Raw genomic sequence first — 57671 nt, forward strand, 5'->3', positions numbered from 1 at the left:
AATAAGATAAAAGGGAATGCTAGCTGAATGTCCGCAACACGCATAATAAAATCGTCTAACCACTTACCAAAATACCCCGAAACTAATCCTAAAATTGTCCCAATAACTAGCGAAATTAATACTCCAAAAAAACCTACCATTAAAGAGATTCTTGCCCCGTATAAAATCCTAGTAAGTAAGTCTCTACCTAATTGATCCGCACCTAAAAAGAATATGGAATCTCCAGTAGAATCTGACCAAGAAGGAGGATTTAGCCTAGCACCTAAGCTCGCTTTGCCCGGATCGAATGCAGTTAACCATGGTGCAAAGATGGCACATCCAACGCTAATCGCAACTAATAAGATACCAATAAAACCGGCTGGATTTTTTTTGATAAATTTTGTAAATCTTTGCCAAACAGACTTTTTAGATTGGGCTAATGAGTCTTCATTTGAGATAACTACCATTAATGACTCCCCTTTCCAGTTTTAATACGTGGATCAATGATGGAATAACTTAAATCAACAATCAAATTAACAACAACCATTATTATAGCTAAAAAAATTACTCCACCTTGAATGACTGGATAATCACGTTGATTTATTGCATCAATAATTAGCCTTCCAACACCCGGCCATGCAAAAACTTGTTCCACAATGACGGTTCCACCGAGTAATGAGCCAAATTGTAAGCCTAGAAAAGTGATCGTTGGTAATAGTGCATTACGAAATGCATGCTTTATTACAACAGACCAAACACTTATTCCTTTTGATTTTGCGGTTGCTATATATTGTTGATTCATCACTTCTAGCATTGATGATCGTACTAATCTCGCTAATATACCTGACAAGATCATTCCAAGTGTAATAGATGGTAGAATTAAAGAAGAAAAACCATCGAACCCTGAAGATGGAAGCCATTGTAAGGTAACTGCAAATATTAAAATCAACATAATTCCTAACCAAAAGTTCGGAAAGGATATCCCTATTAAGGAGAAAATTCTACCAAATAAATCTATAGGTTTCCCTCTTTTTACAGCAGATATTATGCCCACTGGAAATGCTATAATAATTGCTACTACAATTCCTCCAAATGCCAAGGCTAATGTTGCACCAATCTTTTCAAATATTAAAGCTGTAACAGGCATCCCACTTCTGAAGGATTCTCCAAAATCAAGCGTTACTAGCCCTTTCAAAAATAATCCATACTGTATGTACAATGGCTTATCTAAACCTAAGTTTTTTGTTACCTCTTCAATTGCCTCTTTTGATGGTTCCCCAGCAGCAAACATTACTGAAACAGGGTCACCAGTTAAACGAATAGAAAAGAAAACAATAAGTGAGATGACAAACACAACTAAAATAGTATGGAGTAATCTTCGAACAACATAAGTTAACATATTTATTCCTCCTTCCCCTTTTAAAAGAAAGAGATAGTATGAGATGTTCATACTATCTCTTCCATATTTCTTTTATTCGACCGTTACTTCTTCAAAACGCATACGATCTTCATTTGGTGGTTGGAAGTTTTTCAGACGCTTATTGACTGCGTATAAATCTACAGCTTGATATAGATTTACTTCTGGTGCTAGCTCATAAAGTAATTCGGTTAATTGCATGAAAATTGCTTCACGTTCCTTTTGATCAACTGTTGCCCGTTGTGCTGCTAATAATTCTTCCACTTTTTCATCTTTAAAAGATGGGTTCCATTGCTCACCTTCGTGGTACATTAGATATGCGGTATTATCAAAGTCTAATGTCCAACCTCCCCATCCTTGTCGATACATATGTCCTGCATTTCCTTTTGGAATAAGGTCAGATGTTAATGTTGTTGCATCTACACTATTAATATTGACTTTCAATCCTACTTCTTCTAAATAGAACGAAACTGCTTGAGCAATTTCTTTAAAGTTTCCATCTGTACCCGGGATGAATAGATCTAGTGATGTTCCTTCTGCAACACCAGCATCTTTTAATAGCTCTTTAGCTTTTTCAGGATCATACGGGTATGGCTTTAAATTCGGATTATTACCGAATGACAACTCACTTTGGTAAGTACTAATTGGTTTTGCATATCCATTAAGGATTGTATTAATAATTTCTTCTTTATTGATAGCATAATTAATAGCTTGACGTACTTTCACGTCCCCAAGAGGTGCTTTTGCAGTATCAAATCTCAAAGAAAAAACAGTAGGAGTTCCCACTTCTTTAAGTTCTAAAAAGTCTGTACCTTTTACTGTTTCTGCTTGCGCTACTTCCACACGTTTCATTACATCAATTTTTCCAGTTTGCAATTCTGCCAAACGAGTTGAAGCTTCTGGAATAACTTTAAATGTAACTTTATCTAATTTTGGGAGTCCTTCTTTCCAATAGTTCTCATTCTTTTCAAGTACAACTTCTTGGTCCCGTTTATAACTAGTCATCTTAAATGGACCTGTTCCAACTGGGTTATTGTTAAAAAATTCGTCTCCTTTTTCTTCAATATACTTTGGCGGAACAATTACAGCACCATAGCCCGAAAGTTTTGTTAGCAATACTGGATCTGCACTATTCAAATGCATAGTTACTGTATATTCATCATTAACTTCCACTGATTTAATTGAAGTATAGTTTGAATACTGAGGACCCTTTTTCCCTTCATCACCTAATAATCGATCGAAAGTGTATTTAACTGCATCTGCATTAAATGGTTCACCATTTTGAAATTGTACTCCTTGACGAAGCGTGAAGACTATTGTCTTGTCATCTTTGTATTCCCATTTTTCTGCTAAGCCAGGTTTTAATTCTAAATCAAGTGTACGTTCTACTAGACCTTCAAATACGGAAGTTGCTACAGAGCTCCAATCTAGTAAAAATGTATCGATTGGATCCCAGCTTTGTGGATCACTTGAAATTCCAACTACTATCTCATTGCCACGACTTGATGCTGGATTTTTCCCAGAAGAAGATTTTGTTTCTCCCTCTGTCGATTTATTTCCTCCATTAGAACATGCCGCCAAAACTAACACTAATATCGCTAGAACTGCTACTAGCTTAGTATGTAAACTTTTTTTCATTTCCCCATCCTCCTATAGTTTTGTTTCGCTATCTAATAATCCGTATGGATACGGATTAGAGTAACCGATTTTTTTAGAAATACTTGCTGCTACATCCCAAAGTGGAACTAGAAAATGTTCGACTTTTTCTCTTGGTAATGAGGTAGAAAATCCAGCGATGCTTATTGAAAATTCAACTTCATTTAATCTATTAAAAATTGGCGCAGCAATAGATACTGTTCCTTCTTCTAATTCAGAATCACTATAGGCAAATCCATTTTCTCTAGTTTCACGAATAAAAGACCATACGTCTTCTATTCTTTTTGGTGTTTGACTTGCATAAAAATTCATCGGCTGTTTTAAGATTTCATTAATTTCTTCATCTGGCAAAAAAGTTAATAATATTCGCGTACAAGCCCCTGCGTAGAGTGGTGCTCTTCTTCCAGTTTTAGTATATAAACGAACAGGTCTTGTACTTTCCACTTTTTCTATATAAACGCCTTCATCTTTATCTCTTGAAACTAATTGAATTGCTTCATTAAATTTAGATTGAAGTAGTTTCATATAAGGTAGTGAAATATTACGAATCTCCAAATTACTTGAGACAATATTTCCTAGATACATAAGTTTTAGTCCTAAAGAGTAGGTATCTCCATCAACTAGCACTCCATTTTTCTCAACTTCTGACCTCTGTAAAAAACCGTAATCAACAAAATTTTTTAATAATCGATGAACAGTTGGTTTAGGAATTTGACTAAAGGTAGATATTTCATCTAGACGCCAAGAAGGTTTTTCTTCTGTAAACAAATCAAGTAATTGAAAGCCTTTTTCAATTGTTTTGCTCATAAATTCACCACATTTTTTGGTTGATGTAAGTGACAGGAAACAAAATGATTATTTTCTGTTTCTAGTAAAACTGGTTTGTCGGTTTTACATACTGCCATGCATGAAAAACATCTCGGATGAAAAGTACAGCCGTTCGGTGGATTCGCAGGACTCGGAACATCTCCCTTTAAAATAATTCTTTCCTTCTTTTGCAAAGGATGTGAGCTTGGAAGGGCAGAGAGTAATGCAGTAGAATATGGATGATTTGGGTTATCATATAAATCATCGCTATCCGCAATTTCGACCATTTTCCCTAAATACATAACTCCTATTCTGTCACAAAAATGTTTGATGACACTTAAATCATGTGAAATGAAAATATAAGTAAGCCCAAACTCTTTTTGTAAATCTCTCATTAAATTTAATACTTGTGATTGGATAGATACATCCAATGCAGATACTGGTTCATCTGCGATAATAAGCTTAGGCTTGGAAATTAAAGCCCTTGCAATTCCAATCCTTTGTCTTTGTCCACCAGAAAATTCATGAGGAAGGCGTTTTAATTGGTTCGCTGTTAACCCAACTTGATCTGCTACTTCCAATACTCTTTTTTCTCTTTCTTCTTTGCTTGTGACTCCGAAGTTAATGAGTGGTTCTTCAATAATGTCAAAAACTCTCATCCGTGGATTTAAAGATGCAAATGGATCTTGAAAAACGATTTGAATATCTTTTCTCATTAATCTCATTTTATTTTTATCAAGTGACGCAAGGTCTGTCCCTTCAAAAAAAACAGCACCCTCTGTTGGCTCTAATAATCTTAAAATCGTTCTACCAACTGTACTTTTTCCGCATCCCGATTCTCCTACTATTCCAAAGGTTTCTCCACGTCTCACTTCAAAAGAAATGTCATCAACTGCTTTCACTTGTTGGAGTGTTTTATTTCCGAATACTCCACCTTTAACAGGAAAGTATTTTTTTAAGTTTTCCACTTTTAATATTGCTTCTTCATTCTTCATTACGAATCACCTCAGAGGTTGTTTCTGAATCATATAGCCAACATTGAACACGAGTGTTATCTGATGTAGTAATAAGTGGTGGGTTTTGCGAACACTTATCATGTGCTTTACTACATCTTGGAGCGAAGCGGCAGCCTATCGGCATACTTCCTGGTGCAGGTACAACGCCAGGTATGGAAGATAAATATTCCTTTTGCTCTGAAATATTAGGTAGTGACTCCATTAATCCTTGAGTATAAGGATGTTTAGGAGAGTCAAATAAATTCACCACACTCGCTTCTTCTACTATTTCCCCTGCATACATCACAATTACACGATCACACATCTCAGAAACTACACCCAAATCATGAGTGATTAACACAATAGACATATTTAGTTTTTCTTGTAAACTTTTCATTAGTTCCAAAATTTGAGCTTGAATCGTAACATCAAGAGCTGTAGTTGGTTCATCTGCTATCAAAATTTCAGGATTGCAAGATAAAGCTATGGCAATCATAATACGTTGCCTCATTCCTCCTGATAACTGATGAGGATACTCATTTATTACTTGCTCTGGTCTTGGTATACCAACTAACTTCAGCATTTCTAACGCACGTACTTTAGCTACCTTCTTAGGAATGGATTCATGACTCAAAATCATTTCAACAATTTGACTTCCTATTGTATAAACTGGATTCAAAGAACTCATTGGTTCTTGGAATATCATAGATATCTTTTTTCCACGTATCTTTCGCCAATCCTTATTTTTAAATTGTTTAAAATGCGAGTTGCCCACTTGAACATCCCCATTTTGCCATTCTACTCCTGGTGGAAGCAATCCCATTAAGGATAGAGAAGTCATACTCTTTCCGCATCCAGATTCTCCAACAATCCCTAAAGTTTCAGCTTTATTTAACTGAAAGCTAATACCATTTACAATCGCAATATCTTTATCGTCATCTTTTATTCCAACTTGTAGATTCTTTACGTTCATTACTTCTGAAATCATTGAGTCACCCCTAATTGTTTCAATATATGGAACGCCATTTCATATTTTAATTCTTTTTTTCATTGTAATTAACATTCAGACTTATTGCAATAGTTTTTAAACTCATAAAATACTAATTAAATAAAGAAAAATCCAACGAATATATTATTCGCCGGATTTTTCTTTATTAATATAATAATTAAATAGTTTCTAAATTATGTGGTTGTATAAACTTTTCTAATCGATCTAACCCTTCTTCAAGTACTTCCATGGAGTAGGCATAGGAAATTCGAATATATCCTTCTCCATAAGGTGTAAATGTACTGCCTGGAACAACCGCTACTCCTCCTTCATGTAATAGTTTCGTAGCAAAATCAAAGGAATTCATGTTGAATCTTTTAATAGAAGGAAAAATATAAAACGCACCATTCGGCTTTTCGACAGGCAGTCCCATTGCAGTTAAACGTTTGTATACAAAGTCACGTCTTTTTATATATTCTACATTCATCTCGCTTGGTGTATCTTTTGAATTCCTTAACGCTTCAATCGCTGCATATTGGCCGGGTACAGAAGCACAAATGGTATTAAATGCATGTACTTTAACGACTTGTTCCATGACTTCTAATGGTCCCATTAAAAACCCTATGCGCCATCCAGTCATCGAGTGGGATTTGGATAAGCCATGTATATAAAATAGTTTATTTCTTAATTCTGGATAAGTTGCAAATGAAATATGTCTCCCAGAGAACGTGTTTTCACTATAAATTTCATCCGTTAAAATATATACATCTTTGTCTTTTAATAGGTTTACGAGTTCATCCACAGTTTCTTGCGTTAAAACGACACCAGTTGGATTAGAGGGATAATTGAAAAAAACTGCTTTTGTTTTTTCAGTAATAAGCGCTGCCAATTTTTCCGCAGATGGCTGAAAATTTGTTTCTGTCGTATCTAAATACACGATCTTTGCACCACAAAAATGAATGATTGGTTCATATCCTGAATAGCAAGGAGCAGGTAATATAACCTCGTCCCCTTCTTCTAATATTGTCCGAAAGACTGTATCAATTGCCTCACTTGCCCCATTTGTAATAACGATTTCATTTTGCGGATCATAGGAAAAACCATATTTATTAGTAAAAAAGGTGTTAACAGCTTCTCTTAGTTCAAGAATTCCAGCATTGTGTGAATACCCAGTTAAGTTTTGTTCTACTGCTTGTATGCCAGCATTTTTCACTGCTTGAGGCGTTGGAAAATCCGGCTGTCCAATTGTTAAATTAATCGCATTCGGAAAATGAATTAACTGATTAGAAAACTGACGTATACCTGGTACCTTTAACACTTTAGCACGTGGATTCAAATCTAGAGACATTTCGAGCCATCCTTCTTCCTCTATAAAAATATTATACTTTCAATGGATAATATACTGCTTACGCTTATAATATATAACAGAGATTGGCTTGTAAATGAGAATTACTAGAATAATGAAAAAATAAGGAACAGAAAAAATGGCTATACAACAAAGTTGAATGTTGTATAGCCATTTTTTATTGTTACATTTGATCAGTTTCTACACTTACTTGCCATTCAATACCAAATCTATCTTTTAGATTGCCATAACATTTGCTAAAAAATGTTTCTTGAAGCTCTGCACCAACTTTAGCGCCTACCTTAAGCGCTTCAAAAACAGATCTAATTTCATTTTCATTTGCACTAACGAATGCTAAGCTAACATTATTACCTTCAATAAAAGGAGATCCCGGAAAAACATCAGAAAACATTATGTTGCTTCCACCAATGTTAAGTCGAGTGTGCATTACTAAATCTTTTGCTTCCTCTGGTAATACGTAATCTGGACTTGAAGGCGCTTCACCGAAAGTCATAATTTGTGGTTTTTCTGTCTTAAAAACCTCTGCATAAAACTCTGCAGCATCGCGACAATTCCCATTAAAATTTAGATATACATTAACTGCCATTTGGAACACTCCTTTTTTTATCACATTATTCATTCAATAATGAATGTCAACAATATTGTACCATTTAACACTCAAAACATATCTCATTTTTAGGCATTTTTGTTCTATTATTTTTTGCCTAGTTACAATTAATGGCACTTCGAGACCAAATTCACGAAGTCGAGACCAATTTGGCCCAGGTCACAACCAAGTTTTGCAAAACCGAGACCAAGCGCTCCAAACCCGCAACCAAATATAGAAAACCGAGATCAATTTATTTTCAATAAGAGAGGCAGCGCCTTTTAAGTTCATCTTGGCTTCACTAATTCCTGAGTGCTTTGGACGAAACACCAGCTACACTTTTTTCGGTATTCTTGTGGCAGATGTTTGTCCGTCGCCCTCTTGGAATTTGTGAGGACATAATCCTTTTTGTTTGGATAATTAGGGAAGACATACTTTCCTACTCTTTTAAAAGCTTCCGAAGATAACATTTCGGAAGCTCCTCGCTTCTTTCTCGGCGAATGCTATTTATTTTTTTAGAGCCACTAATTATATCTGTGTTGCCTGCCTTAAAGGATTTCGCGAGGCAAAGTAATCTCAGGAGCATGTCTTTGTTTGCAGCGAAAAACAACCACTATTACAGGATCCATAATTACTACGTTTACTGAAACTATGTCCTCTTATTCTTAGCGATTGGATAAGTCTTCTTATAGGTACTACTCACTTAATGAATTGTAGTGAAAGGTGGCGACTCCAGACGGAGGCCAACAGGATGTTGGTCACGAAGGCGTTGCCACACGATGTGGCGCTCTTAGCCTTCGTTCCTCGGAGAAAGATGAGCCATCACAACGTACGCGTAGCGCCGGTGACGGTTCATCGCTCACCCCGCGAAACGCGTCTACCTGAAACGGAAATCTGCGGTATTATTTAATTCTTTCAAGTACTATGAACAACGGTTTTGCGGGACGATATTCCCATACTTTCATATCTTTCAAGAAAAGCGCAAGCGCCTATGTCTGACCCAACAGGAAAATGGGATGTAAATCAGCAAAGTTACCACATCTGTGGCAAAACAGACATGACAATCATCATGCATACCCAGGAGGATCTTTTTACATATGACCCCAATTGCCATGTGCTGTAGACTGGACAGTTACTTAGTAGAAATGTATATACTTTTATTTCAAAAAAACGAAGCTTTCCCACAAGTCAACTTGTTGAGAAAGCTCCGCAAAATCTATTAATATACTTTATCGCCATTAAAGATTGAATTTTTTACTACTACATAATCCACATTTCGGATTGCTTCTAATTTATTGCCACCAGCATATGAAATAGACGATTGTAGATCTTGTTCCATTTCTCTTAATGTATCTTCTAGCGTTCCTTTATACTCAACGAACATTTTTTTGCCTTCTACATTCTTCTTTTCACCTTTTTGGAATTCTGATGCAGAACCGAAGTATTCTTTAAATAGTTTCCCATCTTTTTCAACTGTCATTCCTGGTGATTCTTCGTGACCTGCAAATAAAGAACCGATCATAACCATTGATGCACCAAATCGCACAGATTTAGCTATATCACCATGCGTACGAATTCCTCCATCAGCGATTATAGGCTTACTTGCTGCTTTTGCGCACCAACGTAATGCAGCTAATTGCCAACCTCCAGTACCAAATCCAGTTTTAATCTTCGTAATACATACTTTACCGGGGCCAATACCAACTTTTGTTGCATCCGCACCAGCATTTTCTAATTCTCTCACCGCTTCTGGAGTTCCTACATTTCCAGCAATAACAAAACTTTTTGGCAAATACATTTTAATATGCTTAATCATCTCAATTACTGCATTGGAATGACCATGCGCTATATCAATCGTAATGAATTCAGGTATAAGTTGTTCTTCTGCTAATTGCTGTATAAATGTATATTCCTCTTCTTTGACCCCTACACTGATGGATGCAATCAATCCACGAGATTGCATATCTTTGATAAAAGATACTCTCTTCCCTGGTTCAAAACGATGCATAATATAAAAATATCCATTTTCAGCTAAATAATTAGCAATTTTATCATCTATAATTGTTTGCATATTTGCAGGTACTACTGGCAGTTTAAATGTATGCCCACCTAAAGTAACAGTTGCATCACATTCAGAACGGCTATTTACGACACATTTTGCCGGAATTAATTGAATATCTTCATAATCAAATACATTTTCCATCAATAACACTCCTAAAAACGAATATTAAAACCAAAGTCGAACGAAATGTTCGTCCCTTGCATAATTTACAGCATTTTCATGAACATGTCAAAGGTTTTAGATAAGAATATCAAGATTTCATATCGTTTTATCATGCAATTTATGTGTATGAGCATGATAACAAAGCATTTTTCTAAGTGGAAGGTGTAATAATAACAGCAAATTGATTAATCCATGAAAATCACCTAATTTACTGATGTTTGATTGCTCTCTATCCAAATTTGTCAGCATAAAATGTGTAACATAATTTTAACCAAAAATATACAAATCATAAAAATGCTATCATAAATCACAAACTAGCATATAGTATGTTGATGTTATTTATTCAACATGAGTAAGCACTCAGTAATGTCTACTCAACATATATATTTCAATCCATTTTATCCGTTCACTTAACTCGAGTATCGCTTGCATCATTTGAAGCTGTTCTTTCTTGTTCACTATTGTATGCATTTTCATTTTTTCTACTGATTCTTCTACCTTTAATAAACTTTCTCCCATTTCTTCTACAAAGTGCTCTATTTTCATATACAATTCCCCCAATCGTTTATATGTATTATTCTAAAGTCTATCTAAGTTAACTCAACTGTCAGAATTTATCGTAATTTAGCATAATTGGTTTTTGAAAAGTAATTGTTATCCAAAATTCATTTTTAGTTCTTTTTCTTACCCCAAAATTTTATTTTGGCTTTCTAGTTTTTCAATATATAAGTAGTTAAGGAGTTGATCTTTGTGCATCCAAATCCTGTCGATCCAGAAGAAATGGCCATGAGACAAGATTTAGACTTAATTGCTTCCCTTAATATGATTGGAGAAGGAGGTCCTGTCCCAATCGTTGATGACGAACAAGAAGAAGTGAAAAAATCCACAGAAGCCGAAAAGAACAATCCTGCCGTTCAATAGAAGTTGGGACAAAACTCTCCACAAAAATAAATAGCCCCGAAAATTTTACGACCAGTAAAGTTTTCGGGGCTTCTATTGAAATTTACCTGTAGTTGTTTTCCGTTACGGCGAACGCCTTCCGGGGGCACGGCTTCAATCTCCTCGTCGCTTTGCTCCTGCGGGGCTTTCAGCTCGCGCTGTTCCCCCAGGAGTCGCCGCCTTCACTTCAAACAACTAGAATAGAAAGGCTTCTAACATAAAAATCTGATTGAAAAGTCAAATCAAATGTATAACGAGCTTCTTCAAAATGAAATCACTCCAGATAAACTTGCGGAAATATATGCTAAGAGGGTAATCTCTTGACGATGTATTTCCAAAAATGAAGTAAAAACGTGAAATCGAGTTACCGATTTCACGTTTTTTTAATTTATAGACTAGTTATGTCCCAGCCTTTTTTTTGTTAAGCAAGTGGCATACATTTGTACTGATAAGCATTAAATCAGTTAGAGGAAGCTTACCATTGGCATTTGAAAATCGAGTGGTAGGTTTTGGAAAACTAATTCAATATCTCCCAAGTACGAAACTGTTTAATATATTGTATTCCGCCGAATATTGTGATAAATTGAATTGTATCTTTAATTGAAGTTTTTACTTCATTTTAATATAAATATAACGGAGTCCCTTCACAAAGGAATGAATATATTGAAATTACAGGAACTAATACGAGAGCATTATACCTCCATGTCTAAAAGTCAGAAAAAATTAGCGAACTATGTATTTGATCATCCGAAAGACATTGCCCTTTGCTCCGCAGCAGAACTCGGTTCGAAAATCGGAATTAGTGAATCAACTGTTATTCGATTTACATATACACTTGGTTTCTCTGGATATATGGAACTTCAGAAGCTTATTCGAGAACATTTTTTTTCACATGAAAGCAGTATCACCACCTATCAGCAGTCAAAACTTTCACTTCACAAAGACAGCAATTTTTATAAACAAGTTATGGAAAAAGACCGTCAATCCATTCTTCACACGATGAACCAAATAGATGAAACTGCCTATTATAAAGCAATTACAAAACTTTCTAAGGCAAATTCCGTGTATGTTCTTGGCCTTAGAACCTCATATTCTGCAGCGAACTGGCTTTCCTTTTCCTTAGGATTGGTGAAAGAAAATGTCCATTTTATGAGACCAGAAACAGAAGATGTAATTCGAACAATTACCCGAATGAATTCTAATTCGGTCGTGATTATTATTTCCTTTCATCGTTATTTAAAAGAAACAATTCATTTTGCTCAGCTTATACGAAAACAAAAAGCGTTTATTATAGGAATAACGGATTCACCTTTAGCTCCTATACATATACATAGTGATGTTTTATTTCCAATTTATTCAACAAGCAAATCTACTCTTGATGCAGTTTCTCCCCTATTCTCGTTTATGAATGCTATCGTAGCTGGTTTAATCGTAGAACATAAAGATGATTTCAATAAAAATCAGGAATTGTATAAAAGTATTCCAAGTAACTTTTTATTTGATGAGGAAGGAGAAGCAACATGAAAAATGCATTATCAGAAATAAAACCGATTGTGGAGGTCGTTTTTGAACATCTCCATAGTCATCCAGAAATAAGCTGGAATGAAATTGAAACAACCAAATATATGAAAGAATTGTTAGTTAGTGAAGGATTTAATGTAACTACTTTTGAGGACATTACTGGACTTGTCGTTACAATTGGAAGTGGGAAACCATGCGTGGGGCTTCGTACGGATATGGATGCACTTTGGCAAGAAGTTGATGGTGAATTTAAAGCAAATCATTCTTGTGGACATGATGCTCATATGACAATGGCAATCGGCACCCTGCTATTGTTAAAGAGACTTGGTGTTCCGCAAAAAGGTACATTGAAAGTATTGTTTCAACCTGCGGAAGAAAAAGGGCAAGGTGCACTTTCATTCGTAGAAAAAGGTTTAGTAGATGATATTGACTACTTATATGGAGTTCATCTTCGCCCAATTCAAGAATTAAGAAATGGATATTGCTCTCCTGCTATTATTCATGGTGCAGGAAAACTAGTGAGTGGGAAAATTCACGGGGTGGAAGCGCACGGTGCAAGACCACATCTTGGAGTAAATGCTATCGAAGTTGGTGCACAAATAGTGCAAGCAATTCAAGCAATCTATTTGGATCCTATAATGTCTTATTCAGCTAAACTCACAAGATTTCTTGCTGGAGGAGAATCAGCTAATATTATTCCAGGAAATGCAGAGTTTAGTATAGACGTCCGAGCACAATCGAATGCTGCTATGAGTGAGTTAATCGGTAAAGTAGAGCATGCTATCCAATCTGTTGCATTTTTAAATAATATTACAATTGATTTTCATATTGAAACGGAAATTGTTGCTGCGCAGGTAGATCCTACAGCAGTTAAATTCATGAAAGAGGCTATAATAGAGACTATCGGAAAAGATCATTACATCCCTCCTATTATTACTCCTGGAGGGGAGGATTTTCATTTTTACACATTAAAAAGACCTGCTATTAAAGCTACCATGCTTGGACTAGGTTGCGATTTAGCTCCAGGATTACATCATCCAGATATGACATTTAAACATGAAAGTATATTAACTGGTATTGAAATTCTTGCCCATACCGTAATGGATACTTTTCAAAGAGGTGAAACAGTTGAATGATACAATAACTATTCGAATATTGAAAACAACGGAAGATATGCGTCTTGTCCAACAATTAGAAGAAACAGTTTGGGGAATGGGATCTATTCCGATTCATCAAACACTTACAGCGGTGAAGAATGGCGGACTTATTATTGGTGCGTTCGACGAGGAAAAATTAGTTGGATTCTCATATGGCTTTGCAGGATTTAAAAATAAAGAAGTGTATTTATGCTCGCATATGTTAGGTATTCATCCTGAATATCAGTTACGCGGAATTGGAAAAAAATTAAAAGATATGCAGCTTATTATCGCAAAAGAGATGGGATACAATCTTATTACATGGACTTTTGATCCGCTAGAGAGTAGGAATGCATATTTAAACGTATCCAAGCTATATGGTATTGTTGACACGTATATTGAAAATTGTTATGGAGAAATGGAAGGCGGTCTAAATGCTGGCCTGCCAACAGACCGTTTACAAATTGAATGGCGGATAAATAGTGAACGAGTAGAGAATAAATGGATGCCAGAGGGTCCCAATTATGAACAACCCTTTCAGATCACTATTTCGGAACATAATTATCCCATATTGATTGAACCTTATATATTTGAACCAACACAAGAAGGATATGAATTACCAATCCCCAGGAACATTCAAGACATAAAAACGGTAGATCCTGAACTTGCATTAAACTGGCGTTTGCAGACAAGAAAGATTATGAAGCAACTATTTATTAAAGAATATGCTTTAGTAGCTGTTCGAAAAACAGATGAGTCTGTAAACTATTATCAATTTGTAAAAAAATCAACGATACCATTACATCTAAAGGGGTAATTACATGATTATTAAAGAGATTAATATTCGTAAAATGAACATGACAATGAAATCACCTTTTTCGACTAGCTTTGGAACTTTTCAAGATAAAGAATTTCTTTTATTAGAAGCTACAGACGAACTTGGAAACACTGGTTGGGGTGAATCAACTGCATTCCACTCTCCGTGGTATAACGAAGAAACACTTGAAACTAACTTGCATATGATTAGAGATTTTTTAATTCCACTCGTATTAGATAAAGAGTTCAAACATCCGGACGAAGTAAGTGACTTATTTGCTCCTCTTCGCAAAAATAATATGGCGAAAGCAGCTGTCGAAGGTGCTATCTGGGACTTATTTGCAAAACGAAATAAGTTAACGCTTGCGAAAGCCCTTGGTGGTACAGCAGATAAAATTGAGGTTGGAATTAGTATTGGAATTCAAAAAAATACTGCTGATTTAATAGAATTAGTACGTGGCTACGTAGCAGAAGGCTATAAACGAATGAAAGTAAAAATTAAACCTGGCCATGACGTGGAAGTTATTCGTGCACTACGTGAAGCTTTCCCAGATGTTCCGCTTATGGCGGATGCAAATTCAGCTTATACATTAGACGATATTGAATTGTTAAAACAGCTGGATGAATTTAATCTAACGATGATCGAGCAACCGCTTGCTTCAGATGATATTATCGATCATGCAAAACTGCAAAAAGAATTAAAAACGCCGATTTGTTTAGATGAAAGTATTCATTCATTAGAAGATACTCGCAAAGCAGTTGAACTTGGAAGTACCAAAATTATTAATATTAAAATTGGTCGAGTTGGTGGCTTAACAGAATCAAAAAAAATACATGATTACTGCATGGAAAACGGTATTCCAGTATGGTGTGGAGGAATGCTTGAATCTGGAATAGGACGTGCCCATAATGTAGCACTTACCACATTACCTAACTTTATTTTACCAGGTGATACAGCAAGCTCTTCACGTTATTGGGAAGAAGATGTGATAACACCAGAAGTAGTTGCAGAAGATGGCTATATTACCGTTCCAATAGGATATGGAATTGGATATGAGCCAAATAAAGAAGCGATGGATCGTTATACAGTCGAACAATTTCATTATAAGGCATGACATGAAAATACCTAACGCCTATCTCTCTATATGAGCTAGGCGCTCTAACTAATGAATTTTCAGAATATACAATCTTTTTTAAAAAAGGGGTTATGCATAGTGAAAAAAAGTTTTCAAATCGGTTCTGCTTTTATTGGAATTATTGTAGGGGCAGGATTTGCTTCTGGACAAGAAATTTTACAATTCTTTTCAAGCTTTGGTTACATAGGAATTGCAGGTTCCATTCTAGCCGCTATATTGTTTGCTTTTCTTGGAATGAATTTAGCACAATTGGGAAGTCGTCTACAAACTACTTCTCATAAAGATGTAATTTATCATATTTGCGGTAGAAATCTAGGTGTCTTTGTAGATATTATTATCACTTTTTTCTTATTTGGAGTAACTGTAGTTATGTTCTCTGGGGCAGGAGCAATTTTTGAAGAACAATTTGGATTACCAGCTATTGTAGGAAGTCTTTTTATGACAGCTATTACAATAGCATCCGTTACGTTGAATATCCAAAAAATTATTGGACTAATTAGTGCAGTTACTCCGTTCTTGTTGGTAATGGTTATTTTAATTGCCGGTTATTCTTTACTCCATTTCGACCCTTCTGCTATTAATATGGATGCGGCCGTTGCAAAAGCTTCTCCAGCTGCTTCAAATTGGATGTTGGGAGCATTATTATATGTTTCTTATAATATTGCAGCCGGTGTATCGATGATTACCGTTATCGGTGGAACAGTAAAAAATCAAAAAGTAGCCGGCTTGGGTGGAATTATCGGTGGACTTGGATTGGGGCTATTAATTTTATTAATAAATATTTCAATGTTAACACAAATAGACACTATTTCTGGAGTGGCAATGCCAATGATTACGTTAGCAAATGAAATACACCCAGTTATTGGATTTATCATGGCACTTGTTCTTATAGGTATGATTTACAACACTGCGGTTGCCATGCTCTATGCGTTTTCTGCTCGTGTTGTAAAACCTGAAAAGTCTTCTTTTAAATCATTTACAATTTTGTTTGGGATTATAGCGTTTATCGCTAGTTTCGTAGGGTTTGTTAAACTTGTAGGAACTGTTTATCCTGTCACAGGCTATTTAGGATTTCTATTAATTGCTGCAATTATTGTATCTTGGATCCTGTATAAAAGAAGATCTTCAAAGGTTTATGTGTAGGAGAAATTGTAGAAATACCCTTTACTATACTATTTCCCAGGAAATCAAGGTAAATCTGCTAATCTTCTAATAAAAAGAGTCCTTTCACTAAAAATAGCGAAAGGACTCTTTTTAAATTACTTTTTAACGTCTACAATACGACCTTCTATTTCATTCTTAACAGTTTTCATAGATTGAAGTTGCTCTTGAAGATTTTCCCAATCTGAAAGCCCTAGGTCTGTTACACGGCCTTCTGCATAAGCTTTGGCGAATACATCGTAACCGTCTCCACCTTTTGCAGTAAATGCGTTTGTTGCAACAACATATTTTTCAGCATCTTTGATGTCTACAAATGTTCCATCAGCAGCTTTGATTTTAATGGATACTACGCGTTGACCTTCTGGTTTAGAAGAATCGAATTCTACTTTTGCTCCAGAAACGTGTAAGAAACCACCATTTTCTTTTGGATAGGATTTAAAGCTAATTTCAAATGCAGCTTTTAGTTCAGCACCTGTTACTTCCATTGTTGCTAATGTATTACCAAATGGAAGAACTGTAATAACCTCACCTACGGTAATTGGACCAGCATTAATTTCTGAACGAATTCCTCCGCCGTTTTGAAGAGCCATTACTACTTTACTATTATATGTTTTAGCTTTTGCTAGCATGCCGTCTGTAATAATATTACCTAGAGCTGTTTCATTTTTACGTACGCTTGGGTCCGTATCGACTTTTACTCGAGGATTTGTAAGTTCGTCCTCTGCAGTAACACCAATTTCTTTCCCTTTAATTTCTTTAATTTTATCCGAGTATTTCTTTAGTAATTCAGCCGCAGCTGGATCCTCTTTTTGATCTTTTATTGGAATTAATTTTCCATCATAACCTGTAATCTTACCTTTTCTATCAAAGTTCACATCTAAAGTTCCTAAAAAATCACTGTATTGGTAAGCTTGAACAATAACAGTTGGATCTTTCTTTGCTCCATTTTTATCTTTATCTACTACAACTGGCTTATCCAATTGAGTATGGCTATGTCCACCAACGATTACATCTATTCCAGTTACAGCAGCTGCTAATAATAAATCATTATCATATTCGGCGCTATCATCAAAACCGATATGAGTAACAGCAATGACTTTATTAACACCTTGCTTCTCAAACTCATCTACCATTTTTTGTGCAGCTTTAATATAATCCGTAAATGTAACATCTTTAGGACTTGAAATATCAGCAGTTTCAGCAGTAGTTAGTCCAAATAGTCCAATTTTCTGACCATCTACTTCTTTAATAATACCGCTATAAATTTGTCCATCTTTAGGATCTGAAGATACATTTACATTAAACAAACCTTTAAGATTTACATCTTTTGAGAAATCAACATTTGAACTTACAAATGGGAATTTCGATTTTTCGATGAACTGTTTAAGCGCTAAATGGCCTTCAGGACTTGAGCCAAGATCAAATTCATGGTTACCAAATGTCATTACATCATAATCCATTAAATTCATCAATTCTACATCTGCTTGTCCTTTAAATTCATTAAAGTATAAAGTACCAGAGAATACGTCACCAGCATCGATTAATAAAGCGGATGGTTTTACAGCTCTTACTTCTTTAATTGCTGTTAGACGTTTTGGAGCTTGATCCGTATGTGCATGTGTGTCATTAAGGTGCATTAATGATAAAGTAAAGCCTACATCTACTTTATCTGAGATTGCTTGAACTTGTTTTAAAAGCTCTTTTACTGCTGGTAGAGTTTTTTCGCTTGGAAGTCTATCTAGTAATGGTTGAATAGAATCTACTACTTTTATAGCTTCTTCTTTTTTGCCAGCATTAAATAATGCTTCTGCTTGATTGACTTTCATATAAATAGTAACTGGAACCATTAATGCATCTCTTTTTAGATTTGCAGGATCTTTGTATTGTTTTAATAATAGATCACGAGCATCTTTACCTGTAAAACGATATAAAATAGCTGTTCTTGTCTTAAGTTGAGCTGATAGCTTGTGATATTCTTTTTCTATTTTTACCCAGTCTTTATTTGTCTCTGCTTTTTGAATTTCTTTCATGATAGGATCTAAATATTTGTCTGCATAGTTGTATGCATCAATATAAGGGATTAAACCTTTTGTAACTCTTTCATAATACAATTCATCTAAATTTTTTAGCAAAGTATCTTTGTTTTTTGCATCCGATTTTACAATAGCATCTTTAGCTTTTTGATAGTTTGCTTTGGCTTTATTTAGAGTTGCATATAAACTCGAACTTGTAGCAAGTTTTCCGGCTTGTGCTGGAACAACATAAGAATAAGAAGCATTTTTGATATCTTTTCTTGCTTCGTCTACTACATTTTGTAGAGAACTATTTGCGAAAGAAATACTTGATGCTGAGAACAATGATGTTGCAATCACTGCAGCCACTGCCGACTTCTTCATTTTACTATTTTTCATAATTTACCCCCTAAATAATGGTTATGAAGTAATTAATTTTATTATTAACTACCCACTATTCCTAGACTAAACTAAATTCTCATCTATCACAAGTGAAATTTCTGATAATTTGTTGTTTAATGACTGTAAATATGTTGTTCTAATATGACAGGTTTTTACAGAAAACCTTCTCTTCATTTAAAAGTTAGTTTTATAGGACAAATTCAATTTTAACAAATGATTGTCCATGTCTCTTTGTGGTATAATAAGGTATCAAAAAAGAGATGGGAGCCTCACAATGTTAAAAGATATTTTTATGACTTTATCAGAAAACCAACTATTAAATGGTGCAGCAAAAAGATATGGTTTAAAAATGGGTGCACAACATGTAGTAGCTGGTACTAATATTGAAGAAACAATTGAAAGTATTAAGAAACTGAATGCAGTAGGTATTTCATGTACAGTGGATAATTTGGGAGAATTTGTTTTCGAAAAAGAAGAAGCTTTGGAAGCAAAAGCTCAAATTATTGCAGTTATCGAAGCAATTGAAGAAAACCAAGTAGATGCTCATATTTCATTAAAGCCATCACAACTAGGTCTAGATATTGACTATGATTTTGCTTTAGAAAACTTAAAAGAAATTGTAGCAATTGCACATAAATATGGTACATTCATCAATATTGATATGGAATCACACAAGCATTTACAACCTTCTTTCGATATTTTGGACGAACTTTCGAAAGACTATGATAATGTTGGAACTGTAATTCAAGCTTATTTCTATCGTGCTGCGGAAGATATTCAAAAGTATAAAAACTTTCGACTTCGTATCGTAAAAGGTGCTTATAAAGAACCAATAGAATATGCATACCAGACAAAAGAAGAAATTGATAAAAACTATATCGAGTTAATCGAATGGCATTTACTAAACGGTAAATTTACATCTATCGCAACACATGATCACAATGTTATTAACCATATTAAGCAATTTATTAAAGATAATAATATTCCAAATGACAAATTTGAATTCCAAATGCTTTATGGCTTCCGTACAGATATGCAACATCAACTTGCAAAAGAAGGTTATAACTTCTGCACATACGTGCCATTCGGTAAAGATTGGTACGGTTATTTCATGCGTCGTCTAGCAGAACGTCCACAAAACTTGAACCTTGTAGTAAAACAAGTTTTCAACAAAAACACAAACACTCTTCTTGGAATTGCTGCTGGGGCATTCGCCCTTGGTAGAATAACAAAAAGAAACAAAAACAAACGCTAATTTAGAAACACTGCACAGCCATTAAACACTAATGGCCGCGCAGTGTTTTTTTAATGCCGAGAATGTTACAAGAGTGTTTCAAGTGTATTTCAGTTGTGCTTCAAGTGCCAGGCACCAGTAACAAACTTGAAACACACCAACGTAGTAAGGGGACATAAAAAAAACACCTTATTCTACGGGGAATGGTAGAATAAGGTGTTTATACTTCTCTTCCTTGTAATCGCTCAAGGGTTTTGTTTTTATTTGGATTACCGTAAATAATCCTTCTACTTCTATACTTCGTTTAAGTTGTTACAGTTTTAATCGCTCTTTGATTGTTTCCCCAAATATAATTCTGAAGTTTTCTGAACTTACTTCCTTCTAAGCTCGTTCATCAACTTTGTATAATATTTATTTGTTAATGTAATAATAAAACAGTTAAATTAGAATACCCATAGAGTTTTATTAGAATTTGATGAGAGTTTTTATTCCCATGTAACGGAAAGTATTTTGCCTGAAATAGCATGTACTTGAATTGTAGCTTTATTTTGCTTGGTTTTGGAAACTTCTTTAGAATCACTCTCTGGTAAGGAAGCTTTCATAACGATTAAGTAATAACCACCTTCATTTGTTTTAACAAATGAACTATTTTCCACTGTACCTTTGACCTGTTGTTGAGCAGTTTTCGTTGCTTGTTCTTCTGTAATTAGAATAGTTGCTGTTTTTTCGTTTTTTGTTTCAGTATCTGTTTTCTTTGCATCGGATTGAATTGTTAACGTTTTGGCAGGTGATGTTTGCGGTTCTTCTACTTTTACTTCAGCGGTTTTGGATGTTTCGATTTGTGTAGATTCTTCCTTAACAGGTTCTATTTTAACAGTTTCTGCTTTTGCAACTTCACCCTTTGCCACTTCTTCTTTTGGCTTTTCCTCTTTCGTTTTATCCGTTTTTGTTTCTTCTGCCTTAGATTGTTCTAATTTTAAAACATCTTTAATAGCAAATTTTATAATTTCTTTAATTTGCTTTTCTTCCTTTTCTTCAGTTGGTTTCTCTTCCACTTTTAATTGTGTAGATTTTAATCCTTTTGGAGAAATAGGAATAGTTGATTTTGATGTTTTAGTTGTTTCTAAGTCTGTTCTTGAGTTTTTTTGTTTTTCAGTAATAATAATTTTCGCAGGAGGTTTTACAATATCTACAATACCTGAGGTGTTAACTTCATCACTAGTTTCCAATAATGGTATTTCCGAAATTTCAAGTGTAGTCTCATCGTCAACCTTTGCCGATTTTTCTGTTACACCATTTGGTTTATCGTTGACAAATTCATCTGTCTGTTCAAGTGAATATACATCTCCAGTGACTGGATTCATTTCTACTAAATAAAATACACCACTTTTAGTAATAACTGCCTTGTAAACATCATGTTTCATCGTTACACCAGCAACTTCGGCATCATACATTTGCTCGAGGTGGGAGCGAACTTCATTTTCAGATATCGACTGAGTATTATGTGTTATATTCAATGCAATTCCAATTCCCAATGCAACGATTATTACAATAAAAATTGAAAGAATTCCTTTTTGTTTGAAAAGTTTCATTCACGCTTTCCCTCCTCCAAAACATCATACTTCACGAACATTAAAAATCGCTGAGAATTTGATTTTTTGGAATAAAAATGTGGATGGTTGTGCCAAACCCCACTACACTTTCAATTGAGAGCTCTACAGATATTCTATTTGCTATATCTTTTGCTATTGCCATTCCAAGACCAGTACCGCCTGTTTTTCTATTTCTATCTTCATCTACTCGATAGAAACGATCATAAATATGTTCTAAATCTTTTTTAGGTATTCCATTACCATAATCCATAATAGATATTTTTGTTCCTTTTTCATTTTCTAAAACGGTCGCTTTAATTTCTTTGTCACTGTATTTTCGAGCGTTATCCAATACGATGAAAAGTAATTGTCTTAATTGTTCTAAATCCGTTTTTGCAAGGATGGGGCCTTCTCCTTTTAATAAGAACTTTCTATTATATGCAGTGCGCATTGATTGCAAAGTAGTTTCCACCAGTTCAAATACATCCACCTGCTCAGTGGTTCGAAAAGATTGTTCATTACTCTTAGCTAATAGGAGCATCTGTGAAATCATTTCTTTCATTCTACTTGTTTCGCTAATAATTGCTTGAACAGATTCTTTAGCCACTTCTGTATTACTAAAACCATGTCGAGAAAGTAACTTCGCATAACTTTCGATAACAGTTAATGGTGTTTTTAATTCGTGGGATGCATCCGAAACAAATTGTTCTTGTTTGTTATAGTTTTGTTCCAGTTTCTCCATCATTTCATTAAATGCAATTCCCATTTGCGTCATTTCATCTTTTCTTTTTCCTAGCACGTTTATTTTTTTGTATTTCCCGGACAGTCGACTTTGAGACATTGTATTTATTAACTTTTTAATTGGTCCAGTTATGATTTTGCCAAGCATGATACTAGATATTAACATAAGGAACATTCCAATTAATGTAACCCCAACTAAAATAAGTCTGAGGAAATCTAGATTTTTGTCCACCTCAACAAGTAGTTTCATTGTCTCCACTTCATTAACTTCTCCGTCAGCCCAAATGACAGGTTTACTTATTGATAATATAGGCATCCCTTGAATAGTTCCGATTGAATACCGCTCATCCTCTTTAAACTTTGGCTGATAATCATTCACATCTTCAATCGATTGAACAAACAATTTCATTTCTCCATTACTATTATTAACACGAATAGCGCCTTTAGAAGGAATATAAGTCCTTAGTATGGTAGCAGCATCATCTTCTATATCCATTTTACTTAATGCCTTAATTAACTCATCAGCTTCATTATTTAGCTGGTTATACTCTGTATCATATGCCATTTTTTCAAAAATAAAATAAACACCAATATTCATCAAACTTAAAATAAGAAAAGAAAGAAATGTTGAAAAAAGGTGAATCTTCGTTTTAAGCTTCATTCCTCTGCTCCTTCAAAACATAACCAACCCCTCGGATAGTTTGTATAAGAGAAGTTTTCTGATTTTCTTCAATTTTTTTCCGAACATATCGTATGTATACATCCACTACATTTGTATCTCCATAATAATCAAATCCCCAAACAGCATCTAAAAGCTGTTCCCTTGTTAAAACCTGATTAGGGTGTTTCATCAAGTAAAGCAATAAATCATACTCGCGTGGAGTCAAATTAATAGATTGTCCATCTCTACTAATTTCACGTGTTTGCTCATTTAGCATAAGGGATTCAAAAATATGCACCTTTTCATCCTTCTTGACAAGAGTTGGAGTGGATTTAGTAAACCGAATAGAAGTACGAACACGTGCGAGAAGCTCCTCAATTTCAAATGGTTTCGTCACATAATCATTCGCGCCAAGATCAAGCCCTGTTACCTTATCTTCTAAATCACTTTTCGCAGTCAACAAAATAACAGGCGTATCAGATTCTGTCGCCCTAATTCTTCTTAAAACATCCAGTCCATTAAGACCAGGCAGCATCAGATCCAATAATATCAAATCCCACTTCTTTTCCCGGTATTTAATGAGGCCGTCTGTACCGGTGTATGCAATTTCCACACCGTATCCTTCGAACTCCAGCTCCAGTTGCAAAACGCGAGCAATATTCTCCTCATCTTCAATTATTAAAACCTGCTCCTTCATCCGAATCCCCCTCTTTTCTCCTATTCTATCACACTAACAACGACTTGCTTATATCGAAAAGAAGTCGCAACTTGTGATTGAAAAGAATGGTTATCAGCCGTTCTAGGAGATTCTCGGAGTTCCTTCTGAGTCTGAGTTTCTCAGAGAATCTCACACTCAGAAGCCCTCGATATTGTTACATTATTATTACTGGTGCCTGGCACCAGTAACAATAATGTAACAATTGGACTTTTTGTTGGTTTGAAAATTTTTGAATATCAAAAATTTTATTTTGAGTATTTTTTAGGGAGTAAAATTGTGTTTTGGAGCGTAATTGATCATCAAAAGTAAATTTTCTTAGGAAAATGCAAATTGTGACAATTGTGCTATTTTTAGTTTTGTTATATGGTGAATGAAATATGTTGGAGGTGTAGTTTAATTGGGAAGAATGAGAAGGATTTGGCAGCCTGAAATTTTTTATCATGTAACAATGAGAGGTAATAACCGCCAAAATATATTTTTAAATGATGGTGATTTTGCTTTGTTTTTCCGTGCGCTTCATTATACTTTTTCAAAGCATTCTTTTACTATGATTGCTTACTGCATAATGAATAATCATTATCACCTTTTACTTCGCTCACCAGAAATTCCGTTGTCAAATATAATGGCATTAGTGAACAAAAGATATTCAGAGTATTTTAAAAGAAAATATAATTATTATGGACAACTTTATGAGACACGCTATTTTGCCAGCATGGTGTCAGACCCAATTAGTCTCCTTAATGTGAGTAGTTATATTCATCAAAATCCAATCAACACTTCTAGATTCATAGCCGATAAAATGGAGAACTACAGTTTTAGTTCTTTTCCATATTACTTTCATCAAATTAAATCACCACATCCATTCCTGGATACAAATTTGCTTCCTTCTATCATTGAGACTTATCCTGAAATAAAAGAAAAGGATTACTGCACTTACTGCCAAAACTACCGTATGCAAACAGAAGAAGAATGGTCCTCCCATTGTCAAATGACATAAGAGAGGACCATATTTTTAAATGATGATTTCGGAATTTTCCATTATAGAAAAAACTCGATTAGCTACTTTACATTCTTCCACAAAAGCATTGAAAATCGGACGAATAGTTGCAATCGGCCCTTCCATCATTTCTGGATGCCATTGTACAGCTATGACAAAGCGTTCTTCTTCCCATTCAATCGCTTCCACAATCCCATCTGGAGCAGTCATAGTTGCTTTAAATCCTTTGCCTAACTCTTTCACAGCTTGATGGTGAAAGCTGTTTACTCCAATTTCATCTGTTTTGTATATATTGAAGAGCGTGGATTCCTTCTCAATTTTAACAGGATGAAACGGATAATGTCTTAGTGCTTTAGGAACTGAGTGATTAATTCCTTCAGGCTTTTGGGACTCTAAATCTTGATAAAGAGTTCCACCTGTCGCAACATTTAGCAGTTGCATTCCTCGACATATTGCAAGGACAGGTAAAGATGTTTCAAATAATACTTTTTTAACAAGCTTGAATTCATGATCGTCGCGTCTTGGTTCAATTAATCCTAAACCAAATCGAGGGTATTCACCGTAATAATTTGGATCAATATCCGAACCACCAGTGAATAAAATGCCGTCTAATTTTTGCAAAAGTGGTGTTAACGTTTCGATATCCTCGGTTATCGGTAGAATTACTGGCACCCCTCCAGCACGTTCTATTGCAACTATATAATCATCAGCAAGCAATTGCCATTCCTGCTGTACAGCTCCAATTCCTACTTCCATGCCTATAGCATCATCTGATAAATAATTTGCACATATACCAATAAGTGGTTTCATTTTCCATTCCCCCAAAATTACCTGTTGTAAGCACACTATAATTAATATCGTTTAATCCCTCAATCACTTCTAGTGAGCACTGTTAAAAAGTATTAGTAGCCTATGTTTCAATCAAATCAATTTCCGTCCTCGGATAATGACGACAATTGAGGTATCTACAAATGAGTTTGTTCCAAAAAATATTAGTTATACAAATGTTACCGGTGGACGAGACGATTGTATCCTGAGTTCCTCTTATACCAGCAGGAATACAACTTCCACATCGAAACATCCTGCGGTCCGTAACATCTCATTACCTAATGAATTAAATATCCTTTATAACTCAACTACCCATCCGAATGGATCTGTTAAAGTTCCCTTCTGAATACCAGTTAATGTATTATAAAGCTTCTTGGATAGCTCACCAGTTTCACCGTTGTTCACGTAAAATAATTCGCCTTTCCAGTTAAGTTCACCAATCGGAGAAATAACTGCAGCTGTACCTGTTCCAAATGCTTCATTTAACTTTCCTGTTCGATAGGCTTCTCGTATTTCATCCATTGAAACCTTGCGCTCCGTTACCGGAACATCCCAATGTTTCAACAATTGAATAATAGATTTACGAGTAATTCCATCTAAAATACTACCATTTAAAGCTGGAGTAACTACTTCCCCATCAATTTTGAAGAACACATTCATGCTTCCTACTTCTTCAATATATTTCCGTTCAATACCGTCTAACCATAAAACTTGAGAGTACCCTTCGTGATCCGCAGTTTCCTGAGCTTTTAAACTTGAAGCGTAGTTACCAGCGGTTTTTGCAGTACCAGTACCTCCCGCAACAGCACGAACGTAATTGCTTTCCACAAGAATTTTTACAGGATGAATACCTTCTTTATAGTAAGATCCAACTGGTGACATTATTATGATGAAACTATAAGTAAGAGCGGCTGAAACGCCTAAATGTGCCTCAGTTGCAATCATGAACGGGCGAATATATAAAGAGGTGCCAGGTTCAGCAGGTATCCACTCTTTATCCACTTCTATTAAAGCCTTCAACGCTTCCAGTGCATTTACCTCATCTATTTTTGGCATGCTCATACGTTCACATGAATTATTCATTCGCTTCATATTCTCTTCTGGGCGGAATAAACGAACGATGCCGTCATCTGATAAATAAGCTTTCATTCCTTCAAAAACAGTTTGCCCATAATGCAAAATAGTTGCAGATGGATCTAACGTTATAGGTTGATAAGGGACAATTCGTTGATCATGCCAGCCTACACCTTCCGTATAATCTGCTATAAACATATGATCGGTAAAAGTTCTTCCAAATATTAATTGATCAGCTGGCAGTTTTTCTTTTTTATTTTCGCTTTTTGTAATTTGAATTTTTAGACTACTCATGACGTACTTTTCCCCTATCAATTATTATGATTACTGCAACTTCTTTTGTGTGCAATATATTATATGCAATTATACTACTTTTTAAAAAATTAGAAATACCTTTTCCAAATTATTTTCATAAAATTTAGGTTATCTTTTTGGAACGAGATGGATTCCTCATTTCCCGAAATGCTTACAAAATCCGACTTTAGTAATAAGAGAATTCTCATATTTATATAACAATTGGCTGTTTTCTACCGATATACCACGTATATAGAAAAATACAAATTAGATAGGAGGCACTTTATTTGTTTAAGTATTCAATATACATATTAACCATTATTGTTTTATTGTTCACAAGCTTCTCCGTTACTACTACCGCAAATGCTTCTACAATAGTAGATGGAATGTTCGTGGATGTTACTTATGAAGAAGTTGTGCTAAGTGGCAAAACAACAGAAAAAAAATTAGCAAAAATTACGTTGATAAATGATAACGGTAAAACTATTACATTAAATATTGATAAATATACGCCACTTTTTATTAATTCCACTACTACAACTATCGATGCATTTAAAGAAGGAATGTGGGTACAAGCATCCGTCGATTTACGAAAAGTAACAGAACTTCGTGGCTTTGCAGATATTCCACAAGGAAATTCCAATGCAATAGGGGAAAACATAACTGGAACTGTAAATGAAATTGATCGAAATGGTAAGTTCATTTCGATTAATTTAAAGAATAAGCAATCGAAGAGATTTTATTTGGATCAAGATACACAAGTTTTTAAAGATACAAAACTTGTAGATTTAAGCGTATTGTTTAAGGGAGATCGCGTTAAACTTAATCTTACAGAATACGATTCTGATATACTTTCATCCATTGAAATAATTGTCGAAGGGATTCAAGTGGAACATATTTACAAAGGAACAATTCAACAAATTGATGCAAATCAAAAAAAGCTCCTTGTGAAAGATGAGAAAGTTTTTCAAAATTGGGACTGGCAACTGGTAAATTCAGTCTCAAAGGGATTTACTTCGAAACCATTCACAGCAAAAACGCCTATTTACGTAGGAAATAAAACAATTGATCCTTCTCAATTACGTTCTTATGTAAATAATGAAGTTTACTATGTAACGATTAAGCAACTAGATAAAGAAGTTATTCAAAAAATAATTATTAAGCAATCGAACGAGCGAACCATCCATGATCAATTATATTCGGTTGATACATCTGCTCAAAAAATTAGACTTTCTAGTAATGGAAGTATTTCTTACCACAAAGGTACTATCATTATTCGGAATGGTCGTTTAGTTGATCCTAGTGCACTAGCACAAAGTGGTGATGCATTTGTAATTACGAACGGTGGAAGTTCATCTCAATATGCAAATATTATTCATATCACAAATGACGGATTCCAAAGTCCTAGCTTGTCAAACCATGAAGTGTTCTTTGGACAAATTAGCAGCGTTGGTACTAACCAATTACTACTTACGGATGTTAGTAGACTATTGAATAATTATTGGTACTCTACTTCAAAGTCTACTACTTTGAATATTAGTAATGATACTGTTGTCGTAGAAGATTATAATAGTTTCACTAAGAACTTTACGTATAGCACGAACAAATATGCTTATTTCTATGTGAAGGATAATCATGTGGTAGCCGCTCACATTATTGGAAGTGGTAGTCCTGCTCCTTATGTTTCAGTTGGACGTCTACAGTCCAAGTCATATTCCTCTATTGATTTGAAAGATGTTAGCCAATGGAATAACGGAAATTGGACAAAAAACAATCCAATAAATTATTTCGACGTTAGCCAAGCTACTTTTATTAAAGAAGGTAAAGTTATTTCTATTGATATGATAAACGAGAATGATCGATTATTTATTATTCACGAATCATATTCAACAGCTCGTATTATATTAGTAGATTAATTAATGTGGGCATGTGAATGAATAAATCGTTTACATGCCTTTCATTTTTATAATAAAAACGGAAAGAGGTAAGACTACCCCAATGAATATTTTATTTAAACACTATATAAAAAGAATTTCTATTTTAATTGCAACTATTTTATTAGTAATTACTCTTGTAACTCCAACCGCATCTGCGAAAGTTCCTGATTTTAATGGTGGGATTCTAGATGAATATATGTACGAAGAAGTATTTTTTCTAGCAGGTTATCCTGTAAAATTTACCGGTAAAGCTACTATCACTGAAAAAGAAAGTAAAAACCAATTGACATCTACATATAAATTTACTTTAACGAGTGTAAATGGTGATAAATTAACACGCAACGTTGTGTACGTTTCAGACTTAAAGAATTATGAAAAAAAAGGACAAACTACTTCTAACACAGTCGTAAAAAGTTATACAGAAAAAGTAACAATGGCTGATAAAAGTACATATACACTAGATGACTATCAATTTTCACAAGGCTCTGTTATCGATAATCGACCTGCTACCGATTATTATTCTGGCAATGTAATTGCTCGTAAGATTTATCTTAAAAGTTCCAAGGATGGTAAGACAACAAAAAATGAGAAAATTACTGTTTATATGACGGGTCGAGATGTTGGATATAAAAACTTTTGGGGTTCAACCGACACTCAATTTGTAGATTATGAAATAGAAACTCCAGATGGAACTGCATTTGTAACGAGCAAAGTATCGGATAGTAAATCTAGAGTGTTGGAATATGAACCACATACTCCATCTCTTTCAAGCTTTGTTGGTGGACATGCAGTAATCAGTTCTTCCAATATGGTTTCGGAATATACGTATAATATTCCTTTCCGTACTGCTAGTGATCCTTACCCTTACGGCGGTCCTACTACCGGAAACTATTATTTAAATAAAGATAAAACACCAAAAATAGAGCGACTCATTGTTCCAAAATTCCGTGACATAGCGAACCACTGGTCAAAGCCTAATATCGAAAAGTTATATTCTCTTGGAATTTTCGACGAATCAAGTAACTTCTTTTCACCTGATGCAGCAATGAAAAAAGATCAGTTTACGATAAGTGTTGCAAAAGCAGTTGATTTACGTGTTCTAGAAGCAAAACCAACAAACAAAAATACCGTGAAAAAAGCATTATTTGAAGACTTAGATCCAAAAGACCCTAACTATGTATATATTGAAAGTGCATTAAACAAAGGCATTGTTAGCCCAGTCAATACAAAGAAATTTGGTGCAAAAGATTCCATCACACGAGCACAAGCTGCAACTATTATAGTTTATTCTTTAGGATTAGAGGGTCGTGCTCCAAGTCCTGGATACAAAACAAAATTTATCGATGATAACAAAATTCCGAAAGGAGCAAAAGACAGCATCTATGTCGCAAGTGAGCTTGGACTGATTGAGCCTGACAAGAAGAACCGTATTAACGCAAACGAAGTATTAACTAGAGGAAAAGCTTCACAACTTCTTGTGCGTTACTTAAACTTCTTAGAATCAGACCTAAAACAAAACTATCGCGATGACATGCTATACTTCAACTAAAAAATCACCTCCGATACCCAAAAAGTATCAGAGGTGATTTTTTTGTTACAGAATTGTTACGGGTGCCTGGCACCAGTAACAATTTTGTAATTATACGAATATTAGCCAGAGGATGATGGTAACTATTATGGTTGTGATGCCTTGTAGTAAGGTTGCCATTGTTTGAGCTTTGTATGCATCTGTTACTTTCATTCCGCTGAACTGTGTAACTACCCAGAAATAACTGTCGTTTACGTGGCTCACTGTCATTGCACCTGCGCCAATCGCCATAACTACTAGGGCAAGTGGCATTGCTCCGTCAATACCTAAAGTAGGTAACATTGGGGCAATTAAAGACGAAGTAATAACAAGTGCCGCAGTTGAAGAACCTTGTGCAGTTTTTAATGCTGCCGCAATTAGGAATGGAACTAGCAAGAATAATGCACCGTTTGCAAGTGCTCCTAAGTCCATTTGTTGTAATTGATCTGCAACGCCCGAGTTTTTAATTACTGTACCGAATGATCCCCCAGCACCTGTTATTAATAGAATAGGAGCTGCTTCTTTCAAGCTTTCTCCAATCCATCCTGACAAAGTTTTTTCGCTGATTTCAGGTAATAATAAAAATGCAGCCAATACACCAAATAATAGTGCTACTGTTGGGGCACCTAAAAACCGTAAGAAATTCATAAATTCAGAGTCACTGCCAGTTAGTGCAGCTACGGATCCGATTCCGATTAACACAATTGGTAATACTATTGGTAAAAACGATTTAAATGTAGAAGGCATTTTGCCGAAAGATTTGATCACTTCGTCATAATCCAGTGCTTCTTCATAATCCGCTTCCACATCAATTTTTGTTCCAACTTTTATTGCCCACAGATAACCAACGATAACCGCTGGAATGGCTACAAATAATCCAACTAAAATGATTGTTCCTAAATAATCTGAAGCTCCAATATTTCCCGCAGCCGCAATCGGACCTGGAGTTGGTGGAACAAGCGTATGTGTGGCAAATAAACCTGTTGATAAAGCAATCGTCATGGAAGCCACTTTCACTTTTGCTCTCTTTGCTAAAGATTTTTTCAAGCTTGATAGAATAATATAACCTGAATCACAAAATACCGGTATCGAAACAATATATCCGATAATAGACATTGCAAGCTGTGGTCGCTTCTCCCCTAAAACACGAAGCACCACTTCTGCCATACGATAAGCAGCACCAGATTTCTCCAATATAACACCAATAATTGTTCCGGCAACAATCACTAACCCGATACTCGTCATGAGTCCACCGAATCCTGTGTTTACGTTTTCCACTACTGTAAGTAATGGCATTCCAGAAGCAATACCTACGAAAAACGCACTAATTAATAAAGCTAAAAATGGATGAAGTTTAAACACAGCTGTTGCTACTACAACTAAAATTACACCAAGTAAAATCACTAAAAATAACATTTGTCACACCACTTTTTTATTTTTCTAAGATAGATTGCATAATTTCCTTCGTTCTCAATCGTAAATAATATGCAGCTTTATCGATGGACTCTTCTTGAGAAATAGTTCCATCTGCAACACTCGCAAGCTTATAAAAATAAGGAGATAATTGCGGAATACTTTCTTGCTCAATGAAACCTGATATTAAAACAACTGGAATGCCTTGCTCTTTTGCAGCATTTGCTATCCCGATAGGCGCCTTGCCAGAAAGTGTTTGAAGATCTGATTTCCCTTCCCCTGTAAAGATGAAATCTGCATCTTTTATTTGTCTGTGAAAGTCGATTGCTTCCATTACTACTTCAATACCTGGTTTTAATTCAACTTGAAAAAATGCTAGAAAAGCCCCACCTAACCCTCCTGCTGCACCTGCTCCAGGTTGATCATGAAGCGAAATACCAGTTAAACTTTCCACTTTATTTGCTAAATTTAATAGATTTTGATCTAACTTTTCTACTAAATCAGGCGTGACTCCTTTTTGTGGTCCGAAAATAGCAGTAGCACCAGTTGGACCTATTAATGGATTGTCCACATCACAAGCGATTATAAAGTGCGATTCCTGAACTCGAGTATCAAAATCTTGGGGGTCAATCTCTACTAGATCTTTTAATGAATCTGCCCCTTTTGCAATTTCTTCTCCTAATTCGTTTCGAAATTTCATTCCCAACGCTTGAAGCATACCTGTTCCACCATCATTCGTTGCACTGCCACCAATACCAACGACAAACTTACGATACCCGTTTTCCAATGCATGACGAATTATTTCACCAGTTCCATATGTAGATGCAATTAGCGGATTTTTTTCATGTTCCTTTAACAGCGTTAAGCCAGATGCTTTCGCCATCTCAATGACACATGTTTCTCCATCCCCAAGAACACCGTACTCTACATGTATTTTGCGACCGACTGGATCATGGACATCCACATATACTGTTTGTCCATTTGTAGCACTTATCAGTGGCTCAAGCGTACCTTCTCCGCCATCTGCTATAGGCAAAAGTACAGTTTCAATCATGGAGTCAATTTCTTTAATACCTGCAGAAATTTCTTGAGCTGCCTCTGATGCTGTTAATGAACCTTTGAAAGAATCAGGGCTAACAATGATTTTCACGTAAACACCTCCTTTTAGTTAAGCGCTTACATAGAAGTATAGTGATTATTTAAAAGATTTACATTATACTTAATGTATAAAAGCACTTTATTATAACAGAACTATTTTTATACTTGCGGGAGGTTCTATGATTACAAAACAGATCGCTAATCAGATTGTCGACCAAACAATGCTAAGGCTTAACCGAAATATAAATGTTATGCAGACAAATGGAATGATACTTGCCTCTGGTGATCAATTGCGAGTAGATAGTATACATGAAGGGGCCGTTATCGTTGCAGAAACGAAAAGTGCATTGTGGATTACAGAAGAAAATAAACACTTATTTCCCAAGACGAAACCGGGAATTAATTTGCCAATATTTTTTCAAAATGAACTTGTCGGCATCATTGGCATTACAGGAAATCCTACAGAAATAGAGGAGATTGCAACGTTAGTCCAACTCACAACGGAAATGATGGTGCACCAGGCACTAATTGTCTCCGAAAGAGAATGGAAACGAAAAATGCAAGAAATGGTTTTTGAAGAATTAATGAGTGGGCAGCCTCTTCAGAAAGTTATATATGAACGGATTAATAAGATAGGATTTATTAATCAATCGCCATTTAATACAATAATGTTTGAAATTAGTCCAGAATCAAAATCCTATCAAACTATCTTACAAGGAATCGAATACTTTTTTCAAAGCCATTCTATTTTAGTAGGACATTATCATTTAAATGAACATTTTATTCTAACTTCTGGACTTGATGATAAATCCTTTAAGAAAAAAGTTGCCATGCTTGCGTCTAATTTAAAAAAGTATAATGCGCTTCCAATTGGAATAGGTCAAGCCGTTCACACCCTTGAAGAAGTTCATTATGCTTACCAAACCGCTAAAGTTGCTTTAAAACATGGAACTTCTAGTAAAGGAATTATTTATTTCGAAGAAGTGGAACTATACTCTTTATTAAAAAAGCACGACTCTAAAGAAGCACAACACTTTACAAATCGGATTCTAAAAAATTTAAGCGACAAACTGCTTCAAACTTTACAGGAATATTTTAATTGCAACCAACAGCTTGCAATATGTGCGGAGACATTAGATATCCACCGGCATACACTCACGTATCGATTAAAAAAAATATGCGAGCTAACCAGTTACAATCCATCTGTTTTCCAAGATGCCATCGTCCTCCAAATTGCCTTGTGGTGTCTAGCACCTAGGGATATGTGAGACCTGTTGGAAATTCTCATGTTGCGAAGAGTTTGCACATTGATAAAAGCTATAAAGAATATAAAAAACCGTTTCAGCATATTTGCCGAAACGGTTTTATCATTTAAAATTATTTTCTTGCTACAGCTACTTTTGCTACTTTTTTAGCTCCAACATACTTTGAACCCCAGTAATATGGGTCATTTAATTTATCAACTCTAACACCTTTTGATGTAGAAGCATGAATAAATTTTCCACTACCTATGTACATGCCAACATGGGATACGCCTTTACCTGTTGTGTTAAAGAAAACTAAGTCTCCCACGGCTAAATTAGATTTTTTCACGGATGTTCCTGTGCTGTACATTCCTGCTGCTGTTCTTGGTAAATAAACTCCGTGTTGTTTGTAAACATACCCTACGTATCCTGAACAGTCAAATCCTGCCTTCGTTGTTCCACCAGTACGATATTTAATTCCTACTAGACTTTTCGCACTCGATACGATTTGAGTCGATGCTACAGAGCTTGCTGCTTCTGTATTTCCTGCAAATGTTCCCGCGGCTAAAACTACAGTTAAACTAAAGATAGTAATGATTTTTTTAAACAAAGAAGTCAAATCTCATGTTCCTCCAAAAGCTTTAAATTCGAAAAACGTTCTTACAAAAATTGTTTGAAAATCTCTCTATACCCATACTAACACGAACTAAACCGTTGTGATTTTACAGTTGTGTAACAATTCTATTACATAAAACGTCTAATACCACTACAGAAATGTTACTGGTGCCAGGCACCCAAACTAACGTGAATGTTCGAACAATCGTGTTTGTTTATACAAAAGAGAAAATTTCTATTAGGCATATAGTTTCGGTGCCTGGCTTCTCAAAAAACAAAAAGGACCTTTCTACAGTCAATATCGACTTTAGAAAAGATCCTTTTCTATTAGTGTATACCATGAGAGACCATGGCATCTGCTACTTTTAAAAATCCCGCTATATTTGCACCAACTACTAGATTTCCTGGATATCCAAAACTATTTGCCGCATCATGGCAACTTGCATATATATTCTTCATAATACTCTTTAACTTTTCATCAACTTCTTCTACCGTCCAAGAAATACGCATACTGTTCTGTGACATTTCCATTGCAGATACTGCCACTCCCCCTGCATTCGCTGCTTTTGCTGGACCAAATAATACTCCATTTGCTTGAAACGCAAGAACCGCTTCCTCCGTACAAGGCATATTTGCTCCTTCCCCGACGGCTTTTACTCCATTTTCAATAAGTAATGCAGCATCTGCCTCATTTAGTTCATTTTGAGTTGCACAAGGTAAAGCAATATCGCAAGGGATTGACCAAATGCCTGTGCAACCTTCATGATACGTGGATTGTTTATGAAATTTTGTGTACTCCTGAATTCTTTTATTATCTAATTCTTTCAATTGAATTACAGTTTGTACGTCAATTCCGTTTGGATCATAAATATATCCGTTAGAATCACTACAAGCCAATACTTTTGAGCCGAGCTCAATTGCTTTTTCCATCGCATAGGTAGCCACATTACCCGAACCAGAAACTATAACCCTTTTTCCTGCAAAGCTACTTCCTGCTTCCTTGAGCATTTCTTCCACAAAATAAACACACCCATATCCAGTCGCTTCTTTTCTCCCTAAGCTTCCTCCATGATTTGGATCTTTACCTGTGAATACCCCCGCCTCATAACCACCTTTTAAACGATTATACTGTCCAAACATATAGCCGATTTCTCTTTTGCCAACACCAATATCCCCTGCCGGAACATCCATATCAGCACCTATATATTTACTCAATTCTGTTATAAAACTTTGTGTAAAACGCATAATCTCGCGCTCCGACTTACCTTTAGGATCGAAATCGGAACCACCCTTTCCTCCACCAATTGGCTGACCGGTCAACGCATTTTTGAATGTCTGTTCAAAAGCAAGAAACTTCATAATACTACTATTTACAGTAGGATGAAAACGAATTCCACCTTTATATGGGCCAAGACTATTATTAAATTGAACACGGAAACCACGGTTCACTTGTACTTTCCCAGTATCATCTTCCCAAGCTACACGAAAAGTAATAACTCGGTCGGGTTCCGTAATACGTTCTAAAATTCCGTTATGAATAAACGTAGGATGTTTTAAAAATATTGGACGAAGGGAATCAAAAATTTCACGAGTCGCCTGCAAAAATTCTTTCTCGCCTGGATTGCGTTTCTTTACCAATTCATAGACTTCATGCACATAATCATTTGCTCTGTTTCTTTGCTCCACATCTCTTTGCAATCTCATCATTGTTCTCCCCCATCTTTTAAAGCGCCGAAAAAGTATCACTCTAATCATATGCTAATAGGTAGTTGCTCCTGCGCAAAGCTCGTCGCAGGAAAACCCGTTGCTCCTGCGGTTACTCGTCGCAGAAGGGATGTGCTCCTGCGGTTACTCGTCGCAGAAGGGATGTGCTCCTCGAATTTAGCAAGTTGCTACTAATATTGCTAGAATGTTAATCTTTCTACTGCTGCTCTCTAATTTTAATTACTTTTCCATTATCTCGAAAATTCAAAAAACTTTCAACATAAATATAAAAAGTTTGTTATAAATATGCATCCAGAACTATAAATATTCTATCTTCACAAAAGACAACCTTCCAAAAAAGAAGCAATTGTTACAGAGTTATTACTGGTGCCAGGCACCAGTAACACCTCTGTAATAATCCCATGGGGTATTTTTATAATGTTTTTCTAAATATAAAAAAGTGACTCCAAGCATTTTTGCTTTGGAGTCACTTATCCCATTAATAGAGGCTTTTGATTAGTGTTTCTAGCATGACAGGCAATTCGACGAATGCGCTGTCAACATGTAGACGTTCTGTTCTTTGGTGTGCATCTTTTCCGAATGGTCCAACATTTAATACTGGTCCTTTTAACTTGGCCATATCCTCGAATGGAATGCTGTATGTGTCGCCCCATACTGGTGTGTTACTTTCGAATGCAGTCCATCCATTGCCCTCGTCTTCGTAATTGACATAACTTAAATCACAAATACCATTGAAATAGTGAATTTGGTTAACTGTATTGTTGAACGATTGTGCAGATTGTTTCATTAATTCTACCGATTCTATGACAAGCGGATGGTTGGATGTATTTACTGCTGGGTAATATGGTGGTGCAAATAGAATTACAGTTGCTGGTGCTAACTCTTGGCACTGAATCATTAGATCATCGACGATACGTAGAGATTTTTCACGATCGTCCCAATCTTCTTGCTGAAGTGCTTCTTGTTTTAAGCGTTCTACTTCTTCGGTTCCTAATTTTTTATTTGCATATGCAAGTAGTTGTTCGTAGCGAAGAACTTTCACTTGTCCTATTCCTGTAACTTGCTCGCGTTCGCAAATCACTTGATAGTTTTTATTCAACTCATCCATTGCTTCCGTTGCAACTTGCTCGAAAAGATCCATTACTTCATTTGCCGTACGCTTCAGCAAGAACACATTATATAGAGCCACTGCACGATAAGGAGTTTGCGTTGAATACGACATTTTTAAATCTTTTTGTTGCAATGAAACCGGAAGTGGCGTACTTTCACCAAGATCCGTCTCGCGGAATAATGAATTCCACTCCATACGTTGTGTCAAATAAGATGCAATATAGTTCGCCGTCATCCCTTTCATTGGCTCCCCAACATGCGTTTCTTTTCCGTAAAATAAAGCAGCCGGCATAATCTTCCCAATAGTTCCGGAATAGATATATTCATCAATATCCGTTGGACTTTGTGAGAAACATGGCTCGCTATTTAGGAATAACTTATAAGTTAAACCAAATTCCTCGCGTAAACGAACTAGCTGCGTAACTGCAGCACGCATTCCTGCTGAGTTCACTTCCTCATCTGGTACAGTAGTTAAAATAAGATTGATTGGCCACTGTTCTACACTAGCTCTTTCAATAAGCTGCATATGAAGTGCTAACCCCATTTTCATATCCATCGTGCCTCGACCAAATAAATACTTTCCTGTTTCCAAATCGATTCGAGCAGACTCAGGTAAATCAGCTGGATTTTCTAAAAGTTTTTTCGTCAGTTCCTCTGGAAAATATGCAAGTGGTTCTAAAACACCGTACTCTTCTGTTTGAACTGTATCAAAATGACTAATAAGTACGACTGTCTCCGTCGCCTCAGGATGTTTATATAAAGCAGTAACAGCATGTCTTCCAAGTCCTGCATCATGCAACTGCAAGTGGCTCGGATGCTCATTAAAATATTTTAACTCTCTTAATTTATCAATCACTTTCGGAGCAAACTTTGTTTCACCTTCCGTAAGTGTAATACTATTCCAACTTACGAGTTCACATAACAATGCTCGAAGTTTTTCAGGCGTTTCCCAAAATAGTTGTTTCATAATGAATTTCTCCCTCACAAAGTTCTAGTGCCAGACACAGACACTGTTCTGAACGATCGGAGTTCAGTCCGATTTGTGTCGTGCCTGGCACTTATATATTTCTTATGCTGACTGATTATTCTTTTTTTCTAATCTCAGTTTATAGAATAGCATACACGCTATGAAAAAACCTACTCCATAATAAAGCCCTATTCTTTGTTCTGGATCGAAAGCTAAAAATACTAAAATCATTAAACAAAATCCTATACAAACAATTGGTACTAAAGGATAAAATGGAACTTTATATTTTAATTCTTCTAATTTCCCACCGGCTTGTAAATATTTTTTGCGGAACATTAACTGAGAAGTAGCAATGCCCATCCAAGAAATAGTAACAGCAATACCTGCGATTGACATCAATAATACGAACACTGCATCCGCTTCCATTACACTAGTTAATAAAGAAAATAAAGAGAATACCATAGTGAAAATTAATGCATTTAATGGTACTTTTCGTTTAGAAAGTCTACCAAATAATTTTGGTGCCATTCCTTCTTTCGCCATCGACCATAATAGTCGAGTAGATGCATATAAACATGAATTCCCAACAGACAAAATTGCTGTCAAAATTACAAAGTTCATAATACTACCTGCAAATGGAATACCAGCGATATTCATTAAAGTAACAAATGGACTTTCGAGCAAACCAAGTTCCGATGCTGGAAAAATTGCAGACAATACGATAATTGAAGCAATATAAAACACGACTATTCTTATTAAAATTGTGCGAATAGCTTTTGGAATATTCTTTTGAGGATCTTCCGTTTCCCCTGCAGCAATCCCTACCATCTCCGAACCTTGGTAAGAGAAAATAACGTTCATCATTGTCACAAAAACAATCGCAATTCCTGCTGGAAATAATCCGGAAGGTGCCAAGTTTGTAAGTGCTGGTGTCGCTCTATCTTCCAGTGGAATAAGACCGAAAATAGCTCCAACACCAATGATTATAAACAAAACTACCGCAACTACCTTAATACCTGCTAACCAAAACTCTGTTTCCGCAAATGCTTTTGTCGATAGAGCATTTAACGAAAATAATAAAACCATAAATAGAGCACACCATATCCAAACTGGAACATCAGGAAACCAATGCTTCATGAGTATTCCGGCGGCAGTAAACTCTACCCCTGCCGTAGCAGCAGAACCGACAAAGTACATCCATCCAAGTGAAAACCCTGCAGACGGACTAATAAAACGAGTTGCATATGTTTGGAAAGAACCAGTTACCGGCATATAAACGGCAAGTTCTCCCAAACAAATCATAACCATATATAAGATTAATCCTCCAAATAAGTAACCAACTATGGCTCCCCCTGGACCCGCTTGATTAATCGTGTATCCAGCATTTAAAAATAGGCCCGTCCCAATTACTCCCCCAAGAGAAAGCATAAATAAATGGCGGCTCTTCATCGATCTGTTTAATAAATCTCCTTGCACCACTTGTTCCCCAATATTCGCCATAACACTTTCCCCCTTTATCCCAGTCACCCTCAAACAATATTCAGAATAGTGTCCAATTTGTGTGGGTGCCTGGCACCTGTAATATACCTGTAATATATATTAGAATCTTAGAGATAAGCAGCTTAAGCCGCCGTCTTGTTTTCGAACTTCAGACATATCTAATTCGATTGTTTCAAAGCCTGCTTCGTTTATTTTGCGTTTCGTTTCGCTATATCCTTGTGGAATAATGACATAGTCGTTCACACGAATACAGTTTGCAGAGTACTCATCTTCTTTGCCAATAACAATTTTTTCGTATGAATCAAAAGCAGGATGATCTACAAATTCGCCTGCAACAACCATTTTGTTGTTTCCTAAATAAGCAATACCTGTTTTTAAGTGGAAGAACTTTTCAAGCGGAATAATTGTTGCTTTAAATCCTTCGCTTTCAAGAATTTCTTTTAATTGGCGAGCGCCTTCTTCATTTGTACGTTCAGAAATTCCAATATAGAAACTATCTTCAGCTTGAAGAATATCTCCTCCATCAAGTGTTCCAGGTGATTTAATGTAGTGAAATTTCTTATAAAAGTCTTTTAAAACGCTTTCAATTTCAACAATTTCACCGTTACGAGAGTCCGCGCCGGGATTTGTAATAACAGCAAAATCAGATGTAAGAACTGCAGCATCTTCTACAAACGTTGAATCTGGAAACTCTTCACTTGGAGAAAGAAGCGTTACTTCTACTCCACATTTTTTCAAAGTTTCAACATATGCCTCGTGTTGCACTAATAATTTATCGTAGTCAGGAGTACCTAAATCTGATGTAGTTAAACCTCCTACATAGCTCTTTCCTGGTGTTTTTGCGATAACATTTTTAAATATACTCATTTTCATTTTCCTCCTTTAGTTTCTTACAACTGGACATGTCAAGCATGTTGGTCCACCTGTACCTAATACACTAATTTCTTGTCCTTTATATTCATAAACTGTCGCTCCAGCCTCTAGTAGCTGTTGCTTAGTTGAATCATTTCCCTCAACGATGACACAAACTCGTGGTGCAAGTGCTAACACATTACATCCAAGCGTGTCATACTCTGCCTTTGGTACTTCAACTAATTGAATTCCACGTTCGATTAATAGTTGACGGAAGAACACCGGCATTAATGGTGAATGCACGACTGCTAAATCTTTATCAACCATGCTAATGAAAGACATAAGATGTAAACATTCTGCTTCTCCTAAATCGTGTGGAAGTTGCACAACGATAAACTCATCTACGTATGGAGCAGTTATTTCTTTTAATTGGCTAATAGCTTCGTCATTTGTTCGGTAACCGCGACCTACTACAATTGTTTTATCATCTAACCAAACGATATCTCCACCATCGCATACTGCTTCACCTGTTAACTCTCCAATAACCGGAATCTCTTTTTCTTGCAAAAACTCTTTATAAACACTAGCTTCAGGTTGTCTTAACTTTTTGCCAGATTTTAAAATAATAGCCCCGGCTGGTGTGAATTTAACTGGGTCATGCGCATAGATAGAATCTAAGCCGACTGTATCTGCTGCTGGAAGATAATCAATTTGGGGTACATGCTTTTCTAAAAGCTCGATGAATCCTTTATACTCACTAACCGCCTCTTCAAAATTTGGTTCTTGTAAGTAGTTAAATACTGTCCATTGATCGGTCAAATGTGCTTGACTAATAAAAGCTTCATTTGGATGTTTGACAATTACTCGGTCTAGCTTTTTAAACATAGATGAATTATATGTCATTTCAATTCTCCTTTTCCGTTGAGTGGAAAACGTTTCCGAATATCGGAAAGTCTATATGTAAAATATAATTGCAATATGTTACAATGTCAATATATTTAGAATCTTATTTTTTAATTATATCAAAATAGTAAATTAACTTTCCATTTGATTAAAGGAGGCATATTTGATGCAATCTATCATACGAGCGATGAGTGTTGCGAAAGTGTTAGCAACACATGCGACAGAAAAAGGTATAACAATTTCAGATCTTTCTAAACTGTGTGGACTCCCACTCAGCACCATGCACAGATTACTTCAAGCAATGATGAAACAAGGAATGGTAGAACAAGATGAGCAAACGAAAACTTACAAACTAGGTGTAATTTGGTTGGAATATGGTCTACAAGTATATGATTCAATCGATTATATTAGCAAAATTAGACCCGAGATTGAACAATTGTCTAAAGAAGTGGAGGAAAGCGTCTATTTAAGTAAGCCTTTAGGGACGGAATCAATTATTGTAGAAAGAATTGATAGCCCAAACAATCCAATTCGAATTTATGATCAGATGGGTTTACGCATACCAATGAATATTGGAGCTGCAAATAAATCGATGCTAGCAGCTATGCCATCAGTCAAAGCAGAAAGTATATTGTCCCAACTCATATCAGAAGATCAAATAACTGTAATGAAAGAAACATTCGATCAAATAAAAAGACAAGGTTACGCAACTAGCCACTCCGAAAGAACAGAAGGCACTTCTTCAGTTGCAGTCTCCATCAAAGACAGCTTCGGTCAAGTAATTGGAGCTATAAGTATAGGGGTCGTCAGCTTCAACCTCACCGAAGAACGACTCGAATTTCTATCCAAAAAAGCAATAGAAACAGGAAATCGAATCTCACAAAAACTAGTATCTAGCCATTAAAAATGCCTTTTTACACCACTCAAAGGGTTTTTACCTACAAAAAAAGTGTTACAAATATATTACCGGTGCCAGGCACTTGTAACATATTTGTAACACTAATTTATGAAATCTTCATGTGGTTTAAGTTATTTCCCTATGTTAGCCCATTCTTTTTCTAACCAGTCGATGCCTCGTTCACCTTCATATGCATCGTACACGTCGATTCGCATTCTTTTTAATTTCGTTGCGAATTCTTCAAATGTATGGTCTTTCGGTAGACTCTTCTTCACTCGTAAGAAAACTTTATTAGCACCTTTAACGACTTCGAATTTTTTTTGAGCTGGTAATTCAACATTTTCTCCAAACTCTATAAGAATGCGATATGCCGCTTCTTGAATTTTGTAAACAGGATCATTTGCTAATCTTGTTTTCAAAATATCAATTACTTGGCTTGTATTATAACTTCCAAGCTCTTCTACAGCTTCATAACGAGCTCTCCAGCTTGCTGTACGGTTTACCGCTTTTTTAAGTTCCTCATAATTCTCTGGCAGTTCATCTTTAATTATTTTTTTACTCAAATATTCCAAACTCCTTTTACTTCAATTTATATGAGATGATCGATTTATCAATTTAGTTGGTTTATCTGTAGAAATCATTTCTTCTCTTTCTACATTATATACTAAAAACCGCATATCTCCTATTTTGTAAAGGACATTACCATTATGTTTTGGATCGTGCTGCGGATGTTTATCCGTCGCCTGCTTGAATTACTTGAAGTCAAAGTTCTTTTGGTTTGGATAATGAAAGATAATATCCTGTCCTACTCTTTTAAAAGCGGACGAAGATACAATTTCGTCCGCGGCATCGCTTTTTTATTAATGGATACTACCTATTTTCCTCTAAAGTACCAGTTTATAATTTCGACCGAAGCATTTTGTCATTCTTATTTGTTCAGTTGATGGGGACTCCTTGGGGATTAGCAAGCAATTCAAGACCCTTAACAGAGCGTAGCGAGGGGAATCTACTTGATGCTTACCCTGGAAAGCTTCGTCCAACAGCGGAAATCAACCTCCTCATGCTATAAAACTTATATACTTCCATTTTTCACACTACCCCAATACTCATTTCAGCATAGGTTTGGTTAGAATTTGTCTTTTTGAACTGGATAAAAACTGGTGTTTTTTGGGACCTGTTATGATTCTTCATATACTCGAAAAGCTCACTATATTTTACGGGGAACTGCACTTCAAAGTCATCAATTATTCTAACCATAAGTAAGTTATCTACACTAAAATAACTTTGGAAATTTATTTCCTCTTCTTTTGGTAAGGAAAAATAATTTTCAACGATTGGTAAAAACAATTCAACTGACATAACTTCTGCTGTTGGATTACTAATAGAAAAGAAAATGGAACCTGTAGGATGATAACCATTACCGGTTAAGATCAGTTGGAAATTTTTAAGCGCACTATCAATTTCCTTGGGTAATAATGCATAATGTTTGGATGCAACATTTCGATAGGAGATTAGATGGTTTTCTGCAATCATTATTCATCACCCTGTGCTTTGACAGGCACATAAAAATCAGCAATATAATCACCATAAACTTCTAGTAAAACGCAGTAATACGTATTATCCAGTTCTATTTGATGAACGTTAGCATCAGCTTTTAATTTTTCATAAGCACTATAAAAATCTATATCTTGTTGTCTCAGAAGTAGTGCTTTCTCTAATATTAAGGAATCTTGAAAGCTAAAGTTACTTTCATCTGAGAGATGAACTGTGCTGTTTATTGGCAAGTAGTATGTAAATTTCCCTGTTTTTCCTTCAGCTGAAATTGGAGAAAATGAAAAAAATAGCGGTCCATTCTTGTATACATCTTTATTTACAATAGCATCCTCCATTATAGTAATACCATCTTGCCAATCCTCTTTTTTCTGAACGACTTCATATGATAAAACGTTATTAAAAACCAATGAACACATCTCTATTTCCATTCAATCTCACCCTTTCTAAAGTAATTTCTTTCTATATAAAAAACTAAGCTTGGTTAAGGAGTTTTTAAAACAGACTTTAGTATGCAAACGTCACACATTCCACAATCTAACAAAACTAAAATGTAATTTAAACCAATTACTACCTTATATGTTTTTTTCAATAGCTTAATTTCGAGAACTCTACAACTTCTAGTAAATCACTTTAAATTAAAATTCTAGATAAGTAGCAATTAAAATATATTCAAATTAAACCTTCTCTAAATTCTTCAGCGAGAAAAATATGGAAATAAAACTTCCTAACTTTTCCTTATTATAATACATAACACGACCAACTCACTTCGTCAAAAAATTCAGGTAGCAACGAAAAAAACAATGAAACTATTAACTCATAGACTTTTGTCATTTTTATTTTTTTTCTAAATCTATCTGATAATATTTTACGAAAATTATGTAAATTGCCTTTAATTAATCAAAAAAATATAATAAAAAAATAAAACTAATTCTTTAGATTCATTTTTTCGAAATATCCTTCATAAATATCTTGGTATAAAGATACTTAAAAACACTATAAACATCTCGTTCATTCTACCTCTCTATTACAAAAACATTTCAGGTGCCTGGCACCTGAAATGTTTTTGTAATAAGCTTAAGGGTTAATAGGTTAACTCAAAAAAAAACCACATCCCATTTTAAATAGAAATAGGATGCGGTTTTTTATTTGATCATCAGTTGACCTATTCCGCACAGCAAGACTAACCCAACGCAGAATGATTACAGAAGTATTACTGGTGCCTGGCACCAGTAACATTTTTGTCATATAAATATCTGCCAACAAAAAATACCTTCCACAGATTTCTCTATGTAAAGGTACGAGTCCACTACTATTTTTTTTGAATACCTGTAAAATAGATCTCAACAAGCACTTCTGCTAAATCAACTGGTTTACTTTTTTTCGTCAAAATCTCATTTAACGTTAATCGTTCAATAGAACCAACTAGGCTTTCTGCTACTAAATCCATTGGATAAGCTCCAGAAAAATATCCCATCTTTTGTTCCTCTTTTAAGTTTTCCGTAATTTGTTTCACCATAATTTCTTTCAATTCTCTAGATGAATCAGCTACAACAAATCCAATTTTCGTTAACAAAGGATTCTCCCAAAAAAAAGTAAAAATACGAGTTAATCCTGAACGTATTTGAAGTTTCAGCGAATGTGTTTCTAAGTTTTCCTCTAATATACTGGCTGCAGTTATATTTATTAACTGCAATTGAAAAAACTCTGTTATTTCTAGAAAAATAGCCTCTTTACTTTCAAAGTACAAATAAAAAGTAGGCTGCGTTACCTTAGCTTTATTGACAATATCACTAATCTTTGTAGAATGATAACCACACTCCGCAAACTGTTCAACCGCTTTCTCTAATAGCAATTGCTTCGTCACTTCCCCATCAGAGTCCACTTTTCTACCTCTTGGCATATCTTCAAACACCCCAACTTAACTCATAATGTCACAAACTTATTTCAAGTATAAAACACCGAAAGAATAATGTATATTACCTTCACAACCAACAATTACAAAAGTGTTACTGGTGCCTGGCACCGGTAACACTTTTGTAATATTCATCATCATACCACAATTTTAATTCCCTCAAAAAAATGCTCCAGCACATATAAGTGCCGGAGCATTTGCATTTCTCCCTATTTATCTGTTCTTTCATCGGTTGGTGGAATGTCGTCAAAAGGATATAAATCATCTGTCGATGGGATATTATAGCCTGTATCCAATGCCCCATCACCTCCTGGATTCGTATCTCCAACTTCATTCGTTGGTTTCACTTCATCCATATGAGGACTAGTGCCTCGCATGCTTCGCTCCACATCTTGAGGATCCTTGAAATCTTCCTTTACAGACTCTTTCATCTTCTTTTTTTGCTTTTCAAACTTTTCTTTCGTCACTTCTGCTTCTTCCAAGCTTTTTTCCATTTTACTTAAGTAACGTGCGGCATGTTCTCTTCCACCAAGCCCAAAAGCTAGCCCAAATGCAAGTGCCACTCCGCCTAGTATTAAGATGAACGCCGAGTTAATAATAGATGCAGCAATTCCTAATTGATCCAAAGCCATAAAGAATGCAAATGCTATTATTGCATATTTAGCAACATAACGTAAAAAATGAGGCGTACCTGAAGCATGACTCATTATGCTGCCAACCAATTTCTCGACCATATTAGCTAACCAAAAACCAACAGCTAAAATAATTATTGCTGCAATAACAGAAGGTAGGTATGCAAAAATAGCCGTTGCCAAAACAACCATAAAATCTAGCTCCAATAACTGAAGAGCTTCTACCACAAACAATAAAATAATGACTACTTGCACCACTGTACCTATTAATTTCGCAAAAGATGGAGCACTTCCTAAATTAGTGAAGCCCATTTTCCCGAATATCGAGTCTACTCCCATTTTTTCAAGTAATGAAACAACAAGATGCTTCACCCATCTAGCAGCAACAATTCCCACTAGAACAAGCACAATTGCTACAGCGATTTTAGGTAACATTGCTAAAATATCACGTAACATTGCAATTGCTGGTCCTGAAATTCCTTGTAAATCTAAAAGCTCAAGTGCTGTAATCGAAACCGGTATCATAATTAACACAAATGCAATGATTCCCACAAATTTCGAAATACTAGTACCTTCAAATAATGTTGAAATTTTCAACCTTTCTGCTAATCGATCAGCTCCGGCCGATTGTAAAAATTTCTCTATTAAATTACGAACAAGTTTTGCAACAAACCAACCAATTACAAAAACTAATGCCGCGGAGATTAACTTTGGAACAAAGTTGAAGAAACTAGCAATCATACTTTCAAATGGTCCACTCAATCCATTAATACCAAGTGCATTTAATACTGCAGGAATGAATAACAAGAAAATAAGATAATACGCCACATTTGCTGCAGTATCTGTCCACTTTACTTGATTTACCGGTGTAGCATCAACCCCAATTTTTCCTACATACTTATTTAAATTCAACTTGTTTCCAGACATAATAATAACTTTCTTCACTAACGTCGCTAGTATCCAAGCAAATAATAAAATTAATCCTGCTTTTAAAATATTTAAGAAAGCTCCAGTTAAACCAGAATACATAGAAACAAAAGGTGTTGCCATCGTATTTAAGTTTAGAATATTAAAAAATAATACAAACGCAAGTAGGAGAACGATTATAAAAACTACTTTGCTAATAATTTTCTCGACTGTCCATTTAGACTTCGTATTTCCTAAACGTTCGTTGACTTGGAACTTTCGCAACAATCTATGCGTCACATTCTCCAAGAATTTTGCAACAAAAAATCCGATTAATAATACTAATAAAGCTAATAAAAGTTCTGGTAAAAATGACAAAGTCCCTCTCCAGTAATAATAATCTAGCATTTAGTCATCTCCTTTTATTCAACTATTAAATCCATTCTATTATTCAGTTACCCTTGTAAATTAGTGTTTAAACTTAGGAAATTAGGATAAATAGTTAGTAACTACAGAAAAAGGAGTGTTGGAGAAATGGACAATATTCAAGGTAAAGTAGAAAAGGAATTAGATAACGTGAACTCTGAAAAGAAAGAGGAAATCCTATCGAATTTTTCTACCTTTAAATCATATTTAGGAAAAAAGGTAGCAAGAGGAGAAAAGCTTGGCCTTAGTGAAGAACAATTAGCAAAAACTGCTGAAATGGTAGCAAATTATTTGGCAAAAAACGAAGAACCCCGAAACAGAGAAGAAAACCTATTACAAGAATTATGGAAATCAGGAAACAAAGAGCAACAACATGCACTAGCACATATGTTAGTAAACATGGTTAGTGAATAAATATAGCACTACAATAAGAACCGCACCTTCACTGAAGGCGCGGTTCTATTTTTGCAATTTATTTACTTAAAATATTCTTTTCCAAACTATCAATAGCATGTTTTACACTACCAAAGGTATGAAACGAAGTAAAGTCTATCCCTGCTCGAACAATTACCATTGATAGATTTGGACGAATACCTGTAAACATAACATGAATTCCTAGCAATTCAAGTACATTATGAATAGCGAAAATATGTTGAGCAATTTCCGTATCTATCATAAGTATTCCAGAAAAATCAATTATCAAATGGTCAATTTCCAAATCAGGTATTGTTGGTACGACATAATCTAACAGATGTTGAACCCGCTCATAATTTATATCCCCAACTAATGGCAAAATTGCAATTCCCTTTTGTATTGGAACAATAGGTGCTGACAATTTGTTTATTTCTTTCTTCCTTTCATTCATTAACTCATCTCGATAAGTCTCGTAAGCAATCATCGTTTCTGCCATACTTACATCCATCAAGTAACAAATTCGATTATTTATTTTGACAACTTCTTCAGTTGATAGCCCAAGATCTATCGATATTTTTGTTATATATTCTAAATACATTAAACGATTTTTAGCATATGGTTGAATTATTTTAGAGAACTGAGTAAAAACAGCTGCTTGTTGTTCCCCGTTTTTTTTACTCCATTTAATTAATTCCTCTGCAGCAGTATCATTTGTTTCATTAAATGAATTTGCGAGTAGTTCCAAAAAATCTACATTATTTTTAATAGATTGCTCGAGCATTTCATTCGTAACTTGATAATTTACATGCTCGATTGCTAAATCTATCATTTCACGAGCAATTTTCTCTGCATTTTCAATTAAATATTGTGCTACTTTTTTTATTCCATCCAATTTTTCTTCCCCCTAGAAAGATTCCATAGCTTTTGTTAGATCTTTTTTTGTAATTTTCCAATGAGATGCATTCCAAACCGCTTTCCCATTCTTTATCAAAAATGCCTGAGGTGATTCGTGTTGTATACCTAAATCAGTTCCAATTTCATTGGACACCTCTCGACTTTCAATTACTTTCACTAAAAAAGTTTTAATCGGCGAGTCGAAAGAAGAGAACTCACCGTATGCATGTGCACTTATTGGACAAGTTGTACTATGTTTGAACACCAAAATTGGCTCATTATTCGAATGCTCCAATATCTCCTTCCATTGACTAACAGATGTAACCTCTTCATAAACCGTCATCCTAAACCCCTCCAACTTATCTACTTATAATCCATATACCCTATTATACCTCATATACACCATCCACTAATATTATTACAAAGTTATTACGGGTGCCTGGCACCCGTAATAACTTTGTAATAAAAAACCTCACAAGTCAGGGGACTTATGAGGTTTGGACTTTTTTCTTGCTTTTCTTTCATCATTCTCTATTTTGGCTGAAACTAACCCGATGGCTATGCCTAAAAGGGCACCTGCTCCTACCTCAACCGGTTGATGACCCAATAGTTCTTCCAATTCCTCTTCATTCTTAACGTATTCAAAACTAGGAAATTCACCTGAGAGTTTTGTTATCTTATCTTCTAAATCATTCACCAGGTGAGCAATTTCACCGGTATGCCTTCTAATCCCTTGCGCATCGTACATGACGATTGTACCGAACACTACAGCAAGTGCGGTTTCTGTGTGGCGTGTTCCTTTATTTGCTGCTACGTAAGAGGCTAGTGCCGCAACGCCTGCAGAATGTGAGCTTGGCATCCCACCAGTTGTTAAAGCTTGTTTTAGATCCCAATTGCCTGTTAATTTTTTATACGTCAATATTTTAAGGCCCTGAGCAATACCTATTGCAGACAATGCGGTTACGATCCCTCTATTCATCCTCTTCATGTGACAACCTCCAGTTGAAAAAAGTTATGTATTTTCCTTTATACGATGCCCTTTTGAAGAGAGAATTAATCTTAAAAGACTGAAAAGATTTTAGACAATCTTATTTAATAAAACAGGAGCGAAAATGTAGTCCCCTCTTTGAATAGGCTCTCCCATTTGAACTGGTATCCTCTCCGTAAAAATTGGTCCATCCACAATTACCGTATGAAATTCCCCACTCTCTCCACACGAATCAATGCCTTCTGCTTCTAGTTCCTCAATTAATGCTCTTGTAAAACGTTTACCTACGTATTTCGCCGGCATCATCTTCGTATTTACCACAACAATCCAAGCCTCAAATCCAGCATCCAATAATTCTTCTACAATTGCACGACGAGGTATTTTCCACAAAGGATGAACAGAAACGATATCCGATTTTGCACAAGTAGTTTTTACCCATTCCAAATGATCCTCGATATCAATATCTCCAAATACTCCATGCGTAATCCCTTCTTCCCGGCACTCATTCATCGCATCTCTAAACTGAACCTCATATGTACTCCAACTCGCCTCTTTTATTAATAAAGGCATACCAAGTCGTTCTGCTTGTGCCTTTACAACCTCGATAGGAAGGGCATGTGATTTGGAAATTTCTCCTTCCTCTTCAAACATCGTCAACAACTTTTTCGGAACCATCCCCAATTTCAATGCACGGTAATAAGCCATCGCTGAATCCTTCCCACCACTCCAAGAAGAAACGAATAAAACATTTCTCATATTGATCACACTCCTTTTAAAAACCTTATAAAACTTTCACCTTACCTCAAAATTAACATGAATGAAAAACAAAAGATATGTAAAAGCTAGCTGATGAATGCTAGCCAAGTAATACCATCTTCAAGTAATTGAGATATACCTTCATTAATGGAAAACTCTAAACAAGTAGCATTAACCATTATCCCGTACTGTTCAGACGATACCAAATTTAAAGTTGTTTCCACATTTTGATTTTATACGGTTTTAGAAATTGGATGACAACTATTAGAAAAGATAGTACAATACACTAATTGAGTAAATTGTCAAATTGTTATGAAAACAACAACATTTAAACATTAAACAGAAATGAATCATTAGAAAATAGGCTACTGAGATAAGGAGGACCAATCTATGCACGGCCAATTTAGAAAAAGATATACACAAACTACAATAGAACAAAAAGTATATGCAGTACAAGAAGTACTTCAAAGTGGACGTACACGCAAAGAACTAGCAGAGGAATTGAATGTAAGCGTCAACTCAATCACAACATGGTTAAGAAAGTATAAGGAATGTGGGGAAAATGGATTCTCCTCCTTTTCTCGAGATGAAATGGATCGTCTAAAAGAAATTGAAAAAAAATACTACGAACAATTAAAAGAAATGGAGTCCCTCAAAAATTCTAATTTTGCGCAACTAAAAAAGTTTTCTTAGAGCCAAAAAACCTTGCAGGTTAATAAGAAACAGTAAAAACTCTCTTCGTCATCTTAATGACTAAGGGAGTTTTTCTATCCACTCGTATAAATACCCTACAAACTACGTATAATCCAATAATTATTTCTGCATACTGTAAAAATCACTAAACACTAAAATGAAAGGAAGTTCAAACCATAGAAACAAAACATATATTTTTTTCATATGCAAAAACTACAAAAGCAGCTATAATTCTTCTATTTTTAGCCATCCTCGATAGCATCTTCACCGACTTCGGCATCCGAAACAATCACATCACTGAAGCAAACCCCATTATGCGAGTTTTATACGAATCTAGCATCCTAGGATTTTATGCGATAAAAATCTTCCTGCCACTTCTCTTAATATACATTACAACAAAACTACATCTAAAAAAATACATACAATTACTAATCGGCACAACTCTTCTAGCCTACACATATGTACTTGTACAGCATATTTACTGGCTCTCACTCATAATAAGCAAATAAACTAAAACAATATGACAAAGTTGTTACCGGTGCCTGGCACCGGTAACAACTTTGTAACAATCCATTAAATCCCTTTTCCCTCTTCTTGCTCCCATCGTTTCAATGATGGGAAAGGGTCGTATGCCCATTCGATTCGTCCATTAAATTTGTACATTCCGTAATGTAGGTGAGGAGGAAATTTTCCTGCAGTTCCTTTTTTTCCATAACCCGAACTTCCAACGTAGCCAATTATCGCTCCAGGTGCCAGAATATCTCCTTCTTTAATCCCTTTTTTATAACTGGATAAGTGGGCATAATAATGATAGGTATTATGAATATCCCGAATACCAATTCGCCATCCACCGTAATCGTTCCAGCCCATAGTTTCTATAATCCCATAGGATGTTGACTTCACTGGGACTCCGTATGAGGCAAATAAATCTGTTCCTTCGTGTATTCTGCGTCCACCCCAGCCTCTTGAATCGCCCCAAGTACTTTTATAACTAAAATCACGGAGAATATCTAAAGGAAAAGCGTGCTTATCCAAATTTATTGTTTCAAATTGTTTATAGATTTTAGCAATTATTATGATCTGATTAACGGCTTCATCCCGCTGGTAATACTCTTTTAATGCTCTTTTTAAATCTTTTTCAGTAGGACCGAAGCTACTTAAATACTCAGACATGGTATACATGACATCATCATCATTTTTGCGATCAGCAAATCCGTCTTTATTTCCATCTGCACCATTCCCCTCAAAAAAGTCGATGGAAATTAAATCGGTATCATCATTTTTAGGATTAAGTAAGCCTGTCCAATAATTATCGGAAAATTGGACGGCAACCACACCATCCCTTTTAGGAATATCATTACGTACTTGTTGAATATTTCGTTCGTATTGATCGACAGCAGCCAGGTAATACCAAGGTAGCGTAATACTAGAGTATTTTAAATAGTAATCCATTCGCTTTTCTAAAATCTGTTCTCTCGAAGGTTCCTCAGCTGCGGAAGCGTTTGAGCAAACAAGCAAGAAAAATGCACTTATGAAGCAAATGAGTGATATCGAACGCCGCATCAAAATACCTCCTTTTTCAATACTTAAAGTAGCTTTCCCATTTAAATTTGTTTCATGAATTAAGATTTTTAATAAAAAATGGCTGAATAAGACCAATTAAGCAAAAGCCAAGACTATATAAAAAAACGACTGCCAATTAACAGTCGTTTCTACTCAATTTTTTAAATGCAAGCATCTATAAACGCCCTAAAAATAGCAGCAGATTCCGAATCTTTTTTTAATAACAAATATTCGGGATGCCATTGCACTCCTATAACAAACTTATGTTTCTTACTTTCAATTGCCTCGATAATCCCATCGCTTGATATAGCACTTACTTCAAAATCATTAGGAACTCCTCGATTAGCCTGATGATGATAGCTATTTACTTTAAACTGTTCAGTTTGTACAATTTCATATAAAATGGAGCCTTTCATTACTTGAACAAAGTGGGAAGCATGCCATCGGGGAGCTTTTTGGTTATGCTGTAGAACTTTACATTTAATTTGCGAATAAATATCTTGAAACATATCACCACCAACGGCAATATTTAGAATTTGCGCACCCCGACATATTCCTAAAATCGGTTTATTCAACTCCAACATTTTTTTTATCAAAGCTATTTCAAAAGCATCTCGCTCAGGTGTGATTTCACCTAGACCTTGTTTTGGCTCTTCTCCAAATAAAGTAGGATCTATGTCCCCGCCACCAGTTAAAAGTAACCCATCTATCGTATCAGCAATTCTATCAATTCCAGCGTACACCATATTAGGAAGCACAAGCGGCACTCCTCCAAATTTCACAATCGCACGCATATTCTCCGTTGGAACTGTCAAAACATCCTCTTTCAAACTGGAAGAAACACCAATAATCGGTCGCAAACAAATCCCCCTATCCCATCCCATTTGTTACAATCATATTACAAATATGTTACTGGTGCCAGGCACCTGTAACATACAACTTCTCTGCTCAGTAGCCCCGCGGAACAATATTTAACTTCAGTAATTTCTTTTTTTCCATAGTTCCATGGGATTTGACATTCCTTCTTCAATTTCCATGTGACACATCTGGAATGTTCGATCGTCTGCTGGTTTGTGCAATTCCTCATATATAGTTGCTGATTTACTGAGTCCAACTGCTTTTGCATTTTCCAAGGTTGCACAGTAATATGCTTTTTCGATTCCTGCAAACATCATTGCACTGTAGCACATTGCACAAGGTGCACCGCTCGCATACATTATAAATCCAGATAAATCATTCGTTTGTAATTGTTCCTGTGCTCGACGAATCGCAAGCAACTCAGCATGTCCGCTAACATCATGCTTAATGTGCAACTCATTCACACCCTCTGAAACCACTTCCCCGTCTTTCACTAGTACTGCTCCAAATGGTTGGCCTCCACTATTTACATTTTCGACCGCTAATTCAACCGCTCTTTTCATAAATTTATCCATAAACAGCATACCCCCTCTTTGAAAATATTTTAGCATATCTGAGTATGCAAACGATATCTAATAAAAACAAAATATGGACTATCAAGAATAATTAGCCCGCAACAACCTTAACTCTTTACTTCCACTCAGAAATTAGTCATAACTACTTTTCTAGTGCGAATTATTTATCCATAAAATAGCAGTTCAAGACCATTTTAGATAAACCCGCAACCAATTCCACTGATCCCGAGACCAAATGCTAAACTTTTTCAGTAGCAAATAAAAAAAGCCAAGAACCACCTGGATTCATAAAAATCCAATTAGTTCTTAGCCATCTATACTACTTATTCTGCATTGCGCATTTCATCCAACACGCGGTTGACACGTTTTTCTAGCATTTTCATTCCGCTTCCGCCAGCTTGGAAATGGCGGAGTTGTCCGTCTTTATCGAAAACGTAATAAGCTGGAACGTATTGATTTTCAAAAACGTCTGTTAGCTTTAACTCGCTATCAACAAAAATTGGTTGTGTAATATTATGTTCCGCTGCTACTTTTTTAATTTCCTCAAGATCTACGTCTTTTTCAGAACGTGGCATATGAATAGCGACAACATTTAGTTCGTCTTTATATTGGTCACGGAACTCGTTCACATTTGGCATTGCTTCTTTACAAAGTCCACAGCTGATTGACCAAAAATGAATCAATGTAGGTTTTTCGCCGACTAGCTCACTAGAGGAAACTTCTCCATTTAACCAGGCAGTAGCGCCAGTTAATTCAGGCATAGGTGTACGTAACTTCATTTAAGAACTCCTCCTTTTCCATATGTAAAAAATTCTCCATGAACTAGAAAATACATGGAGAACTTTTAAGTTTGTTTATGTTCGATATTTTATGCTTAATAGCTTCTTGATAATTATTTTAATTCATTCAAGTACCTTGATTAAATTATAGTGTTTTTTGACCTGGACGCCAGTTCGCTGGGCACAGACCACCTGTTTGAAGTGCTTGTAGTACGCGAAGTGTTTCATCTACATCACGACCGATGTTATTATGGAAAACTGTTTGGTACTGCATTTCACCTTCTGGATTAATAATGAAAAGACCGCGAAGTGCAACCCCTTCTTCTTCGATTAACACACCATATTCACGTGCAACTGCATGATTAGTATCCGCAGCTAGTGGATATTTTAATTCGCCTAAACCATTGTCTTGACGAGCTGTGTTGATCCAAGCTAAATGCGTATGAATTGTATCTGTAGATACCCCAATAACTTCCGCATCTAAATCTTCGAACTCATCATAACGATCTGACATTGCCGTGATTTCAGTTGGACAAACGAAAGTAAAATCCATTGGATAAAAGAATAAAACTGTCCATTTATCTTCTTTCATTATTTCTTCTAAACTTACTTTACCAAATGACTTGTCCGCTAAAACTGCGTCCAATGTAAAACGTGGTGCTTGTTTACCTACCATGCGCTCTGCCATGTATAATCCCTCCAAAATAATAATTAGTATTATTTACTCACAATTTAAAGGATAGCAAAATCTCCCTTACAAATCAATTTATCCACCTCGAATCTTGTCGCAAATTGCCGCAATATGCATGGCACACATTACATAAACATTACTGGTGCCAGGCACCTGTAACACATTCGTAATAATCTAAGACCCTACAACCATAAAAAAATAGCGGACGAAGATGCAATTTCAACCCTATTACCCCAGATCGAATAATTATAATAAAAAAATCATATATTAAAAAATCGCCTTTGTAATGGGAGGAATAGTGATGGGATATTACGTAAAAGTAGAAAAAGGTGTGAATATTTATGTCGAGGATGTTAATCCAGCTTCGACTAAGACTATTTTTTTCATACATGGATGGCCGGCAAACCATCAGCTGTTCGAGTATCAATTTAACCACCTCCCCGCAATGGGCTATCGTTGTATAGGGATAGATATTCGTGGATTTGGCAAATCAAATCGACCTTGGGATGGATATTCTTATGACCGATTGGCAGATGATATCCGCATCATTATTGATACATTAGAATTGGAGAATATTACGCTTGCAGGACACTCGATGGGTGGTGCCATTTCTATACGATATATGGCTCGTCATTATGGACACAAAGTTGCAAAACTTGCGCTTATCGGGGCAGCAGCGCCTGTTTTCACACAGCGACCAGATTTTCCGTATGGAATAACAATCGAAGAAGTCAATAAATTAATTGAAGCTACATACACCGATCGGCCTAAAATGTTAAGTGATTTTGGAGATACTTTTTTCGCTCGCTATTTATCCAAAAATTTTATCGACTGGTTCCATGGGCTTGGTTTAATCGCATCGGGCAACGCTACTGCGAAGTGTTTAGTTTCCTTGCGTGACGAAGATCTACGAGACGATTT

At 35.5% G+C, this 57671-nt stretch carries 54 protein-coding genes (2 of these 54 only partly in view); 16 read left to right on the top strand and 38 right to left on the bottom strand.

The features are described 5' to 3' along the window. The 10 genes from ACTSKG_RS07975 to ACTSKG_RS08020 form a co-directional block, all read right to left on the bottom strand. On the bottom strand, positions 1 to 446 hold the 5' end (the start) of the coding sequence (locus ACTSKG_RS07975) for an ABC transporter permease (protein ID WP_464757628.1). The gene continues 457 nt to the left of window position 1, outside the view; the window shows 446 of its 903 coding nt (coding positions 1-446); its start codon is at positions 444 to 446; its stop codon lies beyond the left edge, outside the window. After that, complete coding sequence (gene nikB / locus ACTSKG_RS07980; protein WP_464757629.1) at positions 446 to 1378, bottom strand: nickel ABC transporter permease; 933 nt, start codon at positions 1376 to 1378, stop codon at positions 446 to 448. The genes ACTSKG_RS07975 and nikB overlap by 1 nt, the downstream gene beginning before the upstream one ends. A gap of 72 nt (positions 1379 to 1450) precedes the next feature. After that, a complete protein-coding gene (locus ACTSKG_RS07985) occupies positions 1451 to 3034 on the bottom strand; it encodes an ABC transporter substrate-binding protein (RefSeq protein ID WP_464757631.1) in 1584 nt (527 codons plus the stop codon). 12 nt (positions 3035 to 3046) lie between these two features. After that, entirely contained in the window at positions 3047 to 3859 is an 813-nt protein-coding gene (locus ACTSKG_RS07990; protein ID WP_464757633.1) for an IclR family transcriptional regulator, read from the bottom strand. After that, entirely contained in the window at positions 3856 to 4854 is a 999-nt protein-coding gene (locus ACTSKG_RS07995; RefSeq protein ID WP_464757634.1) for an ABC transporter ATP-binding protein, read from the bottom strand. Before ACTSKG_RS07995 ends, ACTSKG_RS07990 begins: the two co-directional genes overlap by 4 nt. After that, positions 4844 to 5842, bottom strand: coding sequence for an ABC transporter ATP-binding protein (locus ACTSKG_RS08000; RefSeq protein WP_464757636.1), 999 nt, complete (start codon positions 5840 to 5842; stop codon positions 4844 to 4846). Before ACTSKG_RS08000 ends, ACTSKG_RS07995 begins: the two co-directional genes overlap by 11 nt. Before the next feature lie 178 nt (positions 5843 to 6020). Then, positions 6021 to 7190, bottom strand: coding sequence for an aminotransferase class I/II-fold pyridoxal phosphate-dependent enzyme (locus ACTSKG_RS08005; protein WP_464757638.1), 1170 nt, complete (start codon positions 7188 to 7190; stop codon positions 6021 to 6023). A gap of 181 nt (positions 7191 to 7371) precedes the next feature. Continuing rightward, a complete protein-coding gene (locus ACTSKG_RS08010; RefSeq protein WP_464757639.1) occupies positions 7372 to 7794 on the bottom strand; it encodes a VOC family protein in 423 nt (140 codons plus the stop codon). Positions 7795 to 9013: 1219 nt separating this feature from the next. After that, positions 9014 to 9997, bottom strand: a complete 984-nt coding sequence (gene guaC / locus ACTSKG_RS08015) for a GMP reductase (RefSeq protein ID WP_464757640.1) — start codon at positions 9995 to 9997, stop codon at positions 9014 to 9016. Between the two features lie 381 nt (positions 9998 to 10378). Beyond that, positions 10379 to 10564 (bottom strand): hypothetical protein, encoded by a 186-nt coding sequence (locus tag ACTSKG_RS08020; protein WP_464757641.1) that lies wholly within the window; start codon positions 10562 to 10564, stop codon positions 10379 to 10381. Between the two features lie 204 nt (positions 10565 to 10768). Here ACTSKG_RS08020 and ACTSKG_RS08025 point away from each other — a divergent pair, with 204 nt between their 5' ends. The 6 genes from ACTSKG_RS08025 to ACTSKG_RS08050 all read left to right on the top strand — a co-directional run bounded on the left by ACTSKG_RS08025 (position 10769) and on the right by ACTSKG_RS08050 (position 16709). After that, positions 10769 to 10939 carry a hypothetical protein gene (locus tag ACTSKG_RS08025; protein ID WP_464757642.1) on the top strand — a complete coding sequence of 57 codons (171 nt, stop codon included), beginning with the start codon at positions 10769 to 10771 and terminating at the stop codon, positions 10937 to 10939. A 672-nt stretch (positions 10940 to 11611) separates the two neighbouring features. After that, positions 11612 to 12481, top strand: a complete 870-nt coding sequence (locus ACTSKG_RS08030; protein ID WP_464757643.1) for a MurR/RpiR family transcriptional regulator — start codon at positions 11612 to 11614, stop codon at positions 12479 to 12481. Further along, positions 12478 to 13614, top strand: coding sequence for a M20 peptidase aminoacylase family protein (locus tag ACTSKG_RS08035; protein ID WP_464757644.1), 1137 nt, complete (start codon positions 12478 to 12480; stop codon positions 13612 to 13614). Before ACTSKG_RS08030 ends, ACTSKG_RS08035 begins: the two co-directional genes overlap by 4 nt. Further along, the gene (locus tag ACTSKG_RS08040; protein ID WP_464757646.1) at positions 13598 to 14431 is read left to right on the top strand and encodes a GNAT family N-acetyltransferase; all 834 of its coding nucleotides are present in this window, start codon (positions 13598 to 13600) and stop codon (positions 14429 to 14431) included. The genes ACTSKG_RS08035 and ACTSKG_RS08040 overlap by 17 nt, the downstream gene beginning before the upstream one ends. Before the next feature lie 4 nt (positions 14432 to 14435). Continuing rightward, on the top strand, positions 14436 to 15545 hold the full coding sequence (gene menC, locus ACTSKG_RS08045) for an o-succinylbenzoate synthase (RefSeq protein ID WP_464757647.1): 1110 nt from the start codon (positions 14436 to 14438) through the stop codon (positions 15543 to 15545). Between the two features lie 99 nt (positions 15546 to 15644). Further along, on the top strand, positions 15645 to 16709 hold the full coding sequence (locus ACTSKG_RS08050) for a YkvI family membrane protein (RefSeq protein ID WP_464757649.1): 1065 nt from the start codon (positions 15645 to 15647) through the stop codon (positions 16707 to 16709). 116 nt (positions 16710 to 16825) lie between these two features. On the opposite strand, the gene ACTSKG_RS08055 is transcribed toward ACTSKG_RS08050, so the two are convergent. Further along, the gene (locus ACTSKG_RS08055) at positions 16826 to 19138 is read right to left on the bottom strand and encodes a 5'-nucleotidase C-terminal domain-containing protein (RefSeq protein WP_464757651.1); all 2313 of its coding nucleotides are present in this window, start codon (positions 19136 to 19138) and stop codon (positions 16826 to 16828) included. 277 nt (positions 19139 to 19415) lie between these two features. Here ACTSKG_RS08055 and ACTSKG_RS08060 point away from each other — a divergent pair, with 277 nt between their 5' ends. Continuing rightward, entirely contained in the window at positions 19416 to 20396 is a 981-nt protein-coding gene (locus ACTSKG_RS08060; RefSeq protein WP_464757653.1) for a proline dehydrogenase family protein, read from the top strand. A gap of 464 nt (positions 20397 to 20860) precedes the next feature. Here ACTSKG_RS08060 and ACTSKG_RS08065 read toward each other — a convergent pair whose 3' ends face one another. Genes ACTSKG_RS08065 through ACTSKG_RS08075 form a run of 3 tightly spaced genes read right to left on the bottom strand, consistent with a single transcriptional unit; the run spans position 20861 to position 24066 of the window. Next, positions 20861 to 21967, bottom strand: a complete 1107-nt coding sequence (locus tag ACTSKG_RS08065; protein WP_464757655.1) for a PepSY domain-containing protein — start codon at positions 21965 to 21967, stop codon at positions 20861 to 20863. A 40-nt stretch (positions 21968 to 22007) separates the two neighbouring features. Then, positions 22008 to 23369 (bottom strand): sensor histidine kinase, encoded by a 1362-nt coding sequence (locus ACTSKG_RS08070; RefSeq protein WP_464757656.1) that lies wholly within the window; start codon positions 23367 to 23369, stop codon positions 22008 to 22010. Then, a complete protein-coding gene (locus tag ACTSKG_RS08075) occupies positions 23359 to 24066 on the bottom strand; it encodes a response regulator transcription factor (protein ID WP_464757658.1) in 708 nt (235 codons plus the stop codon). Before ACTSKG_RS08075 ends, ACTSKG_RS08070 begins: the two co-directional genes overlap by 11 nt. 427 nt (positions 24067 to 24493) lie before the next feature. Here ACTSKG_RS08075 and ACTSKG_RS08080 point away from each other — a divergent pair, with 427 nt between their 5' ends. After that, the gene (locus ACTSKG_RS08080; protein WP_464757994.1) at positions 24494 to 25084 is read left to right on the top strand and encodes a transposase; all 591 of its coding nucleotides are present in this window, start codon (positions 24494 to 24496) and stop codon (positions 25082 to 25084) included. A gap of 15 nt (positions 25085 to 25099) precedes the next feature. Here the strand turns inward: ACTSKG_RS08080 and ACTSKG_RS08085 are convergent, their stop codons facing one another. Together ACTSKG_RS08085 and ACTSKG_RS08090 are read right to left on the bottom strand one after the other, a co-directional pair. Next, positions 25100 to 25894 carry a gamma-glutamyl-gamma-aminobutyrate hydrolase family protein gene (locus ACTSKG_RS08085; RefSeq protein ID WP_464757659.1) on the bottom strand — a complete coding sequence of 265 codons (795 nt, stop codon included), beginning with the start codon at positions 25892 to 25894 and terminating at the stop codon, positions 25100 to 25102. Between the two features lie 315 nt (positions 25895 to 26209). Beyond that, positions 26210 to 27280 carry a branched-chain amino acid aminotransferase gene (locus tag ACTSKG_RS08090; protein ID WP_464757661.1) on the bottom strand — a complete coding sequence of 357 codons (1071 nt, stop codon included), beginning with the start codon at positions 27278 to 27280 and terminating at the stop codon, positions 26210 to 26212. Between the two features lie 287 nt (positions 27281 to 27567). Between ACTSKG_RS08090 and ACTSKG_RS08095 the strand changes: the two genes are divergently transcribed. Continuing rightward, positions 27568 to 29196: a hypothetical protein gene (locus tag ACTSKG_RS08095; RefSeq protein WP_464757663.1), complete on the top strand. Its 1629-nt coding sequence runs from the start codon at positions 27568 to 27570 to the stop codon at positions 29194 to 29196. Positions 29197 to 29278: 82 nt separating this feature from the next. Beyond that, a complete protein-coding gene (locus ACTSKG_RS08100) occupies positions 29279 to 30766 on the top strand; it encodes an S-layer homology domain-containing protein (RefSeq protein WP_464757665.1) in 1488 nt (495 codons plus the stop codon). 90 nt (positions 30767 to 30856) lie between these two features. Here ACTSKG_RS08100 and ACTSKG_RS08105 read toward each other — a convergent pair whose 3' ends face one another. Continuing rightward, positions 30857 to 32200 (bottom strand): GntP family permease, encoded by a 1344-nt coding sequence (locus tag ACTSKG_RS08105; RefSeq protein ID WP_464757666.1) that lies wholly within the window; start codon positions 32198 to 32200, stop codon positions 30857 to 30859. A gap of 16 nt (positions 32201 to 32216) precedes the next feature. Further along, positions 32217 to 33347, bottom strand: a complete 1131-nt coding sequence (locus tag ACTSKG_RS08110) for a glycerate kinase (protein ID WP_464757667.1) — start codon at positions 33345 to 33347, stop codon at positions 32217 to 32219. 127 nt (positions 33348 to 33474) lie between these two features. Between ACTSKG_RS08110 and ACTSKG_RS08115 the strand changes: the two genes are divergently transcribed. Then, entirely contained in the window at positions 33475 to 34563 is a 1089-nt protein-coding gene (locus ACTSKG_RS08115) for a CdaR family transcriptional regulator (protein WP_464757669.1), read from the top strand. 109 nt (positions 34564 to 34672) lie between these two features. Here ACTSKG_RS08115 and ACTSKG_RS08120 read toward each other — a convergent pair whose 3' ends face one another. From ACTSKG_RS08120 to ACTSKG_RS08145, 6 genes are all read right to left on the bottom strand, one after another. After that, on the bottom strand, positions 34673 to 35158 hold the full coding sequence (locus ACTSKG_RS08120) for a C40 family peptidase (RefSeq protein ID WP_464757671.1): 486 nt from the start codon (positions 35156 to 35158) through the stop codon (positions 34673 to 34675). A gap of 323 nt (positions 35159 to 35481) precedes the next feature. Further along, entirely contained in the window at positions 35482 to 36858 is a 1377-nt protein-coding gene (gene gdhA / locus ACTSKG_RS08125; RefSeq protein WP_464757995.1) for an NADP-specific glutamate dehydrogenase, read from the bottom strand. A gap of 499 nt (positions 36859 to 37357) precedes the next feature. Continuing rightward, positions 37358 to 38956 (bottom strand): M20/M25/M40 family metallo-hydrolase, encoded by a 1599-nt coding sequence (locus ACTSKG_RS08130; protein WP_464757673.1) that lies wholly within the window; start codon positions 38954 to 38956, stop codon positions 37358 to 37360. A gap of 102 nt (positions 38957 to 39058) precedes the next feature. Beyond that, on the bottom strand, positions 39059 to 40456 hold the full coding sequence (locus tag ACTSKG_RS08135) for an amino acid permease (RefSeq protein WP_464757674.1): 1398 nt from the start codon (positions 40454 to 40456) through the stop codon (positions 39059 to 39061). 99 nt (positions 40457 to 40555) lie between these two features. After that, the gene (locus ACTSKG_RS08140; RefSeq protein ID WP_464757676.1) at positions 40556 to 41323 is read right to left on the bottom strand and encodes a dimethylarginine dimethylaminohydrolase family protein; all 768 of its coding nucleotides are present in this window, start codon (positions 41321 to 41323) and stop codon (positions 40556 to 40558) included. A 15-nt stretch (positions 41324 to 41338) separates the two neighbouring features. Then, positions 41339 to 42211, bottom strand: coding sequence for a dimethylarginine dimethylaminohydrolase family protein (locus ACTSKG_RS08145; protein WP_464757677.1), 873 nt, complete (start codon positions 42209 to 42211; stop codon positions 41339 to 41341). A 166-nt stretch (positions 42212 to 42377) separates the two neighbouring features. Between ACTSKG_RS08145 and ACTSKG_RS08150 the strand changes: the two genes are divergently transcribed. Continuing rightward, entirely contained in the window at positions 42378 to 43115 is a 738-nt protein-coding gene (locus ACTSKG_RS08150; protein ID WP_464757678.1) for an IclR family transcriptional regulator, read from the top strand. A gap of 125 nt (positions 43116 to 43240) precedes the next feature. Here ACTSKG_RS08150 and ACTSKG_RS08155 read toward each other — a convergent pair whose 3' ends face one another. The 5 genes from ACTSKG_RS08155 to ACTSKG_RS08175 all read right to left on the bottom strand — a co-directional run bounded on the left by ACTSKG_RS08155 (position 43241) and on the right by ACTSKG_RS08175 (position 48521). After that, positions 43241 to 43672, bottom strand: a complete 432-nt coding sequence (locus ACTSKG_RS08155; protein WP_464757679.1) for a HEAT repeat domain-containing protein — start codon at positions 43670 to 43672, stop codon at positions 43241 to 43243. A 526-nt stretch (positions 43673 to 44198) separates the two neighbouring features. Then, positions 44199 to 44642 (bottom strand): DUF5085 family protein, encoded by a 444-nt coding sequence (locus ACTSKG_RS08160; RefSeq protein WP_464757680.1) that lies wholly within the window; start codon positions 44640 to 44642, stop codon positions 44199 to 44201. Continuing rightward, positions 44642 to 45091 carry a DUF5085 family protein gene (locus ACTSKG_RS08165; RefSeq protein WP_464757681.1) on the bottom strand — a complete coding sequence of 150 codons (450 nt, stop codon included), beginning with the start codon at positions 45089 to 45091 and terminating at the stop codon, positions 44642 to 44644. The genes ACTSKG_RS08160 and ACTSKG_RS08165 overlap by 1 nt, the downstream gene beginning before the upstream one ends. Before the next feature lie 881 nt (positions 45092 to 45972). Continuing rightward, positions 45973 to 46563 (bottom strand): TetR/AcrR family transcriptional regulator, encoded by a 591-nt coding sequence (locus tag ACTSKG_RS08170; RefSeq protein WP_464757682.1) that lies wholly within the window; start codon positions 46561 to 46563, stop codon positions 45973 to 45975. A 221-nt stretch (positions 46564 to 46784) separates the two neighbouring features. Next, on the bottom strand, positions 46785 to 48521 hold the full coding sequence (locus tag ACTSKG_RS08175; RefSeq protein ID WP_464757683.1) for a mechanosensitive ion channel: 1737 nt from the start codon (positions 48519 to 48521) through the stop codon (positions 46785 to 46787). Between the two features lie 126 nt (positions 48522 to 48647). On the opposite strand from ACTSKG_RS08175, the gene ACTSKG_RS08180 reads away from it, so the two are divergent. After that, positions 48648 to 48953: a DUF3243 family protein gene (locus tag ACTSKG_RS08180; protein WP_464757684.1), complete on the top strand. Its 306-nt coding sequence runs from the start codon at positions 48648 to 48650 to the stop codon at positions 48951 to 48953. A gap of 58 nt (positions 48954 to 49011) precedes the next feature. Here the strand turns inward: ACTSKG_RS08180 and ACTSKG_RS08185 are convergent, their stop codons facing one another. The 4 genes from ACTSKG_RS08185 to ACTSKG_RS08200 all read right to left on the bottom strand — a co-directional run bounded on the left by ACTSKG_RS08185 (position 49012) and on the right by ACTSKG_RS08200 (position 51591). Beyond that, positions 49012 to 49845: an STAS domain-containing protein gene (locus ACTSKG_RS08185; RefSeq protein ID WP_464757685.1), complete on the bottom strand. Its 834-nt coding sequence runs from the start codon at positions 49843 to 49845 to the stop codon at positions 49012 to 49014. A gap of 12 nt (positions 49846 to 49857) precedes the next feature. Beyond that, a complete protein-coding gene (gene ytxJ, locus ACTSKG_RS08190; protein ID WP_464757686.1) occupies positions 49858 to 50190 on the bottom strand; it encodes a bacillithiol system redox-active protein YtxJ in 333 nt (110 codons plus the stop codon). Positions 50191 to 50319: 129 nt separating this feature from the next. After that, positions 50320 to 50835, bottom strand: a complete 516-nt coding sequence (locus tag ACTSKG_RS08195) for a divergent PAP2 family protein (RefSeq protein WP_464757687.1) — start codon at positions 50833 to 50835, stop codon at positions 50320 to 50322. 90 nt (positions 50836 to 50925) lie between these two features. Further along, positions 50926 to 51591: a Dph6-related ATP pyrophosphatase gene (locus ACTSKG_RS08200; RefSeq protein WP_464757688.1), complete on the bottom strand. Its 666-nt coding sequence runs from the start codon at positions 51589 to 51591 to the stop codon at positions 50926 to 50928. 390 nt (positions 51592 to 51981) lie between these two features. On the opposite strand from ACTSKG_RS08200, the gene ACTSKG_RS08205 reads away from it, so the two are divergent. Further along, the gene (locus tag ACTSKG_RS08205) at positions 51982 to 52284 is read left to right on the top strand and encodes a transposase (protein WP_464757689.1); all 303 of its coding nucleotides are present in this window, start codon (positions 51982 to 51984) and stop codon (positions 52282 to 52284) included. A gap of 230 nt (positions 52285 to 52514) precedes the next feature. Next, on the top strand, positions 52515 to 52793 hold the full coding sequence (locus tag ACTSKG_RS08210) for a DUF5658 family protein (protein ID WP_464757996.1): 279 nt from the start codon (positions 52515 to 52517) through the stop codon (positions 52791 to 52793). A gap of 64 nt (positions 52794 to 52857) precedes the next feature. Here ACTSKG_RS08210 and ACTSKG_RS08215 read toward each other — a convergent pair whose 3' ends face one another. The 5 genes from ACTSKG_RS08215 to ACTSKG_RS08235 all read right to left on the bottom strand — a co-directional run bounded on the left by ACTSKG_RS08215 (position 52858) and on the right by ACTSKG_RS08235 (position 56747). Next, entirely contained in the window at positions 52858 to 53847 is a 990-nt protein-coding gene (locus tag ACTSKG_RS08215) for a M23 family metallopeptidase (protein WP_464757690.1), read from the bottom strand. A gap of 161 nt (positions 53848 to 54008) precedes the next feature. Next, positions 54009 to 54707 (bottom strand): gamma-glutamyl-gamma-aminobutyrate hydrolase family protein, encoded by a 699-nt coding sequence (locus ACTSKG_RS08220; protein ID WP_464757691.1) that lies wholly within the window; start codon positions 54705 to 54707, stop codon positions 54009 to 54011. Positions 54708 to 54824: 117 nt separating this feature from the next. After that, positions 54825 to 55280, bottom strand: coding sequence for a nucleoside deaminase (locus tag ACTSKG_RS08225; protein ID WP_464757692.1), 456 nt, complete (start codon positions 55278 to 55280; stop codon positions 54825 to 54827). 323 nt (positions 55281 to 55603) lie between these two features. After that, positions 55604 to 56059, bottom strand: a complete 456-nt coding sequence (locus ACTSKG_RS08230; RefSeq protein WP_464757694.1) for a TlpA family protein disulfide reductase — start codon at positions 56057 to 56059, stop codon at positions 55604 to 55606. A gap of 145 nt (positions 56060 to 56204) precedes the next feature. Then, positions 56205 to 56747, bottom strand: coding sequence for a peroxiredoxin (locus ACTSKG_RS08235; protein ID WP_464757695.1), 543 nt, complete (start codon positions 56745 to 56747; stop codon positions 56205 to 56207). 304 nt (positions 56748 to 57051) lie between these two features. Here ACTSKG_RS08235 and ACTSKG_RS08240 point away from each other — a divergent pair, with 304 nt between their 5' ends. Next, positions 57052 to 57671 carry the 5' portion of an alpha/beta fold hydrolase gene (locus ACTSKG_RS08240; RefSeq protein ID WP_464757696.1) on the top strand. 190 nt of this gene lie beyond the right edge of the window, so 620 of the gene's 810 nt are visible here — the first part of the coding sequence; it begins with the start codon at positions 57052 to 57054; its stop codon lies off the right edge, out of view.

The sequence above is a fragment of the Psychrobacillus syltrankelensis genome, from assembly GCF_055454035.1.

Coding starts and splice junctions, on each gene's coding strand:
- ACTSKG_RS08000 (WP_464757636.1), bottom strand. CDS start 5,842: ATGATTTCAGAAGTAATGAACGTAAAGAATCTACAAGTTGGAATAAAA.
- ACTSKG_RS08055 (WP_464757651.1), bottom strand. CDS start 19,138: ATGAAAAATAGTAAAATGAAGAAGTCGGCAGTGGCTGCAGTGATTGCA.
- ACTSKG_RS08160 (WP_464757680.1), bottom strand. CDS start 44,642: ATGATTGCAGAAAACCATCTAATCTCCTATCGAAATGTTGCATCCAAA.
- ACTSKG_RS08075 (WP_464757658.1), bottom strand. CDS start 24,066: ATGAAGGAGCAGGTTTTAATAATTGAAGATGAGGAGAATATTGCTCGC.
- ACTSKG_RS07985 (WP_464757631.1), bottom strand. CDS start 3,034: ATGAAAAAAAGTTTACATACTAAGCTAGTAGCAGTTCTAGCGATATTA.
- ytxJ (WP_464757686.1), bottom strand. CDS start 50,190: ATGACGGTTTATGAAGAGGTTACATCTGTTAGTCAATGGAAGGAGATA.
- ACTSKG_RS08150 (WP_464757678.1), top strand. CDS start 42,378: ATGCAATCTATCATACGAGCGATGAGTGTTGCGAAAGTGTTAGCAACA.
- ACTSKG_RS08200 (WP_464757688.1), bottom strand. CDS start 51,591: ATGAGAAATGTTTTATTCGTTTCTTCTTGGAGTGGTGGGAAGGATTCA.
- ACTSKG_RS08215 (WP_464757690.1), bottom strand. CDS start 53,847: ATGCGGCGTTCGATATCACTCATTTGCTTCATAAGTGCATTTTTCTTG.
- ACTSKG_RS08205 (WP_464757689.1), top strand. CDS start 51,982: ATGCACGGCCAATTTAGAAAAAGATATACACAAACTACAATAGAACAA.
- ACTSKG_RS08020 (WP_464757641.1), bottom strand. CDS start 10,564: ATGAAAATAGAGCACTTTGTAGAAGAAATGGGAGAAAGTTTATTAAAG.
- ACTSKG_RS08035 (WP_464757644.1), top strand. CDS start 12,478: ATGAAAAATGCATTATCAGAAATAAAACCGATTGTGGAGGTCGTTTTT.
- ACTSKG_RS08135 (WP_464757674.1), bottom strand. CDS start 40,456: ATGGCGAATATTGGGGAACAAGTGGTGCAAGGAGATTTATTAAACAGA.
- ACTSKG_RS07990 (WP_464757633.1), bottom strand. CDS start 3,859: ATGAGCAAAACAATTGAAAAAGGCTTTCAATTACTTGATTTGTTTACA.
- ACTSKG_RS08005 (WP_464757638.1), bottom strand. CDS start 7,190: ATGTCTCTAGATTTGAATCCACGTGCTAAAGTGTTAAAGGTACCAGGT.
- ACTSKG_RS08085 (WP_464757659.1), bottom strand. CDS start 25,894: ATGAAACCACTTATTGGTATATGTGCAAATTATTTATCAGATGATGCT.
- ACTSKG_RS08130 (WP_464757673.1), bottom strand. CDS start 38,956: ATGAAACAACTATTTTGGGAAACGCCTGAAAAACTTCGAGCATTGTTA.
- ACTSKG_RS08145 (WP_464757677.1), bottom strand. CDS start 42,211: ATGACATATAATTCATCTATGTTTAAAAAGCTAGACCGAGTAATTGTC.
- ACTSKG_RS08175 (WP_464757683.1), bottom strand. CDS start 48,521: ATGCTAGATTATTATTACTGGAGAGGGACTTTGTCATTTTTACCAGAA.
- ACTSKG_RS08105 (WP_464757666.1), bottom strand. CDS start 32,200: ATGTTATTTTTAGTGATTTTACTTGGTGTAATTTTAGTTGTAGTAGCA.
- menC (WP_464757647.1), top strand. CDS start 14,436: ATGATTATTAAAGAGATTAATATTCGTAAAATGAACATGACAATGAAA.
- ACTSKG_RS08195 (WP_464757687.1), bottom strand. CDS start 50,835: ATGAAGAGGATGAATAGAGGGATCGTAACCGCATTGTCTGCAATAGGT.
- guaC (WP_464757640.1), bottom strand. CDS start 9,997: ATGGAAAATGTATTTGATTATGAAGATATTCAATTAATTCCGGCAAAA.
- ACTSKG_RS08065 (WP_464757655.1), bottom strand. CDS start 21,967: ATGAAACTTTTCAAACAAAAAGGAATTCTTTCAATTTTTATTGTAATA.
- ACTSKG_RS08165 (WP_464757681.1), bottom strand. CDS start 45,091: ATGGAAATAGAGATGTGTTCATTGGTTTTTAATAACGTTTTATCATAT.
- ACTSKG_RS08225 (WP_464757692.1), bottom strand. CDS start 55,280: ATGGATAAATTTATGAAAAGAGCGGTTGAATTAGCGGTCGAAAATGTA.
- ACTSKG_RS07995 (WP_464757634.1), bottom strand. CDS start 4,854: ATGAAGAATGAAGAAGCAATATTAAAAGTGGAAAACTTAAAAAAATAC.
- ACTSKG_RS08235 (WP_464757695.1), bottom strand. CDS start 56,747: ATGGCAGAGCGCATGGTAGGTAAACAAGCACCACGTTTTACATTGGAC.
- ACTSKG_RS08070 (WP_464757656.1), bottom strand. CDS start 23,369: ATGAAGCTTAAAACGAAGATTCACCTTTTTTCAACATTTCTTTCTTTT.
- gdhA (WP_464757995.1), bottom strand. CDS start 36,858: ATGAGATTGCAAAGAGATGTGGAGCAAAGAAACAGAGCAAATGATTAT.
- ACTSKG_RS08170 (WP_464757682.1), bottom strand. CDS start 46,563: ATGCCAAGAGGTAGAAAAGTGGACTCTGATGGGGAAGTGACGAAGCAA.
- ACTSKG_RS08140 (WP_464757676.1), bottom strand. CDS start 41,323: ATGAGTATATTTAAAAATGTTATCGCAAAAACACCAGGAAAGAGCTAT.
- ACTSKG_RS08230 (WP_464757694.1), bottom strand. CDS start 56,059: ATGAAGTTACGTACACCTATGCCTGAATTAACTGGCGCTACTGCCTGG.
- ACTSKG_RS08030 (WP_464757643.1), top strand. CDS start 11,612: ATGAATATATTGAAATTACAGGAACTAATACGAGAGCATTATACCTCC.
- nikB (WP_464757629.1), bottom strand. CDS start 1,378: ATGTTAACTTATGTTGTTCGAAGATTACTCCATACTATTTTAGTTGTG.
- ACTSKG_RS08060 (WP_464757653.1), top strand. CDS start 19,416: ATGTTAAAAGATATTTTTATGACTTTATCAGAAAACCAACTATTAAAT.
- ACTSKG_RS08180 (WP_464757684.1), top strand. CDS start 48,648: ATGGACAATATTCAAGGTAAAGTAGAAAAGGAATTAGATAACGTGAAC.
- ACTSKG_RS08080 (WP_464757994.1), top strand. CDS start 24,494: ATGAGAAGGATTTGGCAGCCTGAAATTTTTTATCATGTAACAATGAGA.
- ACTSKG_RS08010 (WP_464757639.1), bottom strand. CDS start 7,794: ATGGCAGTTAATGTATATCTAAATTTTAATGGGAATTGTCGCGATGCT.
- ACTSKG_RS08090 (WP_464757661.1), bottom strand. CDS start 27,280: ATGAGTAGTCTAAAAATTCAAATTACAAAAAGCGAAAATAAAAAAGAA.
- ACTSKG_RS08115 (WP_464757669.1), top strand. CDS start 33,475: ATGATTACAAAACAGATCGCTAATCAGATTGTCGACCAAACAATGCTA.
- ACTSKG_RS08100 (WP_464757665.1), top strand. CDS start 29,279: ATGAATATTTTATTTAAACACTATATAAAAAGAATTTCTATTTTAATT.